The 49963-nt window shown below is 58.1% G+C and carries 44 protein-coding genes, 4 tRNA genes and 5 pseudogenes; 16 read left to right on the forward strand and 37 right to left on the reverse strand.

Translation table 11 applies throughout. The features are described from left to right. The 4 genes from AXW79_RS09765 to AXW79_RS09775 form a co-directional block, all read right to left on the reverse strand. On the reverse strand, window positions 1-1008 hold a 1008-nt coding region (locus AXW79_RS09765), incomplete at its 3' end, for a VopS family T3SS effector adenosine monophosphate-protein transferase (RefSeq protein ID WP_196764783.1). A 9-nt stretch (window positions 1009-1017) separates the two neighbouring features. Then, window positions 1018-1164 (reverse strand): hypothetical protein, encoded by a 147-nt coding sequence (locus tag AXW79_RS23445; RefSeq protein ID WP_005319513.1) that lies wholly within the window; start codon window positions 1162-1164, stop codon window positions 1018-1020. Continuing rightward, window positions 1151-1582 (reverse strand): type III secretion system chaperone, encoded by a 432-nt coding sequence (locus tag AXW79_RS09770; protein WP_005319511.1) that lies wholly within the window; start codon window positions 1580-1582, stop codon window positions 1151-1153. The genes AXW79_RS23445 and AXW79_RS09770 overlap by 14 nt, the downstream gene beginning before the upstream one ends. A gap of 112 nt (window positions 1583-1694) precedes the next feature. Continuing rightward, window positions 1695-2942, reverse strand: coding sequence for a valine--pyruvate transaminase (locus AXW79_RS09775; RefSeq protein ID WP_005319509.1), 1248 nt, complete (start codon window positions 2940-2942; stop codon window positions 1695-1697). Between the two features lie 292 nt (window positions 2943-3234). Here AXW79_RS09775 and AXW79_RS09780 point away from each other — a divergent pair, with 292 nt between their 5' ends. Continuing rightward, window positions 3235-3468, forward strand: coding sequence for a hypothetical protein (locus tag AXW79_RS09780; RefSeq protein ID WP_005319507.1), 234 nt, complete (start codon window positions 3235-3237; stop codon window positions 3466-3468). Here the strand turns inward: AXW79_RS09780 and AXW79_RS09785 are convergent. Further along, window positions 3434-4212 (reverse strand): annotated as a pseudogene (locus tag AXW79_RS09785) (AraC family transcriptional regulator). The gene AXW79_RS09780 and the pseudogene AXW79_RS09785 sit on opposite strands and share 35 nt — an antisense overlap. Window positions 4213-4304: 92 nt before the next feature. Between AXW79_RS09785 and AXW79_RS09790 the strand changes: the two are divergent. After that, a pseudogene (locus AXW79_RS09790) lies at window positions 4305-5442 on the forward strand (multidrug effflux MFS transporter). Window positions 5443-5446: 4 nt separating this feature from the next. On the opposite strand, the pseudogene AXW79_RS24200 reads toward AXW79_RS09790, so the two are convergent. The 11 genes and pseudogenes from AXW79_RS24200 to AXW79_RS09840 all read right to left on the reverse strand — a co-directional run. Then, a pseudogene (locus tag AXW79_RS24200) lies at window positions 5447-5527 on the reverse strand (DNA-binding response regulator); the annotation flags it as partial. A gap of 101 nt (window positions 5528-5628) precedes the next feature. Then, window positions 5629-6312 (reverse strand): response regulator, encoded by a 684-nt coding sequence (locus tag AXW79_RS09795; protein WP_005319502.1) that lies wholly within the window; start codon window positions 6310-6312, stop codon window positions 5629-5631. An 86-nt stretch (window positions 6313-6398) separates the two neighbouring features. Then, on the reverse strand, window positions 6399-8987 hold the full coding sequence (locus AXW79_RS09800; RefSeq protein ID WP_005319500.1) for a sensor histidine kinase: 2589 nt from the start codon (window positions 8985-8987) through the stop codon (window positions 6399-6401). 126 nt (window positions 8988-9113) lie between these two features. After that, window positions 9114-9629: a potassium-transporting ATPase subunit C gene (locus tag AXW79_RS09805; protein ID WP_005319497.1), complete on the reverse strand. Its 516-nt coding sequence runs from the start codon at window positions 9627-9629 to the stop codon at window positions 9114-9116. Between the two features lie 60 nt (window positions 9630-9689). Continuing rightward, on the reverse strand, window positions 9690-11747 hold the full coding sequence (gene kdpB, locus AXW79_RS09810; protein WP_005319495.1) for a potassium-transporting ATPase subunit KdpB: 2058 nt from the start codon (window positions 11745-11747) through the stop codon (window positions 9690-9692). A gap of 67 nt (window positions 11748-11814) precedes the next feature. Next, window positions 11815-13497, reverse strand: coding sequence for a potassium-transporting ATPase subunit KdpA (gene kdpA, locus AXW79_RS09815; protein ID WP_005319493.1), 1683 nt, complete (start codon window positions 13495-13497; stop codon window positions 11815-11817). Between the two features lie 313 nt (window positions 13498-13810). Next, window positions 13811-15160, reverse strand: a complete 1350-nt coding sequence (gorA, locus tag AXW79_RS09820) for a glutathione-disulfide reductase (RefSeq protein WP_005319491.1) — start codon at window positions 15158-15160, stop codon at window positions 13811-13813. Between the two features lie 76 nt (window positions 15161-15236). After that, entirely contained in the window at window positions 15237-17234 is a 1998-nt protein-coding gene (locus AXW79_RS09825) for an ATP-binding protein (protein ID WP_005319489.1), read from the reverse strand. A gap of 92 nt (window positions 17235-17326) precedes the next feature. Next, window positions 17327-20407 (reverse strand): multidrug efflux RND transporter permease subunit, encoded by a 3081-nt coding sequence (locus tag AXW79_RS09830; protein WP_011898204.1) that lies wholly within the window; start codon window positions 20405-20407, stop codon window positions 17327-17329. 15 nt (window positions 20408-20422) lie between these two features. Then, window positions 20423-21529 carry an efflux RND transporter periplasmic adaptor subunit gene (locus tag AXW79_RS09835; RefSeq protein WP_011898205.1) on the reverse strand — a complete coding sequence of 369 codons (1107 nt, stop codon included), beginning with the start codon at window positions 21527-21529 and terminating at the stop codon, window positions 20423-20425. Beyond that, complete coding sequence (locus tag AXW79_RS09840; RefSeq protein WP_005319482.1) at window positions 21477-22118, reverse strand: TetR/AcrR family transcriptional regulator; 642 nt, start codon at window positions 22116-22118, stop codon at window positions 21477-21479. The genes AXW79_RS09835 and AXW79_RS09840 overlap by 53 nt, the downstream gene beginning before the upstream one ends. Window positions 22119-22376: 258 nt before the next feature. Here AXW79_RS09840 and AXW79_RS09845 point away from each other — a divergent pair. From AXW79_RS09845 to AXW79_RS09865, 5 genes are all read left to right on the forward strand, one after another. Then, window positions 22377-22453, forward strand: a tRNA-Arg gene (locus AXW79_RS09845). 50 nt (window positions 22454-22503) lie between these two features. After that, window positions 22504-22579 (forward strand) — tRNA-His (locus AXW79_RS09850). Between the two features lie 20 nt (window positions 22580-22599). Next, window positions 22600-22685 (forward strand) — tRNA-Leu (locus AXW79_RS09855). 77 nt (window positions 22686-22762) lie between these two features. Beyond that, window positions 22763-22839, forward strand: a tRNA-Pro gene (locus AXW79_RS09860). Window positions 22840-23032: 193 nt separating this feature from the next. Then, a complete protein-coding gene (locus tag AXW79_RS09865) occupies window positions 23033-23545 on the forward strand; it encodes an RICIN domain-containing protein (protein WP_011898207.1) in 513 nt (170 codons plus the stop codon). A gap of 116 nt (window positions 23546-23661) precedes the next feature. Here AXW79_RS09865 and AXW79_RS09870 read toward each other — a convergent pair whose 3' ends face one another. The 7 genes from AXW79_RS09870 to AXW79_RS09905 all read right to left on the reverse strand — a co-directional run bounded on the left by AXW79_RS09870 (window position 23662) and on the right by AXW79_RS09905 (window position 31095). After that, window positions 23662-24474 carry a Cof-type HAD-IIB family hydrolase gene (locus AXW79_RS09870; RefSeq protein ID WP_034281594.1) on the reverse strand — a complete coding sequence of 271 codons (813 nt, stop codon included), beginning with the start codon at window positions 24472-24474 and terminating at the stop codon, window positions 23662-23664. 90 nt (window positions 24475-24564) lie between these two features. Next, a complete protein-coding gene (locus tag AXW79_RS09875) occupies window positions 24565-25605 on the reverse strand; it encodes an alpha/beta fold hydrolase (protein WP_005319476.1) in 1041 nt (346 codons plus the stop codon). Further along, on the reverse strand, window positions 25595-26341 hold the full coding sequence (gene trmH, locus AXW79_RS09880; protein WP_011898209.1) for a tRNA (guanosine(18)-2'-O)-methyltransferase TrmH: 747 nt from the start codon (window positions 26339-26341) through the stop codon (window positions 25595-25597). The genes AXW79_RS09875 and trmH overlap by 11 nt, the downstream gene beginning before the upstream one ends. Before the next feature lie 156 nt (window positions 26342-26497). After that, the gene (spoT, locus tag AXW79_RS09885; RefSeq protein WP_005319472.1) at window positions 26498-28612 is read right to left on the reverse strand and encodes a bifunctional GTP diphosphokinase/guanosine-3',5'-bis pyrophosphate 3'-pyrophosphohydrolase; all 2115 of its coding nucleotides are present in this window, start codon (window positions 28610-28612) and stop codon (window positions 26498-26500) included. A gap of 134 nt (window positions 28613-28746) precedes the next feature. Further along, the gene (rpoZ, locus tag AXW79_RS09890; protein ID WP_005307060.1) at window positions 28747-29022 is read right to left on the reverse strand and encodes a DNA-directed RNA polymerase subunit omega; all 276 of its coding nucleotides are present in this window, start codon (window positions 29020-29022) and stop codon (window positions 28747-28749) included. Between the two features lie 79 nt (window positions 29023-29101). Further along, window positions 29102-29728, reverse strand: coding sequence for a guanylate kinase (gene gmk, locus AXW79_RS09895; protein WP_005319469.1), 627 nt, complete (start codon window positions 29726-29728; stop codon window positions 29102-29104). A gap of 299 nt (window positions 29729-30027) precedes the next feature. Continuing rightward, on the reverse strand, window positions 30028-31095 hold the full coding sequence (locus AXW79_RS09905; RefSeq protein ID WP_020379606.1) for a glycosyltransferase family 9 protein: 1068 nt from the start codon (window positions 31093-31095) through the stop codon (window positions 30028-30030). Between the two features lie 173 nt (window positions 31096-31268). On the opposite strand from AXW79_RS09905, the gene AXW79_RS09910 reads away from it, so the two are divergent. Both AXW79_RS09910 and AXW79_RS09915 read left to right on the forward strand, forming a co-directional pair. After that, window positions 31269-31982 carry a 3-deoxy-D-manno-octulosonic acid kinase gene (locus tag AXW79_RS09910; protein ID WP_005319464.1) on the forward strand — a complete coding sequence of 238 codons (714 nt, stop codon included), beginning with the start codon at window positions 31269-31271 and terminating at the stop codon, window positions 31980-31982. 70 nt (window positions 31983-32052) lie between these two features. Beyond that, on the forward strand, window positions 32053-32913 hold the full coding sequence (locus AXW79_RS09915) for a GGDEF domain-containing protein (RefSeq protein ID WP_005319463.1): 861 nt from the start codon (window positions 32053-32055) through the stop codon (window positions 32911-32913). Here AXW79_RS09915 and AXW79_RS09920 read toward each other — a convergent pair. After that, window positions 32910-33764, reverse strand: coding sequence for a carboxylate/amino acid/amine transporter (locus AXW79_RS09920; RefSeq protein WP_005319462.1), 855 nt, complete (start codon window positions 33762-33764; stop codon window positions 32910-32912). The genes AXW79_RS09915 and AXW79_RS09920 overlap by 4 nt on opposite strands. A 42-nt stretch (window positions 33765-33806) precedes the next feature. Here AXW79_RS09920 and AXW79_RS09925 point away from each other — a divergent pair, with 42 nt between their 5' ends. After that, complete coding sequence (locus tag AXW79_RS09925; RefSeq protein WP_011898210.1) at window positions 33807-34100, forward strand: DUF6314 family protein; 294 nt, start codon at window positions 33807-33809, stop codon at window positions 34098-34100. 156 nt (window positions 34101-34256) lie between these two features. Here the strand turns inward: AXW79_RS09925 and AXW79_RS23310 are convergent, their stop codons facing one another. Beyond that, on the reverse strand, window positions 34257-34418 hold the full coding sequence (locus tag AXW79_RS23310; protein WP_005319457.1) for a hypothetical protein: 162 nt from the start codon (window positions 34416-34418) through the stop codon (window positions 34257-34259). After that, window positions 34403-35302: a DMT family transporter gene (locus tag AXW79_RS09930; RefSeq protein WP_005319455.1), complete on the reverse strand. Its 900-nt coding sequence runs from the start codon at window positions 35300-35302 to the stop codon at window positions 34403-34405. The genes AXW79_RS23310 and AXW79_RS09930 overlap by 16 nt, the downstream gene beginning before the upstream one ends. Window positions 35303-35393: 91 nt before the next feature. Here AXW79_RS09930 and AXW79_RS09935 point away from each other — a divergent pair, with 91 nt between their 5' ends. Further along, window positions 35394-36368, forward strand: coding sequence for a LysR family transcriptional regulator (locus AXW79_RS09935; protein WP_005319453.1), 975 nt, complete (start codon window positions 35394-35396; stop codon window positions 36366-36368). Here the strand turns inward: AXW79_RS09935 and trpS are convergent. Both trpS and AXW79_RS09945 read right to left on the reverse strand, forming a co-directional pair. After that, the gene (trpS, locus tag AXW79_RS09940; protein WP_005319451.1) at window positions 36347-37360 is read right to left on the reverse strand and encodes a tryptophan--tRNA ligase; all 1014 of its coding nucleotides are present in this window, start codon (window positions 37358-37360) and stop codon (window positions 36347-36349) included. The two genes, AXW79_RS09935 and trpS, sit on opposite strands and share 22 nt — an antisense overlap. A gap of 191 nt (window positions 37361-37551) precedes the next feature. Next, on the reverse strand, window positions 37552-37986 hold the full coding sequence (locus tag AXW79_RS09945) for a universal stress protein (protein WP_005319449.1): 435 nt from the start codon (window positions 37984-37986) through the stop codon (window positions 37552-37554). 377 nt (window positions 37987-38363) lie between these two features. Between AXW79_RS09945 and fabV the strand changes: the two genes are divergently transcribed. Then, on the forward strand, window positions 38364-39551 hold the full coding sequence (gene fabV / locus AXW79_RS09950) for an enoyl-ACP reductase FabV (protein WP_005319446.1): 1188 nt from the start codon (window positions 38364-38366) through the stop codon (window positions 39549-39551). 63 nt (window positions 39552-39614) lie between these two features. Here fabV and AXW79_RS09955 read toward each other — a convergent pair. Then, a pseudogene (locus AXW79_RS09955) lies at window positions 39615-41311 on the reverse strand (diguanylate cyclase domain-containing protein). Between the two features lie 197 nt (window positions 41312-41508). Here AXW79_RS09955 and ftnA point away from each other — a divergent pair. The 4 genes from ftnA (at window position 41509) to AXW79_RS09975 (ending at window position 44894) form a co-directional block, all read left to right on the forward strand. Then, window positions 41509-42033: a non-heme ferritin gene (ftnA, locus tag AXW79_RS09960; RefSeq protein ID WP_005319436.1), complete on the forward strand. Its 525-nt coding sequence runs from the start codon at window positions 41509-41511 to the stop codon at window positions 42031-42033. 201 nt (window positions 42034-42234) lie between these two features. Next, window positions 42235-43419 carry a BaiN/RdsA family NAD(P)/FAD-dependent oxidoreductase gene (locus tag AXW79_RS09965; protein WP_005319435.1) on the forward strand — a complete coding sequence of 395 codons (1185 nt, stop codon included), beginning with the start codon at window positions 42235-42237 and terminating at the stop codon, window positions 43417-43419. A gap of 108 nt (window positions 43420-43527) precedes the next feature. Next, window positions 43528-44166 (forward strand): leucine efflux protein LeuE, encoded by a 639-nt coding sequence (gene leuE / locus AXW79_RS09970; protein ID WP_005319433.1) that lies wholly within the window; start codon window positions 43528-43530, stop codon window positions 44164-44166. Window positions 44167-44285: 119 nt separating this feature from the next. Next, window positions 44286-44894: a LysM peptidoglycan-binding domain-containing protein gene (locus AXW79_RS09975; protein WP_005319430.1), complete on the forward strand. Its 609-nt coding sequence runs from the start codon at window positions 44286-44288 to the stop codon at window positions 44892-44894. Window positions 44895-44946: 52 nt separating this feature from the next. Here the strand turns inward: AXW79_RS09975 and AXW79_RS24130 are convergent, their stop codons facing one another. The 8 genes and pseudogenes from AXW79_RS24130 to AXW79_RS23200 all read right to left on the reverse strand — a co-directional run. Further along, window positions 44947-45228 (reverse strand): hypothetical protein, encoded by a 282-nt coding sequence (locus AXW79_RS24130; RefSeq protein WP_005319428.1) that lies wholly within the window; start codon window positions 45226-45228, stop codon window positions 44947-44949. 15 nt (window positions 45229-45243) lie between these two features. Next, window positions 45244-45624: pseudogene (locus AXW79_RS24135) on the reverse strand (fimbria/pilus periplasmic chaperone); the annotation flags it as partial. A gap of 4 nt (window positions 45625-45628) precedes the next feature. Then, window positions 45629-46582: a hypothetical protein gene (locus AXW79_RS09985; RefSeq protein WP_129712459.1), complete on the reverse strand. Its 954-nt coding sequence runs from the start codon at window positions 46580-46582 to the stop codon at window positions 45629-45631. Next, window positions 46579-47247: a hypothetical protein gene (locus AXW79_RS22850; RefSeq protein ID WP_129712457.1), complete on the reverse strand. Its 669-nt coding sequence runs from the start codon at window positions 47245-47247 to the stop codon at window positions 46579-46581. Before AXW79_RS22850 ends, AXW79_RS09985 begins: the two co-directional genes overlap by 4 nt. A gap of 21 nt (window positions 47248-47268) precedes the next feature. Continuing rightward, on the reverse strand, window positions 47269-47934 hold the full coding sequence (locus AXW79_RS23735) for a CS1-pili formation C-terminal domain-containing protein (protein WP_227534393.1): 666 nt from the start codon (window positions 47932-47934) through the stop codon (window positions 47269-47271). Next, window positions 47895-48596, reverse strand: a complete 702-nt coding sequence (locus AXW79_RS23740; RefSeq protein ID WP_227534394.1) for a hypothetical protein — start codon at window positions 48594-48596, stop codon at window positions 47895-47897. Before AXW79_RS23740 ends, AXW79_RS23735 begins: the two co-directional genes overlap by 40 nt. Beyond that, window positions 48580-49590, reverse strand: a complete 1011-nt coding sequence (locus tag AXW79_RS23745; RefSeq protein WP_011898215.1) for a hypothetical protein — start codon at window positions 49588-49590, stop codon at window positions 48580-48582. Before AXW79_RS23745 ends, AXW79_RS23740 begins: the two co-directional genes overlap by 17 nt. 36 nt (window positions 49591-49626) lie before the next feature. Beyond that, window positions 49627-49963, reverse strand: a 337-nt coding sequence (locus AXW79_RS23200) for an EcpB family pilus assembly chaperone (protein WP_043150845.1), incomplete at its 5' end; no start/stop codon positions are given.

A 49963-nucleotide genomic window follows, 5' to 3' on the forward strand; every position in this document is an offset into this window, starting at 1 on the left:
TTTGTTGTTTATCGCGATCCCATGCAGTGAATTTTCTGCTGGCAAATCGAGAGGGGCAAACCGTCCTTCACGCAGTTCGTTCAGTGCGTATAGCAATCTTCCCATTCTGCCATTTCCATCGGTAAAGCCATGGAAACCAACAACAGCCGCAAACAGCTTTTTGCCCAGTTGGGGATCCTTGCTATCAAGAGTTGCCAGATGTTTCTCCAGCATGGCAGCACCGCCAATGCTGGATGGCAGACTGCCCCCACTGATGGCCGGTCCTCGATAGTCACGGGTCAGATTGGGGACCAGCTGGTGATGAAGTTGCTTGAGAACCGAGCTGTCTGTCAGGCTCTGAGAGTTCTCGCTATATTCCCTGAGCAGGGCGGTAAAATTGCTCCACTCATTGCCACCGGATGTTGAAGCCTTAAGAATCCATGCTGCTGCGCGATCCACATTTTCGGTAAAACCGGTTGGGTTGTAGAACGACTCTTCGAGAGTACCAGAAAAGACGCCTTGACCAAGATCCTGGGTGAGGAGTGCTTGTTGGTGTTGTTGGGCTACCTGCAGGTTCTTTATTTCTATCTTCAGCAAGGGGTCAAGAGCGTTGATTGCTTGTGCCGCAGACGGTTGCCGGTAAAGTTGCTCCAGGCTGGTCATGGACTGCTTTGGATCGGTCAGCTTATTCAGCAGCTCAGTCACAGCCTGTTCGCCAACAAGGGCGAGTAGCTCATTTCCGGCTGGGCTCTGCTTGAGTGCCTCTGACATGGCCCGTTGAAACAGCAGTGCATGTTCGCTGTCGTGTGTGGCTGGTCTCTGGGTTCTCAGTCGTTCTAACACATCTTCCGGTGTCGTAATAAGACGGTCTTTAAACAGCATGCGAGCATGAGCAACAGCGTCATCGCTTTGTAGGCGTTGTTGTTGGGCTCCTGGGGTAGAGAAGAGCTGCTGAGTTGCGGCTTTGGCAACAGAAGTTGAGGATCCCAGACTGAACAGCTTGCCGACCCCTTCAAAAAAGCGAGCAATGTTGCTGCTTTAAGGGTGGGTACGTAAAACCTGCTGCAAGTCGGCATCGATACGATACTCCTTGCCTGCGATCTTCAGGGAGCCTTCATTTTTAAACTGTTCTTGCTGCGGTGGCGTTGCATGCAGCAGGGCGGCCACACTTTTAAACTCGATCATGAATGCCTCTTGTTGTTGCTGTTGCTGGGGTAGATCGCGGTAGCGAGGTCACAAATTTTCGCATCCACTCGATGAAGTCGCCCAGATGTTGTGCCAGCTGGCTGCCAGTCATCCCATCCAGCATATGGCGCCGATAGGCAATCAACTGGAACTCTGGGTGCCAGCCAATACCGGGTTCTTTGTCGAAGGCAGGATTCAGTGCGGCCATGAGCATGCGGCGCTGTAACTCGGCATTGTCGAAAGAGAAGGTAGGAAGCACTAAAGGAGCCATGATGAGCAAGGCACATGGCTCCAAGTGCAAGATAAGCGGAAGCTCGCTGTCGATAAGAAGTGGGCAATTGCCGTTCTCATCAATGGTAAGCGAAGAGAGTTGTAACTGCGTGGCCAGTTCAGCCAGCAGGATTTCACCAATATCCATGATCAACCCTTCAGTATGATGATACGGAAGGGAATTCTAGTGGGCCTCCTGATATCTCTCTGTCTAATTCAGTCCGGCTTTTTTAGAGTAAAGTTGATACTCGTGGCCATTTTCATACATAAAGGGCGTTGATCTCGTCCGCCAGAATGGCAATGCCACGGCGCACCAGCTCCTCGCTCTGGGAGTAGTTGAGGCGGATGCACTCCTGGCTGTGGCGCCACTCTGGGTCGTCGATGCCGGGGAAGAAGTAGTGACCAGGCACGATCAGCAGGTTCTTGGCTTTCAACCGTTCATACAGCTCCTGGCTGTGGATCGGCAAGCCTTCGAACCAGAGCCAGAGGAAGAGGGCGCCTTCCGGCTTGTGGATATGGAAGCGCGGGTCCGGGATGGCGTCTCGCAGCAGTTGCACTGCGAAGTCGGCCTTCTGCTTGTAGAAGGGTTTCACCACTTGTTCGCTCAGGGCAATGATCTCGCCGCTCTCGATCATGGGGATTGTGATGGCGGGCCCCAGGCTGCCCGGCGCCAGGTTGATGATGCCGCTCAGGTTGGTGATGGCCTGGATGATCTTCTCATCGGCGATGACGATGCCACAGCGGGTGCCTGGCAGTCCCAGCTTGGAGAGGCTCATGCAGAGGATGGTGTTGGCGTTCCAGAACGGCTTGGCCTCGCTGAAGATGATGCCGGGAAAGGGCACACCGTAGGCATTGTCGATCAGCAGTGGAATGCCCTTGTCGCGGGCGATTTGATCGAGGTGTTCAATCTCCTCGTCGGTCAACACGTTGCCGGTCGGGTTGGTCGGCCGAGAGACGCAGATCACGCCGATATCGTCACCCACCTGCAGACTTTCGAAATCCACATGGTATTTGAACTGGCCATCGGGCAGTTTCTCTATGGTGGGTTTGTACGCCACGAAATAGTCATCGGCCAGTGCCGAGTCGGCATAGCCAATGTATTCGGGCGCCAGGGGGAAGAGCACCTTCTTCTTGCGGCCATCTGCGAACTCACCGGCCAGCAGGTTGAACAGGTAAAAGAAGGCATTCTGGCTGCCGTTGGTCAGGGCGATATTGCGGGACGTGATATTCCAGCCGAGCTCCTTGCTGAGCAGGGTGGCCAGTGCCTTGGTGAACCTGTCTTTGCCTTGGGGGCCGTCGTAGTTGGCCATGGCTTTGACCAGTTCGCCATTGTCGAGCAGGTTTCTGGCTTCGGTTTGAAAGCGTTCCAGCATGGCGGGGATCGGAGCCGGATTACCGCCGCCCAGCATGATGGCGTCCGGATTGGTCAGCCCCTGATTAAGGTCATCCATGAGTTGGGTAATGCCGGCGTGGCGAGTGAACTTCTCGCCGAACAAGGAAAATTCCATTCGGTGACGGATCCAGAGTCAGTTACGGGGATGTAGCACCATAGCTCAGTTTAAAAGCGGGTGTCGATCAAAATAACGGGACGTTCCACGTGGAACATGACTCAATAACCGAGCATGGTAAAAAATACCATTAATGGGTTTAAAAATGACCACGCATGATGTTTTGTGCGACGCACCTTGGTGTCATAAGAAGATAAATTTAAACAAATTCATAATCTTATGTATTTTTTGAGGGTTGGCACGACTATTGGAATAGCTATCTGGTCATCTCAACCATACCGGAGCAAGCCAGATGAAAACCCTGATCGCCACCCTGATAATGAGCACCCTCAGCCTGAATGTCATGGCAACTGAAAACCCCAGACCCGAACTGGATACCGCCAAACTGGGACAGGAGATGCTGGCCCAGCAGCAGGAAGCATCCCGGGTTGTGGTGCTGGATGCCCTCAGCAACTTGAAGCCACTGGCGCTGGATACCCTGGTGGTGGAAGCTAGCTCGGCCGATGCGACTCACCCCCAGAGTTGAGATGGCGCAGGGGAGTTTGCCCCGTATGCTGCTTGAAGAAGCTGATGAAGGCGCTGTCGCTGGAGAACTCCAGCGAAGCCGCTACCCGGCTGATGGGCACAGTCTCGGCCAGCAGCTCCATGGCGCGCAGCAGACGCCACTGCTGGCGCCATGCCTGATAGCTCATGCCGGTTTCCCGCATGAAGATACGACCTATGGTCTTGTCACTGGCACCCACCCGTTCGGCCAGCCGGTTGAGCCGATCGGGCAGGGTGTCTCCCCGTTTTACCTCCTGTAACCAGACTGCCAGGCGAGGGTCTGCCGGCAACGGCAGCTGCCAGGATTGTCGCGGTGCTTGCGCCAGCTCCTCTATGAACAAGGCCAGCGTCCGGCTCTGCTCCACTTCCGGTTTCTCCCATGGCCAGAGTGCCATTCGTTCTATGATCTCCCGCAGCAGCGGGTTGACAGCAATCACCTGCACGCTGGCTGGCAGCTCTGGTTGTGGCATGAAGTAGAGGGATCGGTAGGCCACCACGCCGCGCATCAAGACCCTGTGGGGGGTACCCGCCGGCAGCCAGGCTGCCCGACTGGGTGGCAGCAGGCATACCCGATTGGCCAGCTCTATGCTCATGCAGCCAGCCTGGGCGAACAACAGCTGATGGCGTTGAGGCCTGAGTCGTGCCAACCCAGTGCAGAGGCTATGCCGATCACGCTGCCAGTCAGGCGGTCGGGATCAAAAGGGTGATCGGGAAGAATAAAGGCCATATGTCTGATTGTTGATGTTTATAGTCTTGCTTATTGTAATCAGACATCTCGTATCTCTCTAGACTGGCAACCTCTCGTCAAGGAGGTTTGTCATGAACAACAAGTTGCCACCGCTCTGGCTGGTGGTCGGATTGATGATGTTTCCCCAGATAGTGGAGACCATCTACAGCCCTGTGCTGACGCATATTGCCAGTCAGTTCAGGGTGAGTGACGGGCAGGCGTCCCAGACACTGTCAGTCTATTTTCTGGCGTTTGCGGTAGGGGTTGTCTGTTGGGGTCGCCTCTGCGATCTAATTGGTCGGCGTCCGGCCATGCTGGCCGGTCTGCTGACCTACGGGGCAGGCTGTCTGCTGGCATTGCTGGCCAACCTGTTTGAAACCCTGCTGCTGGCCCGGATTATCTCGGCCTTTGGCGCAGCCGTGGGATCTGTCGTGACGCAGACCATGTTGCGTGACAGCTATCAGGGCAGCGATCTGGCCCGTGTCTTCTCTGTTATGGGAGTCGCACTCTCCCTCAGCCCAGTGTTGGGGCTGGTGAGCGGTGGTCTGTTGGCCGAGCAGTTAGGCTATCTCGGTGTCTTCAGCGGTTTGCTGGTGCTGGCCTTGGGATTGACGGTGATCGCCAGCTGGCGTCTGCCGGAAACCCGTCCTGCCATCACTACCCGGGTGGCTCTCTGGCCACTGGCGTGCCGGATGGCAAGGGATGGCAAGGGATGGCGGGCTCTGGCGCAGCGCCCTGCTGGTCGCTCTGTTCAATACCATGCTGTTTGGCTACTACAGCCTGGCACCGTTTCTATTTGCCGGATTGGGATTGAATGCCAGCGAGTTCGGCTATTCCGGCCTGGTGTTGGCGCTAGGGACTCTGATCGGCAGCCTGCTGAACAAGCGCTTGCTGGGCAAGGGCTGGCAGTCGATGTCGCTCATCCGGTTGGCCACGTCTCTGGTGCTGGGGGCGGGGGTTGCTGTGTGGGCGAGTCAGGATTCGCTCTGATTCCTGTTGCCCATGATGGGGGTGGTCGTGGCCTTTGGTATCGCCATTCCCAATGTGCTCAGTCAGGCCTTGCTGACTTATCGGGAGGTGGCAGGCAGTGCGGGTGCTCTGTTCGGGCTGGCCTACTACCTGTTGCTCAGTCTGGGGTTGGCACTGGCGGCCGGTTTGCAGGATCTGGGCATGCTGCTCTTTGGCTGTGGCCTCTTGGCCGTACTGTGCAGCGGACGGCGTTCCACGTGAAACATCAGCTGCCGACAAAGCGGTAGCCGATGCCGGATTCGGTTTCAATCAGGCTGGGTTGCTGGGGGTTATCCCCCAGCTTCTTGCTGAAACATCAGCTGCCGACAAAGCGGTAGCCGATACCGGATTCGGTCTCGATCAGGTGGGGTTGCTGGGAATGTTGCCGCCCAGCTTCTTGCTGAAACATCAGCTGCCGATAAAACGGTAGCCGATGCCGGATTCGGTTTCAATCAGGCTGGGTTGCTGGGGATTATCCCCCAGCTTCTTGCGCAGGCTGGCGATGACGATGCGCAGGTAGTGGGTATCTTCCTTGTGGCTTGGCCCCCAGATGTCGTTGAGCAGCTGGGTCTGCATCACCAGCTTGCCGGGATGGCACACCAGCGCCTGCAGCAGGGCAAACTCCTTGCGAGACAAGGGAATTTCCTCATCATGCAGGCTCACCTTGTGGCTGCTGGCGTCCAGGGTCAGGCCACATTGCGGAAAGTGGCGGCGTTCGCCGCTGCTGACTCCGGCCCGCTGGCGCAGCAATACCCGGATGCGGGCCATCATCTCCCCAATGCCGAACGGCTTGCTCATATAGTCGTTGGCGCTGGCATCCAGCAGTCGCACCTTCTCCTGTTCAGAATCCCGCGCCGACAGTACCAGTACCGGATTCTGGTGATGCTCGCGAATGGCTTGCAGTATCTGAATGCCATCCCCATCCGGCAGGCCGAGATCCAGGATCACCAGATCGGGATTGAGATGGCGATACAGTTCCAGCCCTTCGTTGACCCCTACCGCCTCGCTGACCTGATGCCCTTCGGCAATCAGGCTGATACGCAGAAAGCGGCGAATCGCCGCTTCATCATCTATGACCAATATGTGAGCCATCTAGCCTCCAGAGGCGAACATTGGGGGAGGGCTGAGGCGAGGGGAAATAGCACTCTCTGCCATCGCTGTGAGCCATATGCGGACCATTATACCTCAGGTGCGTTGAGGGCAAGCGGCAGCGAGATGCGCATGCAGGTGCCGTTGCCATTGGGACCGGAGAATGCCCAGATACGGCCGCCATGGGCCTCTATCATAGCGCGAGAAATGGCGAGGCCAAGCCCGGTGCCTCGACTGCCGCAATCGCCGACAGGCTGGGTGTAGAACAGATTGAAGATCTTGTCCCGGTCCGACTCGGCGATGCCGACCCCGATATCTATGATGTCGAGGATGAGGTCCGGATCCGCCAGCATCACCTTGAACTCTATGGGGGTGCCGGCCGGTGAGTAGCGAGAGGCATTGTCGAGGATATTGACCAGCACCTGCTCGATAAGGGCGCCGTGCACATAAAGCTGGGGGATCTGCTGATCGAAGTGCACCAGCAGCTTGTGCTGACGCCAGGAAGACTCCAGCCGCTTGCGGGCACTCTCCACCAGATCGGCCAGGTCGACCCAGTCGCGTTTCAGCTGGAAGTCGGGTGAACCGATGCGGGTCATGTCCAGCAGGTTCTGCACATAGCTGTGCAGGCGACGGGCCTCGTCCTGCACCGAATGGAGCAGTTCGCTGCGATCCTCCGGGCTGATCCTGTCACCGTACTCCAGCAGGGTGCTGCCAGCCCCCATTATGGTGGCGAGCGGGGTTTTCAGGTCGTGAGAGACAGACGAGAGCAGGGCGGCGCGCATCCGATCCGTCTCCGCCTGCAACTGGCTGTCGGCCAACCGTTCGTTGAGATCGATCCGTGCCAGAGCCGCGCGGATGTCGGTGAGCAGGGCTTGCAGCTGATGCTCGGCCGACGAGGCGAGCGGGTTGGACAGTCGAATGCCGAGGATCAGCTCATCGGTGAGATGGTGATATTGGGCTTCGGCTGCATTGAGGGTGGCGGTGTGGGCACCGGCGCTCTGCTTCTGGGCCAGACACCAGTCGATGGCCGCCTTGTCGGTCTGGCCCGGATTGTGTTGGGCCGAGCCCGCCCTGTGCTGATAGTCCTGATCGAGGGCAAAGACGGGTTGGGCCAGGGCCAGCGAGATGGCCTGGGTGCCTTGCCTGAGCACCTCTTCCGGGCTGCTGGCGGTGGCCAGCCCCTGGCTCAGCGACAGCAGGGCGTTGCCGAGCTGCTGGGTTTCGCGCAAGCCCACCAGCTGTTGGCGCTGGCGGGAGGCGAGCCGCCCCGCCGTCATGCCGACGATGAGCAGCACGAACAGGGTGAGCAGATCACTGTGACTGGCCACGCTGAGGGAGAAGTAGGGAGCGGTGAACAGCAGATTGTGGCCGACGAACCCCAGCACGGCCGCCAGAATGGCGGGCACCAGGCTGGTGGTGAGTGCCGTCGCCAGCACCCCCAATACGAACAGCAGCGGCAGGGAGGCAGGGGGCAGCCAGTGAGAAAGTCCCCAGGCGGCAGCCGATGTCAGCCCCATTATGGTTACTGCCAGCAGACTCTGGCGAATGTCCTTGGGGTGAAGCGGCTGCAATCCTATGCCGGGTTTGCGCTTCTCGGTATCCACCAGCGTGATTTCGAGCCCTTGTGCCTGCTTGAGCAGGTGTTGCACCAGGGAGCGGCGCCAGGGTGCCTTGTGGGGTTTGCCGAGCAGCAGTTGCGATACCTGTTGTTGCTCGGCCGTTTCCAGCAGGGTACTGGCTACCGCCGGGCTGGAGAGAGTCAACACCTTGGCCCCTAGGTGGGAGGCCAGCGCCAGTGCTTGCTCCAGCTCGGCGGAGCGTTGTCCCTTGCTGTCGATGTGGACCACCAGCCAGGGCAGCTGGCGTCGCTGGGCGAAACGGTGGCCGTAACGCACCAGTGCAGAGCCGTGCTGATCGCCGAGGCAAACCATCAGCTTGCCTCGCAACGGCAGCGTTGTCTTGCCTGCGGCTTGCCACTGCAGTTGCAGATCCCCCTCCACGTGGCTGGCGGCGGTCTGCATCGCCAGCTCGCGCAGGGCGGTCAGGTTGTTGAGGGAGAAGAAGGACTGCAGGGCGGCCTTGGCCTGATGGGGCACATAGACCTTGCCCTCCTTGAGCCGGCCGAGCAACTCCTTGGGGGGCAGGTCGATCAGCACTATGCTGTCGGCCTCCAGCAGCACCTGGTCGGGCAGGGTCTCCTTGACCCTGACACCGGTCAGTTGCCACACCAGATCGTTGAGGCTCTCGAGGTGTTGTACGTTGAGGGTGGAGTAGACGTCGATGCCGGCACCGAGCAGCTCCTCCACATCCTGCCAGCGTTTCTCGTGGCGGCTGCCGGGGGCGTTGCTGTGGGCCAGCTCATCCACCACCACTATGGCGGGTTTGCGTGCAAGCAGCGCATCCAGATCCATCTCCTCCAGACGTTGCTGGCGGTGGAGATGGAGTTTGCGTGGCTGGATGGCAAGCTTGTCGAGCAGGGCAAGAGTCTCCTGACGGCCGTGGGTTTCCACCACGCCGATCAGGATATCGACCCCCTCTCTTGCCTGCTCACGCACTGCCTGCAGCATGGCGTAGGTCTTGCCTACGCCGGGGGCGGCACCGAGGAATACCTTCAGCTTGCCCTTGTGTTCTTGTTCCAGGCTCGCCAGCAAGGCGTCGGCCCTTGCCTCATCACGCATCCCAGTGCTCCCGCTCCAGACTTGCCGCCTTTACCTCATTACGCATTATTGTCCTTATCGAGCAACCGCTGGCTCAGTTCGAAAATGTGGGTCATCGCCAGCCGTATGTGCCGGACTTTGCCTCCATCAGGCATCCTTGCCCTGATCGAGCAACAGATTCAGCTGAAGGATATTGACCACTTGCGGGCCAAGGATACCAGCTTGTGTCGCCGACTTGACCTGCTCCGTCAGCAAGGCGGGATCCAGCCCTCGCTGCTTGGCCACTCTGTCCACCTGAGCCAGCACGGCATCCACCGGTAAATGGGGGTCGAGGCCCGAGCCGGAGCGGGTCAGCATGGCGGGAGACTGGACATCACCCTGTGCCTTGGCGAACTCGCTACGCAATGGTGAGCTGACGCCCAGGTTGCTGGCGCCGCTGCCAATGGTGGCGAAGTCACTGGCGGAAGGACGGGAATGAAAGTACTCAGCCCGCTCGAATTTCTGCGCTAGCAGGGCGCTACCGACAAACTCTTGCTTCTTGTTGGTCAACTGGCTGCCATTGGCCTGCCAGGGAAACAGCAACTGGGCCACACCTGTCACTGCCAGGGGGTAGCCGACGCCCAGCAACAGGGTCAGGGTCAGCAGGGTTCTGATTGCGATCATGATTTTCTTGCTCCAAACAGGTTGATGGGATGCAAGTCTGGCTTGCACCCCGCTATGTCGTTACACCAGACCCAGGCCTGTGATGACCAGGTCGATCAGCTTGATGCCGATAAAGGGCACTAGCAGACCACCGACACCGTAGATCATCAGGTTGCGGCGCAGCAGGCTGGCAGCCGTTCCCTTCAGACTGACACCGCGCAGGGCCAGCGGTACCAGCGCCACAATGATCAGGGCGTTGAAGATGATGGCCGACAAGATGGCGCTTTCGGGGCTACCCAGCTGCATCAGGTTCAGCGCACCCAGTTGCGGATAGGCGGTGATGAACAGGGCCGGCAGTATGGCAAAGTACTTGGCCACGTCGTTGGCGATGGAGAAGGTGGTTAATGCTCCCCGGGTCACCAGCAACTGCTTGCCGACCAGTACCACGTCCAGCAGCTTGGTGGGGTTGGAGTCGAGATCCACCAGGTTGCCCGCCTCCTTGGCGGCCTGGGTGCCCTCGTTCATGGCTAGGCCCACATCAGCCTGTGCCAGCGCCGGCGCATCGTTGGCACCGTCACCACACATGGCGACCAGACGTCCGTCCGCCTGCTCCTGGCGAATATAAGCCAGCTTCTTCTCCGGCGTTGCTTCTGCGATAAAGTCATCTACCCCGGCTTCGGCAGCGATGGCGGCGGCGGTCAGCGGGTTGTCACCTGTGATCATCACGGTGCGGATCCCCATGTGACGCAGGATCTGGAAGCGGGCCTTGATGCCTGGCTTGATGATGTCCTTGAGGAACACGACCCCCAGCAGCTTCTCGTGAGTGCAGACCAGCAACGGCGTGCCGCCCTGGCGAGCTATGTGATCCACCGACTTGAGGATTACCTCTGGCACTGCTTTGCGGTCGAGAGAGAGGTAGTTGAGCACTGCATCCACAGCACCCTTGCGATATTGGTGACCGTTGCGATCCAGACCGCTCAAGCGGGTCTCGGCACTGAAGGGGATCACCTTGTCGCTCTCCAGCTGGCTCGGCTTGGCCATGCTCTTGCCCGCCAGGGTCAGGATGGACTTGCCCTCCGGCGTATTGTCGCCAAGGGAGGCCAGCATGGCCGCCTGGGCCAGCAGGGAGGGATCCACCCCTGGTGCCGGGATCAGCTCGTCTGCCATGCGGTTACCGAAGGTGATGGTGCCTGTCTTGTCCAGCAACAGGGTGCGCACGTCACCGGCGGCCTCCACGGCGCGGCCTGATTTGGCTATCACGTTCAGCTTCACCAGCCGGTCCATACCGGCGATCCCGATGGCGGAGAGCAGACCGCCTATGGTGGTCGGTATCAGAGTGATGAAGAGGGCGATCAGATAGAGCCTGGGTACCTGGGTGCCGTTGTAGTTGAGGAACCAGGGCAGGGTCGCCACCACCAGCAGGAAGATCAGGGTCAGACCCACCAGCAGGGCGTCGAGCGCCATCTCGTTCGGGGTCTTCTGACGTTTGGCTCCTTCGACCAGGGCTATCATGCGATCCAGCGTGCTTTCACCCGGATTGTTGCTGACGCGTACCCAGATCTCGTCGGAGACCACTGTGGTGTTGCCAGTCACACCACTGCGGTCGGTGCCGGATTCGCGGATGACGGGGGCAGATTCCCCCGTGATGGCGGCTTCGTTGACCGAGGCGATACCGGCGACCACTTCACCATCGGCCGGGATCATCTCGCCGCTGCGTACCAGCACCAGATCGCCTTTCAGCAGGCTGGTGGCAGGCACCCATTCGCCCTGACCATCTTTGGCATCGGTCACCCGACGAGCCTTGAGCTGGCTCATGCCCGCCTTCAGACTGTCGGCTCTCGCCTTGCCGCGCCCTTCGGCCAGGGTCTCGGCGAAGTTGGCAAACCAGAGGGTCAGCCACAGCCAGGCGGTCAGTTGCCAGGCCAGACTGGGGGCGACCCCAGACAAAGGCTGCCCCAGCAGGGACTCCACGGTTGCCATGACGGCAGCCAGCCAGAGTGTGAACAGAATAGGGCTGCCAAACAGTGCCTTGGGATTGAAGCGGTAAAGCGCTTCGGCCATGGCCTGCACGATTTGCGAGCGTTGCTTTTTACCCTTCACCTTGTCGGTATGGGTTGTGATGGATATGGACTTGCTCATTGAAAAGCTCCCAGTATCAAATAGTTGACCATTGGCATCTGTGATGTGATCGCGCTGGCGTCGTTCATCAGAACGCTCCCTGCATCAGGCTCAGATGCTCGGCTACCGGGCCCAGTGCCAGTACCGGCAGGAAGGAGAGCCCACCTATCAGCAACACTGTGATAATCAGCAAGGTAATGAACAGCGGGCCGCGGATCGGGAAGTCACCCTCACCCGTCTCCTGGCGCGGGGCGCGGGCAAGCTGACCAGCGATGGCAAGCACAGGTATGATGTAACCGAAGCGACCGAGCAGCATGGCCAGGCCGATGGCGATGCATTGCCAGCTATCGGCGGCTGCGAGACCAGCAAAGGCGGAGCCGTTGTTACCCGCTGCCGAGGCATAGGCATAGATCAGCCGTGACAGCCCGTGGGGCCCTTCATGACCAATGATGGTGCTGGCATCCGGCATCAGCAGAGTGACCCCGCCTAACACCAATACCCCGACTGGCATTACCAGCATGCTGGCGACAACCCATTTCATCTCCGTGATACCGAGGCGCTTGCCCAGATAGGTCGGGGTGCGTCCCACCATCAAGCCGCAGAGGAACACGGTCAGCAGCACGAACAGCATCATGCCGTAGATACCCGAGCCCACGCCGCCGAAGATGACCTCGCCGAGCAGCATGTTGATCATGCCGACCATGCCGCCGAGGGGGGTGAAGCTGTCATGCATGGAGTTGACTGCACCGTTGGAGGCAGCAGTGGTCGCGACTTCCCAAATGCTGGAAAGTACGGGGCCGAAGCGGCTCTCCTTGCCTTCCCAGTTGCCCGCCTGGCTGGTGATATGGGCCAGATTGGGATCCAGCTTCATCTCCTGAGAAAGGGAGAGGCAGAGCCCCAGCACGAACAGCAAGGCCATGGCGGTGAGGATGGCACGGCCGTGGCCCGTGTCCTTCACATAGCGACCCAGGGTGCAGACCAGCGCGGCGGGAATGGTCAGCAGGGTGACCATCTCCAGCCAGTTGGAGAGGGCTGTCGGGTTCTCGAACGGATGCGCCGAGTTGACACCGAAGAAGCCACCACCGTTGGAACCGAGCTGCTTGATGGCGATTTGAGAGGCGGCGGGGCCCAGTGGCAGCAGTTGCTCCTGACCTTCCAGACTATGGAACGGCAGATAGGCAGACAGACTCTGGGGCACACCTTGCCACACCAGCAGCAGCGCCATGATCAGCGCCAGTGGCAGCAGCACATAGAGGCAGAAGCGCACCAGATCTTGCCAGAAGTTGCCTAGATGAATGGTCTGCTGGCGGGAGATACCACGAAACAGGGCGACGGCAACGGCTGCACCAGTACCGGCGGAGACGAAGTTCTGGGTGGTAAGCCCCACCATCTGGCTGAAGTAGGAGAGGCTGGCCTCACCGGAATAGGCTTGCCAGTTGGTATTGGTCATGAAGCTGACCGCTGTGTTGAAGGCCAGTTCCCAGTTCAGCCCTGGCAATTGCTGCGGGTTGAGGGGAAGCAGGCCTTGTGCCATCAGGATCAGGAACAGCAGACCGAAACCGGTACCGTTGAAGGCCAGCAGGCTGAGGGCGTAGGACTTCCAATCCTGCTCCCGTCCGTCCGTGCCGCAGCAGGCCAGGGTGGCGCGCTCGATCGGCGACAGCCAGCGGCTCTTGCCTTCAAACACCCGATATATATAGCTGCCAAGCAGGGGTGCTGGCAGCAGGACCAGCAGCACAAAGGCTACCGGATAGATCACTTCTTGCCACATATCAGATCCCTCACTCGTGGCTGCGCGTTAACGCGCGCAACAGATAACCCATAAGGGCGAGGACCAGCAGCAGATATAGCCAATTCATATCGACTCCATTGAAATAATTAGCTGCAAGAGTCGATGTAAGACAGCATCGACTCCGTTGGTGTAGTTGACGCTGAAAGGGTATGTAAAACAGGCGTAAAGGCGCCATAAAGCGGCATGGGGCGGGCGTAAAATCGGCGTAAAAAGCGAGGGTTTTACTGGGCTACTGAAGGACGGACATGAAAAAACCCGGCCTGGACCGGGTTGATAGGAAAGGGCGAGAGGCTTAGCGCATCGTCACGAACTCTTCCGCGCTGGTGGGATGAATGGCCACGCAGTTGTCAAAGTCGGCCTTGGTAGCGCCCATCTTCATGGCGACACCGAAGCCTTGCAGGATCTCGTCCATGGCAAAGCCGATGCCGTGCAGACCGACCACTTTTTCTTCCGGCCCGACACAGACCAGTTTCATGCGAGTGGGTTGGCGATGCTGTGTCAGTGCCGAATACATGGCGGTGAACTGGCTGCGGTACACCTTTACCTGACTCTCGCCATACTCGGCGATGGCCTCCGGCTCGGTCAGGCCTATGGTGCCAATGGGGGGGTGGCTGAACACCACTGTCGGCACCAGATTGTAGTCAAGGTGCTCGTTCGGCTTGTTGTTGAACAACCGCTCCGAGAGGCGGCGACCTGCGGCGACGGCCACCGGGGTCAGCTGGATGCGACCCGTGTTGTCACCCACCGCATAGACGTTGGCGACGGCGGTGTTCTGGAACTTGTCGGTCGGGATAAAACCCTTGTCGTCCAGTTCGATGCCGGCTGCTGTCAGGTCGAGATTGTCGGTGGCTGGCGTGCGGCCAATGGCCCAGATCAGGCAGTCGACCGTGAGGTGGCGACCATCTTCCAGCTGCAGTGTCAGACTGTCATCGGCGTTCTTGATTACCGCTTTGGGAGTGGCATGGGTGTGCAGTTTAGGCCCTTCTTGCGCCATGATCTCCACCAGGGTCTCGTGGATCATGGGATCGAAGTTACGCAGCGGCGCGTGTTTGCGGACCACCAGATGGGTTTCGCTGCCGAGGGCCTGCATCACGCCAGCAATTTCGACGGCGATATAGCCAGCACCGACCACGGCAACTCGCTTGGGCTGCGCCTGCAGATCGAAGAAACCATCAGAATCGATACCCAGTTCGGCACCGGGAATAGTGGGTACTTCAGGGCGGCCACCGGTGGCGATCAGTATGTGATCGGCCGTGTATTGTTCACCATTGACTTCGATCGTGTTGCTATTGACGAAGCGGGCGAAGCCTTTGACGACGGTGATCTGGTTTTTGCCCAGCACATTCTGGTAGGACTGATGGATACGGCCTATGTAGGCCTGGCGGGACTCGACCAGCTTGGCCCAGCTGAATTGATTGAGTGTGGTATCGAAGCCGTAATCGGCGCCATATTTCAGGGCATCGGCGATCTGGCCTGCATACCACATGGCTTTCTTCGGTACACAACCGACGTTGACGCAGGTTCCCCCCAACTCTTTGGCTTCAATCAGGGCAACTTTTTTGCCGTACATGGCAGCCCGGTTCGCCGAGGCGATACCGCCACTGCCGCCGCCGATGGCGATATAGTCAAAATGCTGTGCCATTGCGAGATTCTCCGCTCATTAAGAAGGCAATCACAGCATGATGGGGATAAAGCGGCTGGCTCACAAGAGCCAGCACTCAGTTATGTTGGATTGGCAGGCGAATATGGAACTGGGCGCCATTGCCCGGTTCGCTGACACAGCTGATGCGGCCTTTCAGCAACTGCACCACCAGGTTGTAGATGATGTGGGTGCCGAGCCCGCTGCCGCCCTGGCCTCGCTTGGAGGTGACAAAGGGGTCGAAGATGCGCGGCAATATCTCCGTTGGTATGCCGCGGCCGTTGTCGCTGTAGTTGATCAGCAGCTCTTCACCCTCTTGTTCCACCTTGATGGTGATCTTCTTGGGCTTGTCCCAATTATCAAAACCATGGTTGATGGAGTTGAGGATCAGGTTGGAATAGATCTGGGCAAAGCTGCCGGGGAAAGAGAAGATAGACAGCTTGGGATCGCACTGGATATCCACTTCGCACTGGGCTTTTTTCAGCTTGTGACCGAGGGAAACCACTACCTGATGCAGGTTGTCAGCGAGGCTGAAGTTGTAGCGTGCTTCCGATGACTGATCGACTGCCACCTGCTTGAAGCTGGCGATAAGCTCCGAGGCGCGTCTCAGGTTGCTTTGCAGCAACTGCATGGATTCATCGAGGTTGACGGTGAACTCATTGAGGTAAGAGCGCGACAGCTGTTTGGAGTCGATGTGCAGCTTGAAGTCAGCCACTCGCTCCTGCAGATAGGAGGAGGCGGTGACGCTGATGCCGATGGGGGTGTTGATCTCGTGGGCGACCCCGGCGACAAGGGAGCCGAGTGAGGCCATTTTTTCCGACTCTACCAGGGTTTGCTGCGCCTGTTTCAGGTCGTCGTACGCCTTGCCCAGCTGGTTGTTGGCATCGCTCAGGCTACGTGTCCGTTCCACCACCTTGCCTTCCAGCAGTTCGTTGAGCTGAATGATCTCTCGCTCAACCTTCTTCAGGCGGGTGATGTCATAACCGAATCCGATCAGATACTTGAGATTGGGGCCTTCGTAAAAGGGGGCGAAGGTCCACTGCAGCACCAGCTCATTGCCTTGCTGGTCATGCATGATGACCTCTTTGTCCTCAATGGCGCCATGATCGGCCAGGGTCAGAGTCAGGTCTTCCCGCTGCTCCTGGCTGACAAACAGATCCAGCCAGTTGTGCTGCAATATTTCCTGCTGGTGATAGCCGGTCAGCAGTATGGCCGCCGGGTTGATGCTGGCGATGTTGAGATCCGGCTCCATGCAACAGATGACCATGTTGGCCGAGTTGATCAGCGTTGCCGAGAAGTCCCGCTCCTGTTGCAGCTGTTCTGCCGCCTGATGGCGCGCCGCAAACTCATCGTTCAGCCGTGCTCGCATCTGGTTGAGGGTGGCGACCAGGGTATCCAGTTCGTCGGGTTTCTTGCGGGGCAGGGGGCGGCCTTCCAGCGTCAGCTCGACTGCCAGTCTGTCCAGATTGAATTTTTGGGCGTAGTTGGCGATGCGGTTGAGATGACGAACCACCAGATAGTAAATGATGATCAGGATGCAGAATGAGACCACCAGCGTCTTGATGGTCTGACTGACCATGATCAGCACGGATTTTTCGATAAGGCGCTGATAGATCTGCTCGAGGGAGGCGGCGACGAAAAGCTTGCCAACCACTTCACCCTGATAGGTGAGGTTGAACTCGCGGGAGATGTCGTAGCTTTCCCGTTCGACCCCCTGGGTCAACAGCGGGACTTCCGAGTTGCCGAGCATCTCCTTGACCATCACGAATTGCATGTTGGGCAGGTTCATGATGCCTTCGATCTGCACCTTGACCTGCTCTTCATCCAGGTTCCACAAACTGGCGGCGATGGGCTGCAGGAAGGAGGCTTCGATCTGGCCGATGCTGTCTTCGATGACGGCAACATCCTTGCGGTAATCCCAGCCAAGCTGAAGCACCGTAATGATCATCGCCAATACGGTACTGCACACCAGAATATAGGAGAGCAGTCGGTATGAGAGTCCGTTGCGGCCGACGGCCTGCGCGGTCTTGGAGAAGAGTCCTGACATGGCGTCCTTGCGGTCTGGATATATTGCCATTTAGTTTAACTGCTTCATGCACTTATGTCGTGTTTCGTTAGCGTGATAAAAATAAGGCCCCGAAACGGGGCCTTGAGCAGTCAATTTGAGTATCAGTGACTCCCTTTCGCCTTGGGCGGAATGGATTCATCAAACACCGGCAGGGGTTTGTGTTCGGAGGCCAGGTAGGTATAGATCACCGGTAGCACGAACAGGGTGAAGATGGTGCCGATCGCCAGACCGGCCACGATCACGATACCGATACTGAAGCGCTGGGCCGCACCGGCACCCGCGGCATACAGCAGCGGGATCAAACCCGCAATCATGGCAGCCGTTGTCATCAGTATGGGGCGCAGACGCACCTTGGCTGCCTGCATCACGGCTTCCATCCGGTTCATGCCATGCAGCAACTGCTCTTCCTTCGCCACTTCGCAGATCAGAATACCGTGCTTGGTAATCAGACCCACTAGCGTGATAAGGCCCACCTGGGAGTAGATGTTCATGGTGGCCATGCCCCATGCCAGCGCAATCAAGGCGCCACTGATGGCAAGAGGGACAGAGACCATGATGACAAGGGGGTCACGCACGGATTCGAACTGGATCGCCAGCACCAGGAAGATGATGGCCAGCGCCAGTGCGAATGTGGCGTAGAGCGCATTGCCCTCGGTCACGAACTGGCGGGCTTCACCCATGAAGTCGTAGCGATAGCCTTGCGGCAGCTTCTCTTCGGCTGTGGCCTTGAACCAGTTGATTGCATCTCCCATGGCCACGCCCGGTGCCGGTACTGCGCCTATGGTGGCCGAGTTCAGTTGGTTGAAGTGGGGCAGGGCACGTGGCTCACCGACCACTTCGATACTGATGAGGCTCCCCAGCGGGATGGATTTACCGTCAGCCGCCCGCACGTAGTAACCCTTGATGGATTCCGGGTTCATGCGGTACTTGCGCTCGACCTGCGGGATCACCTCATAGGAGCGGCCATCCAGATCGATACGGTTGACGTAACCGTCCGCCATCATGGTGCCCATGGTGATACCTATGTCCTGCATGGTGATGCCGTAAGCACCCGCCTTGTCCTTGTCGATCTTGATCTTCATGGTGGCGGAGTCGTAGTTCAGATCGAGATCCGAATAGACGAATTGGCCGTTGGCCTGGGTGGCCGCCAGCATTTCACCGGCGATCAGGAACAGGCTCTCGAAGCTCTTCGGCGTCGTGATGACGAACTGGATCGGCAGACCACTCGACGCCCCTGGCAGTTCCGGGAACTGGAAGGTGGTGATGGCCATGCCGGGGATGTCTTTCACCAGATTGGCAACCCGGTCCAGTACCTCTTTCTGGCTCGCTTCACGCTGGTTCCAGGGCACCATGGAGGCGATACCAAAGGCCTGGTTGGCATTGAACACACCGGAGAAGACCTGGGAGTAGGCGATTTCCGGCTGCTCATCCAGGATCTTGTTCACGTCCGCCATGGTGTTTTCGATGTAGTCCAGGTTGGCGTTGGACGGTGCCGTACCCAGTACGGCCATAACCCCCTTGTCCTCTGACGGAGCCAGCTCGCTCGGGATGAACTTGAACAGCAGCGGCAGGCTGCCGAACACTATGACGGCGAACACCAGGACCACGATGCGCTTTTGCATCACGGCGTGCAGCATGCTGTCGTAGCGGTCTGTCATCCGTTCCAGCAGGTGATGAACCGTGCTCTCGAACTTGCCCGGCTTTTCGTTGGCCTTGAGCATCTTGGCGCACATCATGGGCGACAGGGTCAGGGCTATGATGCCGGAGACAAATACTGCCCCCGCCAGGGTCAGGGCAAACTCCTTGAACAGGGAACCCGTGATGCCGCCCATCAGGGCGATCGGCGCGTACACAGCCGCCAGGGTGACCGTCATGGCGATAACCGGCACGGCTATCTCGCGGGTCCCTATGATGGCGGCCCGGAAGGGTTCCTCCCCCTGCTTGATGTGGCGGTCTACGTTCTCCAGCACCACTATGGCGTCATCCACCACCAGACCGATGGCCAGTACCATGGCCAGCAGGGTCATCAGGTTTATGGAGAAACCGAACAGATCCATCATCATCACTACGCCGATCAGACTGAGCGGTATTGTGATGATCGGGATGATGACGGCACGGAAGGAGCCAAGGAACAAGGTGATCACCACCAGCACTATGGCAGCTGCTTCCAGTATGGTTTTGATAACCTCGTGGATGGACTCGTTGATGGCGATGGTTGAGTCATACAGCACATTGGTCTGCATGGTGCTCGGCATGTTGCTCTTCAGGCTTGGCATCAACTCCAGTACATCGTGGGCGATGTTGATGGGGTTGGCAGTCGGTGCTGCGTTGACCGCCATGACCACGGCTTCGCGACCATTGGCACTGGCGCGATAGATGTCGTGGCTCTTCTCCAGCGTCACCTTGGCGATGTCGGAGAGGCGGATCACCTTGCCGTCACGGGTGGCGACGACCAGCCGCTTGAGCTCGTCGGTATCGCTGACCTGGGTCTCGGCATTGCCGTTGAACAGGGTGAAGTAACCCGTCGCCTGACCGGTGGCTGACTGATAGTTGTTGCTGTTGAGCACAGTCATCACGTCGCTGGCGGTCAGGTTGAAGGCTGCCATCTTGGCCGGATCCAGCCATACCCGCAGGGCAAATTCGACCCCGCCGTAGAGGTCAACTTTGGACACACCGCCCACGGTGAAGAGCTGCGGCTTGATGACCCGTTCCAGATAGTCGGTGATCTGGCTGGAGCTCAGTTCTGGACTGGTAAAGCCAAGATACAGCACTGCCGTGGTCGAGCCAGTGGAGGAGGTGACCGAAGGGTCTTCCGCCTCTTTCGGCAACTGGGAGCGTACCGAGTTGACCTTGGCCAGTATGTCGGAGAGCGCGGCGTTGGGGTCCGTGTTCAGCTTCATGAAGGCCGTGACAGTGGAGCTACCCAGCTGACTGGAGGAGGTCATGAAGTCGATGTTGTCGGCTTGTGCCACCGCCTGCTCCAGCGGCTGGGTGATGAATCCCTGGATCAGGTCTGCACTGGCGCCATAGTAGCTGGTGCTGACCGTGATCACCGTATTGGTCACCTCGGGGTATTCCCGCACCTGCATCTTGAAGATGGCCTGAAAGCCCAGCAGGGCGATCAGGAAGCTGAGCGAGATCGCCAGCACAGGCCGTTTTATAAATATGTCAGTAAATCGCATTGCAGATCTCCGCGCTTACAGCATCGGGGTTTGTGCCGGAACGGCCAGGGCATCGTTTTCGACCACGCGCACCTTGGTGTCGTTGCTCAGGCGTACCTGACCCGACAGCACTATCTGGTCTCCAGCCTTGATGCCGGACAGCACATGCACGTCATTGCCGCGACGCTCACCCGCCTTGACTACTACCTGCTTGGCCCGTTTCACGCCGTCCGCCTCATGAATGACATAGACGTTCTCGCCATACAGGGTGAAGGAGATGGCGGATTGCGGGATCACAACCTGGTCTTTCACCGTGGGCAGAATGATGCTGGCGCGGGCGAACATACCGGAACGAAGCTGACCGCCGTTGTTCGGGATGTCTGCCTGTACCTGGATCAGGCCGCTCTGGTAGTTGACTGCGGGTTCAATGGCGGTGATATGCCCGTCAAATTGCACTTGCGGATAGGAGTCCACATTGATCTTGACGGTCTGGCCCAGAGTAATTTTGGAGATATCGGTCTGGGGCACGGTGAAGCGCAGGCGCATCACACTGGTATCTTCCAGCCGCACTATGTCGGTACCCGGTTGCAGGTACTGGCCGAGGAAGACGTTACGCAGACCGACCACGCCACCGAAGGGGGCGCGTACCTGGCGACGGGCAATGGTTGCCTTCAGGCTGTCGATATCCGCTTCCAGTGAACGGTAGCTGGCTTCGGCATCATCCAGTTGATCCTTGGAGATGGAGCTCTTCTTGTAGAGGTTCTGGAAACGCTCGAACTTGGCTCGCGCCGCTGGCAGCTTGGCCAGGGAGGCTTGCAGATTGGCCTTCTCCACGCTGGAGTCCAGGCTCAGCAGCAGTTGCTCTGCCTTGACCGGCTTGCCCGATTCGAAGGTGATGGCATCGATTGTGCCTGCCAGTTCAGTGGAGAGCGTCACCCCCTGATTCGGCTCGATGAAGCCGATTGCCTCTATGGTCGGAACCCAGTCCTGTGCCTTGGTGACCATGGCGGTGACCGGGAACTCGGGCTCTGGCCGGTTGGCCATGAACTCTGCAATCTTCTTCTGCTTGAACATATTGAAGCCGATGACGCTACCAAACAGGGCGAGCGCTATCAGCAACATGATGGCCATCCACTTTTTCATGAACAGGCTCCATTGAGGTGGAAAAGTTGGGGGTTAATATGGCATTCCAGCTGGCCCGGATCGCGGCTTCCAGCTGTTCTTGCGTCAGCTCAAAGTGATGAACCTGGCGTTGTAGCGCCAGAGTCCCCACACAGTCCAGGCTCAGCACCTGCAGTGCCCGGACGGGTAGATCGATAAACAGACCTTGTTCACGTCCCTGCTCGAAGAAACGATCCAGAGGCGCCCAGGTGGCCATGATGACCGGGTCTTTCTCCAGTTCGGCTCCCAGTGGGGAACACTCATATTGCAACTTGCATTTGAGTGCGTTGGGGTCGTCGGCAAAAAAGGCGTGGATGTTGAGCCACAGACGCCGAAATTGCTGAAATGACACCTCATCTATCTGCACACCTTCCATGACCAGGGGATGACACTGGAGGATACTGTGTTGATAGAGCTGGCGGATCAGATCATCTTTGTCACTGAAGTAACGGTAGAAGGTGCCCGCCGCCACCTTGGCTTTCTTGGCTACCACGGCAATGGACAGACCGTGGAAACCCTGCTCGCCGAGTATTTCATGAGCCGCATTGAAAATGCGTTCTTTCTTGTTCATGACTCGATTATCACAACGGCTGAATGAACGTTCATTCATTTTAGGGGGGCATTGAAGCAAGTCAAGTTCCACTACTGGATGCATCACCATTAGGGGGGAAACAAATTAGCGTTGCAGAGCTGGATCCAGCCTGAATGAAACAAAAATGGTGAAAAAGCGCCATAAACGATGGAAAAACAAGCGGTTGATTTGGCAGGAGCAAAAAAGTGTAGACAAGCCTGCCCCCATCATCAATAATGCGCCCCGTTCGACAGCGTAGCGCCCGTAGCTCAGCTGGATAGAGCGCTGCCCTCCGGAGGCAGAGGTCACAGGTTCGAATCCTGTCGGGCGCACCATTTAAAGTGCGCCGGTTAAACGGGCGTGTTGTGGAAGGAAAACAGCTGTGGTGGCTGTAGCTCAGTTGGTAGAGTCCCGGATTGTGATTCCGGTTGTCGTGGGTTCGAGCCCCATCAGCCACCCCATTTTACAGCTTGTCAGGTATGCGAAGGTGGCGGAATTGGTAGACGCGCTAGCTTCAGGTGTTAGTGCCCCCCGGGTGTGAGGGTTCGAGTCCCTCTCTTCGCACCATACTTGCTGTATGATGAAGATGACCGAAAGTGGTTGTCTTGGTGTTTTGAAAGAGTGTTGCAGTGAAAAAATTGTCTCGGTGATTAGCGCAGCCCGGTAGCGCATCTGGTTTGGGACCAGAGGGTCAAAGGTTCGAATCCTTTATCACCGACCATATTCAGAAAAACCTCGCTTCGGCGGGGTTTTTCGCTTTCTGGCGTTTATCATCTCCCCATCTCCCCATCTCTGCGTCTGTCACGTCTGTTTACACTTCTGTTGGCACTTTCCTGTTACCGCTTCGGGTATGCTGGGCCGCAGACCCACAGCAAAGTGGGCATTATTGAACACTTTTCAGGCCAAAATGTCATATGCACCATAATACAGTTCGCGCCAGCATGTTGGCGCTGGTTGTCGTGGCCCTCAGCGGCTGCTCGTACAAACCCAAGCCGGATGAAATCCTGATGGGCGCCGCCCCCAGGCAGGCCATCGATGCTCCCTCTGCCCTGATGACCAGCGGTGGTTTTTGTGTGGCATTGAATGCCCAGGATCAACTGATCACTCAACCTTGTGAAAAGATAACCCGACAGCAGTTCAACTGGGATGCCGGCGCCCTGCAGCTTGAGCAGCGCTGTCTGGTGGCCAAGGGGGTGAGCGAACTCGTGCTGGCTGAGTGTCAGGATGATAGCCGCCAATGGCAGTGGCAGGCGGATCGTCTGCTCAATCACAAGGTTGATCGGTGTCTGGATGTCGCCGGTCGTCGCCACAAGCCCGGCACACCGCTCCGGCTGGCGGAGTGCTACGGGGGTGCCAACCAGAGTTTCGAGTGGAAGAGTAGCGCTAGCATGCTGGAGCAGTTGAATCTGAAAAGCCTCATCTGGTGAGGCGATAGGGGATGTGGGACAGGTTTCAGGCTGGGGGAGATTTCGCCCGTGTCTCGATTTGAAATATCTGCCAAACAGCATGGATACCACAGTCGTGGTATCCATGCTGTCACGGGTCAGGCTGCGCCAGCAGTACTGAGGGCGAACAGCTGCTCCAGATAGACGGCAACCCCATCTTCGTCCGAGCTCAGGGTCTGCTCATGTGCCGGCAAGGCGAGCTTGAGACGGTCGTGGGCATTGCCCATCACAACGCCACGGCCCACCATGTCCAGCATCTCGAAGTCGTTCATGCCATCCCCGAACGCGACGGCCTGAGACATATCCAGTCCATGCTGTGCCAGCACGGCGCGCACGGCATTGCCCTTGTGCACCCCGGCGTGCATCACTTCGAGGCAGTCCGGCAGGGAGAAGGTGACGTTGAGTCGATCACCATAATGCTGGTTGAGGTGAGCCTCGATCCGCAGCAGTTTTTCGTGCTCGCCGATGTAGAAGACCTTGTTGACCTTGTCCATCGGGTGGGTGGCGAGGTCGGTGAGGCGGTAGGTGAAGCCGGACTCGTCATGGAATTGCAGCAACCAGGGCAATTCCTCTTCTACCAGCCACTCGTCGCCATAGTAGACATTGAGGTGGATGGAAGGGTCGCGATCCAGCGCGATCAACTCGGCGGCCACGGCAGCTGGCAGTGCCTGATTGAAGATGAGTTGATCCTGTTTGTCGTGCACCACGGCACCGTTGGAGGTGATGAGGTAGATGTCCAGCCCGAGCGTGTCGCGAATGCTGCGCACATCCACATGGTGCCGGCCAGTGGCCACCACGAACTTGATCCCCTGTTCGACCAGACGGTGCAGGGTGTCACGGGTGCGGGGGGAGATCTGGTGCTGCTTGTTGAGCAGGGTGCCATCGAGATCGGATACAACTACCTTGAACATCATTACCTCGGCATCAATTGAACGCCGGGGCAGTGTACCCCAGCGTTTTGCGTCACCCCATTTATTTAGGGATCCAAAAAATAATCAGCGCTAGAAGCGCTCGAAGAACGCCAGGGTCGCGCTCAGTGCGGCCTGACGCTGAGGGTCTGCCTCGATAAACAGCTCATGCCAGGCGCCCTCTATCCGCAGCGGCTTGCCCCCTTCACATCTGGCCTTGGCACAGAAAGCATCCTGGGCGGCATTATCCACCACGCTGTCTTCCCCCGCCTGCAGCAGCAGCAGTGGCGTCTTGATCCGATCTGCGGCGGCAATGGCGGTATCTCCGGCGGCTATCCCTTCGCGGATCCAGTGTGCTGTCACCCCCCCCAGCTTGATTTGCGGGTGCTGTTCGTAGAGATCGCGAAACGCCTGATAGCGCGGCGCGCTGTGGCTCAGGCCATTATCGGCAAATTCGTGTGACTGGTAGCTGCCTTGGCCGGGACCATAGGGTGGTTCGCCCAGCCAGCTGCCGACAGTGTCTATGCTGGCCGCGAGCCCCTGTGCCAGCCATTTGGGCAGACCGCCGAGGTTGATGCCCATCATGGGGGAGGAGAGCACGGCCGCCTTGATATCATCCGGCCAGCGTTCCAGGTAAAGCGCCGAGATGGCACCGCCCATGGAGTGAGCCAGCAGGAACAGCTTTGCGGGCTGGTCTGCCATGATGACCTGGTCGTGGAACTGTTTGAGATCCACCACATAATCTTCGAAATCAGCAACATAGCCTTTCTGCTTGTCGGCCAGCATACGGTCGGACAAGCCCTGTCCCCGATGATCGATGAGATAGAGGCTGTAGCCCTGGCGCCACAGATCCCAGGCCAGTTCCTGATACTTGAGATAGCTCTCGACCCGACCATTGACGATGACGATGGCGCGATCCACCTTGGCCTGGCGCAGGGCAGCATAGCGGATGGTGACGCCGTCTCTGGCCTTGAACTCCCCCTCGATAGCATGTGTACGCCAGAAGTCGGGCAGCGTTTGCTGGTAAAGAGCGGGGACCTCGGCTTCGGAGGTCAGCGGATAGGGATTGGTCACGGCAAGGGCTCCGGCAGAAAACAGGGTCAGTGCCAGCAGGGGCAGACAGTTAAATTTCATCGGTTGGATACTCCATATCCTGGGGATCTTCCTGTTGTGCAGCCCAGCCCTTGCGGGTCAGCTGCATCCGTTGCCACCAGGCCTCGTCCGCCAGGATCTCGCCGGCCGGGCCGAGCTGGGGATAGGGCATCTCTTTCTCTTTGCAGAGCTGGGCATAGATGGGGTAGCCCCCCTCGAACAAGATAGTGTTCTGCTCTTCAAGCGTGAGGGGGCAGCCGCGCTGATAGCAACCGGCCAGCTCGCGCTGGCGCTGCGCCTCGTAGAGGATGGCGGCGGCGGCCACCGAAACGTTGAGGGACTGCACCATGCCCACCATGGGGATGACGATATGGTGATCGGCCAGGGCCAGCGCCTCTTCACCGATGCCGTGTTTCTCCTGACCCACCAGAATGGCAGTGGGTCTGGTGTAGTCGATGGTGCGAAAGTCCACAGAGCTCTCCGAGAGGTGGGTCGCCACTATCTGCATGCCGGAGGCTTTCAGCTCGGCCACGGCGCTGCCGATATCCGGGTGCAGCTTCACATCCACCCAGTTCTGGCTGCCGCGGGCCGTGCCCTTGCGCTTGTGGATCCAGGTCTTGGGCCAGACGGCATGCACCCTGTGGATGCCAATCGCATCGGCGGTACGCACTATGGCGGCCAGGTTGTGAGGTTTATGAACCTCTTCCATGCAGACGGTCAAGTCGAGCTGACGCTGGGCCAGCATGTCGGAAATCCGTTTAAATCGTTCAGGAGTCATATCAGTTTCTATAGGGTGAGGCGGGTGTGCCAAGAGTGCGCAGCAAGCGGGTTGAGCCGGGTTGAGGCTGGGTCAGTATGATACTGATTTGCTTGAGGCATTCGGGGATCATGGCTTATCTCTATAAAAGCAGCAGGCGGCTTGCGCCGCCTGTTTTCAGTTCTTTTGTCGGCTCACCTTGAGCACATTGGGCATTACGCGGATCTTGCGCATGATGTTGGCCAGGTGGATGCGGCTCTTGGTGGTGATGAGCAGGGTGACCAGATAGACACGGCCATCCTTCTCTTCGGTGCTGATGGCGTGAATGTTGGCGCCGGTGGCGGCAATCACGTTGGCCAGCTCGGCCAGCGCACCCTGATGGTTGACTATCTCTACGCTGATGCCGGTGCGGAATTCCTGCTCCTGATCCTTGTCCACCTCCCACTGTACCGGCAGATACTTGTCCGGCTCGCGGCTGTAGCCCTTGATATTGCGGCAGGCTTCCTGGTGGATCACCAGCCCCTTGCCCGGGCTGATGTGGGCAATGATGGCATCCCCAGGGATCGGGCGGCAACAGTTGGCGAAGGTGACCAGCATGCCGTCGGCACCCTTGATCGGCATCTTCTTGCTGCTGGATTTGGGCTGCTCTTCCGGCGGCAGTTCGCCCAGCATGCGGCGTGCCACCATGACGCTCATGGCGTTGCCCAGGCCCACATCGGCCAGCAGACCCTGCAGGTTTTCGTGTTTGGTATCGGCCAGCACCTGCTTGATGCGGGGTTCCGGAATGTCTTCGATGTTCTTGGCGCCAAGCGCATGGTTGAGCAGGCGGCGGCCCAGCACCACAGACTCTTCGGTGCGCAGGTTCTTGAGGAACTGGCGGATTTTGGATCTGGCCTTGGTGGTCACCACGAAATTGAGCCAAGCCGCATTGGGACGGGCGCCCGGTGCCGTGATGATCTCTACCGTCTGCCCCGAATAGAGCGGGCTGCTAAGGGGGTAGGGATGTCTGTCAACCCGTGACCCCACACAGGCGTGGCCGATATCTGTGTGTACCGTGTAGGCGAAGTCCACCGGCGTGGCTCCCGTGGGCAGCTCCATGATGCGACCTTCGGGAGTGAACACGTAGATCTCGTCAGGGAACAGGTCTGTCTTGACCCCTTCGATGAACTCAAACGAGCTACCGGCACTCTGCTGCAGCTCCAGCAGGCTCTGCATCCAGCGCTGGGCGCGGATCTGGGCCGTGGTGCCCGAGCTGTCGCCATCCTGCTTGTAGGCCCAGTGAGCAGCAACCCCTTTATCGGCCATCTGATCCATGAACTCGGTGCGGATCTGTACCTCCACCGGCACCCCGTGGGGTCCCACCAGCGAGGTGTGCAGCGACTGATAGCCGTTGGTCTTGGGGATGGCGATGTAATCCTTGAAGCGACCGGGGCGCGGCTTGTAGAGGCTGTGCATCTGCCCCAGCACCCGGTAACAGGTATCTATGTCCTTCACTCTGACGCGAAAGGCGTAGATATCCATTACCTCATGAAATTGCAGCTCTTTTTTCTCCATCTTGTTGTAGATGGAAAACAGGTTCTTCTCGCGGCCGCTCACCTGGGAGTCGATGCCGGCCTCATGCAGGCGGCCCTCGATCTCGCTCTGGATGGAGTCGATGATTTCACGACGATTGCCGCGAGCGCGGCGTACCGACTCTCGCAATACCCGTGAGCGCATGGGGTAGAGCGCCTCGAAACCCAGCTCTTCCAGCTCGTTCTTCATGGTATGAATACCGAGGCGGTTGGCGATGGGGGCGAAGATCTCGAGGGTTTCGCGGGCAATGCGGCGGCGCTTGTCCGGCCGCAGCGAACCCAAAGTACGCATATTGTGGGTGCGGTCGGCCAGCTTGATCAGGATGACCCGGATATCCTGGGTCATGGCCATCACCATTTTGCGGAAGTTTTCGGCCTGAGCTTCCTTGCGATCGCGAAACTTCAACTTGTCGAGCTTGGAGACACCGGCCACCAGTTCGGCGACGGCATCGCCAAACAGTGCGGCCAGATCGGCCTTGGTCACGGGGGTATCTTCGATGACGTCGTGCAGCACGGCTGCCATCAGGGTTTCGTGATCGAGTCGCATGTCGCCGAGAATGCGGGCAACGGCAACCGGGTGGGTGATATAGGGTTCGCCACTGGAACGCATCTGTCCCTGGTGGGCATCACGGGCCACCACATAGGCTTGCCTGAGCTTCTCAACCTGCTCTGGAGGCAGGTAGGAACTGGCTATTTCTTTAAGATTTTCAAATAAATACAAGACAGTCCCCGCAGCGGTGAAACGGCAATCCGTGGAATTGAGGAATAGTCCTGAGTTTGCGAGGTTTTCGAGCGGTTGTAAATGGGAAGAACAGTCGGCACCCGGGCGGGCGCCGACCATGGGAAATTACTTACTTAACCGCGGCCTTCGGCGATGGCAGCAACGGCTGCCAGTTCGGCGGCTTCCTGTTCTTGCTGCTCGTAACGGTCCTGGGTATCCATCACTTGATTGTTCACCAGACCCAGTTCGATCTCGCGCAGGGCGATCACGGTCGGCTTGTCGTTCTCTTCATCGACCAGGGGATCTTTGCCTTGAACCGCGATTTGGCGGGCGCGGCGGGCGGCGACCAGCACCAGGTCAAAACGGTTACCTACCTGTTTTACAGCATCTTCTACAGTAACGCGTGCCATGCAGGACTCCAGTGTTTGGGCTTTCTGTGTTTAAAAAAGCAGTGTTTAAAAATGACGCAAAAGTTTACTTGTTTTTGGCCTATTCTGCCAGTAGCTGTTGCAGCAAGTTTTGTTGTGCCTGCTGTTGCTGACGCATTTCCAGCCGTTGGCACTCAATAATGGCCCTGAGTTGGAACAGTGCCAGCTCAAAGTCCTTGTTGATAATGACATAGTCATACTCGTCGTAGTGCACCATTTCGGCAATGGCTTTCGCCATCCGGCCGGCAATCACCTCGGCGCTGTCCTGACCGCGCCCGATCAGGCGCTGTTCCAGCTCGGCGCGGCTGGGGGGCAGAATGAAGATGGATTTGGTCGGCATCTGCTCGCGGATCTGGCGGGCGCCCTGCCAGTCGATGTCGAGGAAGACGTCGATCCCCTGAGCCAGGCAGGCTTCAATGGCGGCGCGAGAGGTGCCGTAATAGTTGCCAAATACCTCTGCCCACTCCAGAAAGTCACCGCGATCGATCAGTTCCTTGAACTCTTCCACCTGCACAAAGTGGTAGTGCACCCCGTTCTCTTCGCCGGGACGAGTGGCGCGGGTGGTGTGGGAAACCGACAGTTGCATCTTGCCAGCCGGGTTGTGTTTGGTCAGCAAGGCATTGAGCAGGCTGGATTTACCCGCCCCGCTCGGGGAGGAGATGATATAGAGAGTGCCTTGTTGCGCCATGTCATTACCTTATTATCTAGAGCTGCGTTTTGGTTGTAGCAGAGGCCGCCGTCTTGTGCCCGAAAGGGAGACAGCCAAACGCAAAACGCAGGAAATTCTTGAGTCGGGAGGATGTAAAGGCGGCGAATTTTATCAGAAGGCGGCGGATAAAAAAACGGCTGGAATCATATTCCAGCCGATCAAAGTATTCGTTGCTTGCTGCGGGAGCGTAACCCACATCGGCTGCCATTCTGCCCCGCAGGCGGGACAGGGGCCATCAGGTTATCCCTGCCTCATGGCTCGGAATTTCCGAATCGCCCTCAGCCGGGCAGGTGACGATCGGCGCAGAGCCGGTCAAAGGTGGCGATGACCCTCTCAATCCCTATCTTGCCCATGGCATCCGGATCCTTGAGGCGGGTGCGCCAGCCGAGCTCGGCCAGCGGCTTGCCGGTTTCCTGTTCGATCAGTTCCTGATAGACGCTGACCACGTAGTCACGGCACAAATAGGGGCCGGTGCGAGCCGGATTGTGGTGGGCGTAGAGGCCGATGACAGGTGTGCCTACCAGGGTTGCCATGTGGGTGGGGCCCGTATCCGGGGCCAGCACCAGGCTCGCTTCACCAATCAGGGCCAGCAGCTGTTTGAGGTTGGTCTGCCCCACCAGATCCACCGGTTTGCTCTGGCTCAGCCGCTGTATGTCGGCCGCCAGATCCCGCTCCAGTTTGGCCGGGCCGCCGCACAGGTAGACCTGAAAGCCCTTGTTGGCCGCGTGATCCGCCAGCGCAGCATAGCCTTCGGCAGTCCAGTTCTTGAATGCCTTGCTGGCGGCGGCGCAGATGAGCAGAGTCGGTTTGCCGCCGATTTTCTCCCTGGCCCAGATTTTATGTTCGGCGCTGATGGGCAGTTGCCAGTCCGGCGTCAAATCCTTGATGCCGAGCTCTTTGGCAAAGGCAAGGAAACCGTCCAGTACATGGGGAGACGTGGGGGAGGGAACCCTGTGGTTGGTGAACAACCACTGACCGTCGTTGGCGCGCGCCTTGTCGAAACCGAGTTTGACCCTGGCCTTGATACCGAGCGTCGCTATGCTGGCGCGCATGGCCGCCTGCAGGTGGAGCAGCGCATCGAACTTGCGTCCCTTGAGGGTGCGCCACAGGTCGAGATAACCGCGCCAACCCTTGCTCTTGTCAAAGGCGATCACCTCGACCCCGGGCAAGTCGGCAAACAGGGTCGCTTCGATTTTGCCGGTGATCCAGGTGATGCGAGTCTGGGGCCAGGCCCGCTGGATGACGCGCACCAGCGCCAGCGCGTGGCAGCAATCCCCGATGGCGGAGAGCCGCAGTATGCAGATAGAAGAAGGCGGCGTTTGGAACAGCGGCATGATGTGGCGCAATGGTGGAAAAATGGATGGATGGCATTATGCAAACTCCCCTGTGGATTGTAAAATTGCGCGCAACTGGCAGCCGGTACCGGCCCTGCTCCTAACAAGGTGCACGGGTCCGTGCTGGCAAGCCGCCTTATCGTGAATCGAACCATTGCGATTACTGACCGACCGGAATCACCAAGATGCGAATACAGACCGAACACAACCAGATCTGCTGGTACGCCGAAGGGGTTTTTCGTGACCCTTCTCCCGAGCTGTTTGATCCGGCCTGGTGGCAGACACATCGCCAGGTGGTGGGTTCTGCCATAGGACGCGGTGTGACCTGGTTCGTGAAGGATGAATCCCGTCATCTGGTGCTGCGTCATTACTATCGTGGCGGCATGGTGGGCAAGGTGGTGCGGGATCGCTTCTGGTTCGAGGGGGTGGAATCCAGCCGGGCCATGGCCGAATACACTCTGCTGGCCAAGTTGAGCGAGCAGGGCTTGCCGGTGCCGCGCCCGTTTGCGGCCCGCATGGTCAAGCAGGGCCCCTTCTATCGCGCCGATATCCTTATCGAACGCATTCGCGGTGCCAAGGACCTGGTGGCCCTGCTCAAGCAGGGGCCGATCGCCGACCAGGTGTGGCACAAGGTAGGTCAGACGGTGCGCCAGCTGCACGATGCGGGTGTCTATCATGCGGATCTCAACAGCCACAATCTGCTGCTCGACAAGGAGGGCAAGGTGTGGGTGATCGACTTCGACAAGGGGGCGATCCGTTCCCCGGGCAGCTGGCAGCAGGCCAATCTGGAGCGGCTGCAACGCTCCTTCAGTAAAGAGTCCCAATTGCACACCAGTTTTCACTTCGTGCCGGAAAACTGGCAGGCGCTGATGAGCGGTTATCAGGGAAAAGCGAGTTGACCCTGTTGCTCGGCGCGAGAGCCAATGTTACTTATTGAGCAGGTATTCAGATTCGGTTTCGAGGCATTCGATGGACATGCTCAAGGCTCCCCTGAGGGAAGTGGTCACCCGGTTTGATCCGACGCTGATGGCGGATGCCATGGCTCTGCTGGAGGCGGGACTCTGGAGCTGGAGCCCGCAACAGGGTGTGCAGCGGGATCTCTCCTGTCTGCGTCTGCTGGGATTGAATGAAACCGGTCTGGACGATCTCGGCTGGCTGGAACGGGTGCATCCCGACGATGTGGCTGTGCTGCAGGAGGCTCTCGCTGCCTGTCAGAGCGGGCGAGTGCCCCAGATCCGGCTCGAGTACCGCATCCTGCATCACGACGGTCATTACGTTCGGCTGGAAGAGCGGGCCCGGCGCGATGTTCACGGTCAGGTGTTGGGGGTGGTGCGCCTGCTCGAGTCACAGCCGGTGGCGGAAGAGCGGCATGGCACGGATCCCCTTACCGGACTGGAGAGCCGAAGCCACTTCGAACAGCTGCTCGACGAGCGGCTGGCGACCGAGAGCGGCAGTTTCAGCCTGTTGCAGTTTACCGTCGACCACAGTGCCAAGATCCAGCAACTGTTTGGCGAAGCGGCCTGTGATGCCATGCTGGCCAAGCTGGCGCGCATGGTGCGCCACGAGCTGCGGCGGGAAGATCCCTTCGCCCGCTGGGACCAGGACGGTTTCATCCTGATGCTCTCCCAGACAGATCGCTTGAGTGGCCTCGAGATTGCCGAGCGATTGCGCCTCGAGATCGCCGATGCCAGCCTGCTGCCGCAGCGGCCTGTGACCGTCAGTGTCGGGCTGGTGCAGAGCCAGGCCGGCGAGCATATCGATCACTTGCTGGCCCGGCTGGCGACCTGCCACGGTCAGGCCAGACGGGAGCACAATGCCGTCGTTGGTTAATGCTTGCTCACGCTGGCGCGCTGACAGATCCAGAGGGAGGCCAGCATCAGCAGGCCGCCAATGGCCAGCCTGGCGAGATTGGTATCCTTGCCCCAGATCAACAGATTGACCAGCAGGCCCGCCGGGATCAGTGCGTTGTTCATGATGGCCAGCACACCGCTGCTGACCTTGGTCGCGCCCTTGTTCCACAGGAAGTAGCCGAGGCCGGAGGCTCCCACCCCCAGCCAGAGCAAAATGCCCCACTGTAGACCGGAAGTCGGATACTGCGGCTTGCCCAGCAGCCACCAGGCGGGCAGGGCGACAGCCAGTGCTCCCAGATAGAAGCAGCCGAATACCGCCTGCTGTGGCGGTTGCTGTGCTTCCCGTGCCAGCAGTACCTTGTAGCCCACTTGTCCCATGGCGAAGCTGAGGTTGGCACCCTGCACCACCAGGAATCCCAGTACATAGCTTTCGGTCAGCCCGTCGAAGCGGATGACGGCTGCCCCCAGCACCGCCAGCAGGGCGCCCCACAGATAAACAGGCTTGAAGCGGCGCTCCAGCAGGTCGTGCAGCAGGGTGACGTAGAGGGGGGTGAAGATGGTGAACACCAGCACTTCCGGCACCGTCAACAGCAGGAAGGACTGGTAGTAGAACAGATACATGATGCCGAGCTGGATGGCGCCGAGTCCCATCAGCTTGAGTGCGAAATCAGGCCGCAGCCAGCGGCGTCTGAGGAAGGGCAGAAACACCAGACTGGCAAGGACGATGCGCGTCAGCACGAAGAAGTAGGCATCCACCTGGCCGGCGAGATAGACCCCGATCAGGCTGAAGGAGAATGACCAGAGCAGGGTAACCCCTATCAAATAGTTCATGTGTTTGATTTATCGTCAGTTGTCAATTTTGAGGGCGCTATGATGGCCGAGATGGAAGCTGTGATCCAGCGTTTATGGCACCAGTTGCCACAGATCCGCGCCTTTGCCTTCGAGGCAAGCAATGGTGCGGGTTCCGCGACTGACTGGTGTGGTCGTGGTGAGGGTGATGTGGAGGTGACCGATCATCAGGGGGGCTGGCTGACCGCTGAGCCGCATCTGTGTGGCCAGGATCATTACAGTGCCGAGCTGACCGAGAGCGACAGTGGTTTTCTGCTGAGCTGGGAGATCACAGGCCCGCGCAAGAATGAGCGCCTCAGTTATCGCTACCTGAGGTGACCCTCACGTCGGACACCTGTCCAATGCAAGAGCATGAAAATGCAGAAATAAAAAAACCGGCGCAGAGCGCCGGTAGAGGGGACAAATCGGAGGTTTTTTTAAAACGGTCCCAAAAACAGGAGAGATACACTCTCGTCACACATTCAGAGATGGATGTCAGACACTCAACGCATAGCTCAGCATGGCTTGCAGCTTGCTGTCGAAGAACCAGGGCAGTAGCACCATCAGCAGGCCGAGCAGGCCGGCCAGCCGGTGGCGATATTGCCAACCGGCAATCAGCACCAGGCCACCACACAAGGTGGTCAGGATGCCTGACATAGGGCAGCCTCCCGCTGGGCGCGTCGTTGCTGTGCCCACTGGTTCAGCGCGACCGAGCCCAGGATCAGGGCCAGTGCCACACCCGTGGTGGACTGGATTTGCTCGCCGAGGAACATGGCACCCAGCATGACGCCGAACAGCGGCACCAGATAGTTGCTGAAGGAGGCAAAGGTCGGGCCCGCCTTCTGGATCAGCGCCATGTAGAGGAAGTAGACCAGACCGGTACAGAAGACACCCAGCACGACAACGGCGCTGATGGCATGCTGGCTCGGCATGGTGAGCGCACTCAGATCGGTCAGGAAGGGGGCCGCCAGCATCAGCTGGATAGCCGAAGAGATCAGTATGTTGCGCGCCACCACCACAGGGTGGTCCTTGGCGAAGCGCTTGATCATCAGCAGGCCGATGGCAAAGCAGCTGGCCCCGAACAGTATGGCCACGGCGCCGAGCAGGCCGGCGTTCATGCCGTTGGCCAGTTTCGGCCAGAACAGCACCAGCACACCGATGAAGCCGATGATCACCGAGACCAGACCGCCCTTGGTGATTTTTTCACCGGAAAGCAACAGAGGGGCCATCAAGATGGTGACAAAGGGGATACAACCCATTACCACGGCGGCGATGGCGCTATCCACATACTGTTGACCCCAGGCCACCATGATGAAGGGCAGGGTGGCATCGAGCAGGGCGATCAGCATGTAAGTGCGCCATGGTGTGTGCTCGCTCTTGAGACGCATGAACAGGCAGAGCAGACCCAGGGTCAGGCTGCCGCACAAGGCTCGTCCGGCCGCCACCATGATGGGGGGCAACTCGGTCACGGCCTGATGCATGAAAATGAACTGGGAGCCCCACAACAGGCCAATCGCCAGCAACAACAGATAGCTACGCATGTTAATCTCCGATGTAATTCGCCAGCGCATTCTATGCAATCTGCTACTATGCCAAAAATGAATTGTCGTCATTCAACTATGGCAGATATCGATGGAACTCCCTCTCTCCCGCCTCGACCTCAACTTGCTGACCGTGTTCGACATGCTGATGCAGGAGCGAAACGTCACCCGCGCCGCCGAGCGTCTGCACCTCTCCCAGTCCACCGTCAGCCACGCGCTGGGGCGGTTGCGGCAGGCGCTGGATGACCCCTTGTTCGTCATGAGTCGGCGCGAAATGATGCCGACCGAGCGAGCCAAGACCTTGGCAGGACCCGTGCGTCAGGCGCTGGCCATGCTGGAACAGGGATTGCGGCAGGCGGAGGGGTTCGATCCCGCCAGCGCGCGGCGGATCTTTCGCATCGCCACCCCGGGTTCGGTGGAGCACGGCCTGGTACCGGCGCTGGTGGAACAGTTGCACCGGCAGGCACCACACTGCCGGCTGGAGGTGTGCGAGCTGGCAGACAGTGACTACGAGCGGGAGCTGGAGAAGGGGGAGCTGGATCTGGTGATCGGGTTCGCCGATGCCAATCACTTCTCGCCCCGGCTGTGGCGCGAGCCCTGGTTCAACAACCCGCTGGTCTGTTTGTCACCGCTGGGCAGTGAGTTGCCCGAGGTGCTGGGGCCTGCCGAACTGGTCAGCCGCCCTCACATCCATACCTCCAGCTGGGGTCACAGTCAGGCCATGGTGGATCTCTGGCTGGCCCGTTTCGGGGTTGAGCGTGAGCTGGGGGTGCGGCTGCCGAGTTTTATGGCGGTACCGCCCCTGATGGCGACCGGCCGCTACCTGGTGGTGGTACCCGAGATGATAGGGCGCCACTTCTGCCGCTACTACCCGCTGCGCCTGCATCAGCTGAACCCGGAGATCCCCATCGTCTACCTGATGGCGGGCCACCCGCTCACCGCCCATGACCAGGCCATTGGCTGGTTCAAGGGGTTGCTGCACCGACTTGCCTTCGAGCGCTATGGCGCGGATGCGCTGGGCAGTGTGGCCCAGCGCAGTGCGGATCAATCCAGCCCGGCGAAGTAATCCAGCCCCATGGCACTTTTCACCTCCGCCAGCACCTCGTCGGTGAGCGCACGGGCCTGCAGCGTGCCTTGCTGCAACAGCTGCAGCAGCTGACGCTTGTCGGCAAGCGCTGCCTGTCGTCGCGCCCGCATGGGGGCGAGCAGGGTTTGCAGGCAGTCGTTCAGCACCTGCTTACAGCGCATGTCGCCGAGCCCGCCGCGCTGGTAATGGACCTTCATCTCCGCCACCAGCATCTTGTCGGGATGGAAGGCATCCAGATAGGCGAATACCGTATTGCCCTCCACTTGACCCGGGTCGCTCACCTTGAGGTGATTGGGATCGGTATACATGGCGAACACCGCTTGCTTGACCTCTTCCGCTGACATGCCGAGCTCTATGGTGTTGCCGAGGGACTTGGACATCTTGGCCTTGCCGTCTATGCCGGGCAGACGGCCGGTGTCGCTCAGGATTGGCTGGCACTCTGTCAGCACCTCTTTACCCACCAGAGCGTTGAAGCGGCGGACTATCTCGTTGGTCTGCTCCAGCATGGGCAGCTGATCTTCACCCACAGGCACATGGGTGGCGCGAAAGGCGGTGATGTCGGCGGCCTGGCTGACCGGGTAGATCAAAAAGCCCGCCGGCAGGCTTCGCTCGAACCCTTTCTGCTGGATCTCCGCCTTGACGGTGGGGTTGCGCTCCAGTCGGGCGACGCTGACCAGATTGAGGTAATAGGTGGTGAGCTCGGCGAGGGCGGGCAGGGCGCTTTGCAGGCAGAAGGTGGTCTTTGCAGGATCCAGGCCGGCTGCCAGGTAATCGGCCATCACCTCCAGCACGTTGTCGGTCACCTTGGCCGGATTGTGGCCGTTGTCGGTCAGTGCCTGCAGATCGGCGATCATCACGAATTGGCGGTAGTGGTGCTGGGCTTCCACGCGCTGACGCAATGAGCCGACGTAGTGGCCTATGTGCAGTTTGCCGGTGGGACGATCGCCGGTCAGTATGATGGGGTTGTGCATGTCACTCTCTCCAGTGGGGTGGACCGGGAGGCGACAAAGGGCTCAAAACAATGACCGCCTCTCGGCGGTCACGGTGTTTTCTTTGGGATATTTTACATAGAAAAGCAGTGCCGCCTGTTTAGAAGCAGCACCACCAGTAGTTGTGATTGAAGATGGTCATATTCATGGCAAATAAAACTACGCCAGTTTGATCACTTCTGCAAGGGAACGACCAGCAGGTCGCAGGGTACCGTATTCATCAGCTGACGGGCACTGGAGGTAAGCAGGCTCCAGAAGCTTTGACGATGTCCGCACACCAGCAGGTCTATCTGGTAATCCTTGACCGCTTGGTTGACCCGTTCGCTCAGATCACCGCAGATCACCAGCTTCTTCTCGATGGGGTAGTCCACCGAGGCCAGGAAGGTCTCCAGCTTCTCTTTCGCTTCGGCGATCACTTGATCCTGCACGTTGTCGATGTCGATATCGATCATCTCGGTGTAGAGATCCTTGAGGTCCACATCAACATGGATCACGGACAGCTTGGCGCCGTTGGAACGGGCCCGATCCACCGCCTTCTCGATCACCTTGCGGTTATCTTCCGACAGGTCGATAGCGGCCAGTATGTGTTGGTAATAGGTTCCATTCATGGGAATTCTCCTCACTGATCCTGAGTTCACTATACCAATGTCTGATGAAACTAAAATGGCGTTCTCGACACAGTTTTGGGATTTAAATGAGTTTCTTATGGGGCTTCTTCTATGTCATGCGTCATAAATTGTCTATAAATCGAACAGGGGTTTGACCTGAGTCACACCCCTCGACTTGCCCGGCGAGGGTGGCAGGCATAGGATGTGCCCGTGCTTCGCAATGAACACAAAACAATAAAAAGCATCTGAATACCGCTTTGGGGAGCCTCGCGCTCCCTCTTGTTTTTCTGCCTCCTTACTGCCCATATCCCGCCCGACATCAAGGTAATCCGCAACTTCTTGGTTATGCTGTAGCCAGTTCCTTTGGAGATCCCGTCATGATCATTCATCCCCAGATCCAGGGTTGCGTTGCCCGCAACTGTCATCCCATCGGCTGTCGGGCCGCCGTGTTGCAGCAGATATCCAGCGTCAAAGCTGCGGGCAGTTTCAACGGGCCCAAGCGGGTGCTGGTGCTCGGTGCCTCCTCTGGCTTCGGGCTGGCTTCCCGCATAGCGCTGACCTTCGGGGCCGGTGCCGATACCGTCGGCGTCTCGTTCGAGCGAGGCCCGTCCGACAAGGGGCTCGGCAGCGCAGGCTGGTACAACAATATCTGGTTTCGGCAGGCGGCGGAGCAGGAGGGGCGAGTCGCCGTCAACCTGATAGGCGATGCCTTTTCCGATGCCATGCGCCAGCAGGCCATCGACAGCATTCGCCAGCAGCTGGGGCAGGTGGATCTGGTGATCTACTCGCTGGCCAGCGGTATCCGGGTATTGCCGGATGGCCGTCAGGTGCGCTCCGCACTCAAGACCACAGGCCAGCCTTTCAGCGGCTGGGGGCTGGATCTGGAGCAGGACAAGCTGGTGCAACAATCCCTGGCGCCAGCCACCCCGGAGGAGATCCGCGACACAGTCACCGTCATGGGCGGCGAGGACTGGCAGCTCTGGATGCTGGCGTTGCAGCAGGCAGATTGCCTCGCCCCCGGCGCCCGGACTGTGGCCTACTCCTACATAGGCCCGGAATCCACCTATCCCCTCTATCGGGACGGCACTATCGGCTACGCCAAGGAGCACCTGCATGCCACCGCCGAGGCCATCAACCTGCAACTGGCAGAACTGGGCGGCCACGCCTGGGTGTCGGTCTGCAAGGCGCTGGTGACCAAGGCTAGCGCCTATATCCCTGTGCTGCCGGTTTACCTCGGCTTGCTGATGGGGGTGATGAAGGAGCGCGGCGTGCACGAGGGCTGCATCGAGCAGATGCAGCGGCTGTTTGCCAGCAAGATGTACGGGCCGCAGGGCGTGGTGGCCGATGGCAACCGGCTGATCCGGATGGATGACCACGAGCTGGACCCGGCCATTCAGGCCGCCGTCTCGACACTCTGGTCCAAGGTGACGCCGGACAACTTCCATACCCTGGGGGATTTTGCCGGCTTGCGGCAGGATTTCATGCAGCTCAACGGTTTTGAGCTGCCCGGTGTCGACTATGGGGCGCCGGTGGATGTGGCGTCCCTGACCGAGCTGGTGCCCTGATCCCGCCCGGCTGGTCAAGTTATCCTGGTTTCATTCTGCGCGGGTGGCCGTGCTCACTGACCGTCAGGCCACGCTGCTGGTCAGTTCATCCTGCGCCGAAGGGGTTGTCGCCAATATGGTCTGGTTGCGGCCCTGGCGCTTGGCTTGATACATAGCCATGTCGGCGCGGTGGATCAGCGGGCCAAGCCCCTCATCAGCCTCTGAACGCCCCGCTATGCCGATGCTGATGGTCATGTGCGGTGTGTCCAGCTGGGAAATCCTCAGGCGTAACTGCTCTGCCAGGTGCCAGCAATCCTCTGCCGCCAGTGGTACCGCCACCAGAAACTCCTCGCCTCCCCAGCGCCCTATCAGCTGTGCGTCCGGGGCCCAGTCGCTCAGCTCTCGCGCCAGCCGCTGGATGGCCCGATCACCCGCCTGATGCCCGTGTCTGTCATTGATCTGCTTGAAGTGATCGATATCGATGATGAGCAGGGTGAGCGGGTCTTCCAGTTGCCACTGGATGGCAAGCCGTTCCAGCAGGGCGCGGCGGTTTGGCAGCTCGGTCAGCTGATCGAAGGTGGCAAGCTTGTAGAGGTGGCGTGAGCTGCGGTGCAGCCTGTGGGTGGTGATGCCGAGCAGGAGCAGGGCGCCCGCCAGCAGGCCGACCAGCATCAGCTGGTAGTTGCGGGCGCTCTGTTGGTGCAGCAGCTGCTGGCGCTTGCGCTCGTTCTCCTCTTGCAGCACCCGGTTGTTGGCCTCGCTGCGGGCCAGATCCATCTCGGCCTGAAAGGTGGCGGCATGCTGGCTTGCAATGCCTTGCTGCCGGCGCTGGGGTGGCCCTGGGACGTCAGCAGTTGCAACGCCAGCTGTATCTCTCCCCGGCCCTGCAATGCCTTGACCCGTGTCTCGAGCAGGCGTTCCCCCGCATCCTGATATCCCAACTGCTGATAGAGTGCCTGCGCTTCGTCCAGACTGCGCAGGGCTGCCGTCCAGTCACCCTGGGCGTTGAGCGCCATGGCCTGATAGCCGAGGATGATGGCGCGGTAATCCGGCGCCAGATGGGGGGTAGCCAGCAGGCTGTCAAGCAGTTGTCTGGCCTGGGTGGGGCGATCAGTGTCTATGTAGAGCCGTGCCATGTTGGCTTTGATGATGGTCTGGCTGTTTGGCTCGTCCAGCTGCACCATCTGCTGAAGGGCTTCCCGATAATAGGTTTCCGCCTCTCTGGGCAGACTCAGGTCGGCATAGAGGTTGCCCAGGGTCATCAAGAGGCGGGCTGAGTCCAGGCGGGCAACCGGTTTGTCTCGTGCGGATTGCTTGAGGCGAAAGGCAGTCTTGAGTTCGGCGATCGCCTCTTTCAACTGCTGGGTGCGATAGAGTGCCAGCCCGTTCAGGGCATGCCATTCAGATGCTTGCATTGGGTGGTCGATAACGGCGGGTTTGAGCCGGGCCAGCAGACGGAGGGCTTCATCAGGTGCCTCTGTATCCAGGATCAGGGCAACCTCTTGCAGCTGAAAATCCAGCAGGCGCAGGGGTTGCTGCTGGGCACTGGCCAGCTCGCGGGCTCTGGCATTGTCGAGCAGGGCCTGCGGATAGTGACCCAGGGCTGCCTGGGCCAGGGCTCTGGCATAAAACAGCTCCATATCCTGCTGCGGGTTGGCATCGAGGCGTTGCAGATAGCCGACGGGATCGCACGCCGCCTGCAATTCAGCCTCTTCCAGCAAGGAGGGAGCGGCCTGCAACTGGGTTATCCAGAGCAGTGCCAGTGCCGTTATGAATCTCATTGAATCCTTTCCCTGACCACTGGCGCCATCATAATGGCTGAATCAACGTACACCATGTTTCTTTGCTTCTCTATACCTGTATGGGGGATAGGATGAGGCGAAAAACGGTCACAACTGAGCAGTTTGACCGCCGTATCTGGTTGATTCGTGTTAAAACAGTGGCGACAATCGTGATCAAATCACAGTGGAGAATCAGCATGTTGGCAAAAGCCATGATCGAGAAGTTGAACGAGCAGATTAATCTTGAATTCTATTCCTCCAATCTCTACCTGCAGATGAGCGCCTGGTGTGAGGACAAGGGTTTCGAAGGTGCCGCCACCTTCCTGCGTCAGCACGCCGTCGAGGAGCGCCAGCACATGGAGCGTCTGTTCACCTACGTGAGCGAGACCGGCGCCATGCCGATGCTGGGCGCCATCGATGCGCCTCCCCACGAATTCAAATCCCTGGGCGATATTTTCCGTAACACCCTCGAACACGAATATCACATCACCCAGTGCATCAATGGCTTGGCTCACGTGGCATTCACCACTCAGGACTACTCCACCTTCAACTTCCTGCAATGGTACGTGGCCGAGCAGCATGAAGAGGAGAAGCTGTTCAAGAGCATCGTCGACCGTCTGTCGCTGGTGGGCGAAGATGGCAAGGGTCTCTACTTCATCGACAAGGAGCTGGCCGAGCTGGCCAAGGGTGCCCCCGCCAGCGTCATGGATGGCAACGCCTGATAGTCGTGGACACTTAGTGTTCACCCAGTACAATAACGGCCCCTTTATGGGCCGTTTTTTGTTTTTTACGAGTTGCCGTTGCGGTGGTTCTTGCCGGGCACAATAACGGTTCTTTTTATGGGCCGTTTTTTGTTTTTTATGAGTTGCCGTTGCGGTGGTTTTTTTGGTCGCGTGTTTGGCCGTCTGATGAGTAGGGCAGTGATGATGCAAGTGGATGTGGTGGTGATCGGGGCCGGTGCGGCCGGTTTGATGTGTGCCCAGCAGGCGGGTTATCGCGGGCGCTCCGTGCTGGTGCTCGACAACGCCAAGAAGCCGGGTCGCAAGATCCTCATCAGCGGTGGTGGTCGTTGCAACTTCACCAACCATCAGGCCGGGCCCCACGCCTTCCTCTCGGGCAATCCCCATTTCTGCAAATCGGCACTGGCACGCTACACCCAGCAGGACTTCATCGACCTGGTGGACAGGCACGGGGTCAACTACCACGAGAAGACCCTGGGCCAGCTGTTCTGTGACGAGAGTGCCAAGGAGATAGTCGATGTGCTGCTCACCGAGTGCGACTGGGCTGGCGTCACCCTGCAGTTCCAGACCGAGATCCTGTCGGTCACCAGGACCGAGGCCGGTTTTGTGCTCGGTACCAGCAAGGGGGAGGTGAGCTGCCACTCTCTGGTGGTAGCCACTGGCGGCCTCTCCATGCCCAAGCTGGGCGCGACTCCCTATGGTTTCAAGCTGGCGGAGCAGTTTGGCCTCAATGTGCTTCCCACTCGCGCCGGTCTGGTGCCGTTTACCCTGCATCAAGCCGAGAAAGAGGCCTTTGCCGATCTGGCGGGTGTCAGCCTGCCGGTGGCGGTGACCGCCGAGGATGGCACCCGCTTCAAAGAGGCCATGCTGTTTACCCATCGCGGTCTCTCCGGCCCCGTCATACTGCAGATCTCCTCCTTCTGGCTGGCGGGGGAGAAGATCCATATCAACTTGCTGCCCGAGCTGGATATTCCTATGGCCCTCAAGGCATGGGCGCTGGCTCATCCTGCCCAGGAGTTGAAAACCGTGCTGGGTCGCGAGTTGCCCAAGCGTTTCGTCGACAAGCTGGTGGAGCTGGGTCAGCTCAATAGCAAACCGATGCGCCAGTACAACGAGCGAGAGCTGGAGGCCATCGCCACCCTGCTGGGGGATTGGCAGATACTGCCGAACGGCACCGAAGGCTATCGCACCGCCGAGGTGACCCTGGGCGGCGTGGATACCAACGAGCTCTCCTCCAAGACCATGGAAGTGCGCAAGGTGCCCGGTCTCTACTTCATCGGCGAGGTGGTGGACGTGACCGGCTGGCTCGGGGGCTATAACTTCCAGTGGGCCTGGTCTTCCGGCTGGGTGGCCGGCCAGTACTGCTGATCTGCGACGGCCCTGTTCCCGGCGGCAGGAAAATTGGTATAGAGTGGCAGTTCACTATTTTATCCGGCGGGGCTGCCTGCCTGTTCTTGTTTGCTGGCGAGGTGGGAGATGTTTGAGAGTCTGGGTGTCGTCAATGTCTGGACCTATCTGGTCGGTCTCTTTTTCATCATCATAGCGCCGGGCCCCAACTCCCTTTATGTGCTGCGCACCGGGGCGAGCCGTGGCGTAGGTCCCGGTTATCGGGCGGCGCTCGGCGTCTTCGTCGGCGATGCCATCCTGATCTTCTGCGCCTACCTGGGGGTGGCCTCTCTCATCCGTACCACGCCCCTGCTGTTTACTCTGGTGCGCTACCTCGGCGCCATCTACCTGCTCTATCTGGGGGTGAAGATACTGCACGCCAATTTTGTCGCCAAGCGGGAAGGGCAGGAGTCGGTGGTGGACCCGGGCGAGCGTTACTTCTCCAAGGCGCTGACCCTGAGCCTCACCAATCCCAAGGCGATCCTGTTTTACGTCTCTTTCTTCGTGCAGTTCATCGATTTCAACTATGCCCACCCCTGGCTCTCCTATCTGGTGCTGGCGGGCATGCTGGAGGCCATGAGCTTCGTCTATCTGACCCTGCTGATCTTCGGTGGCACCCTGATGGCCCGCTTCTTCCGCCAGAGACAAACCGCTGCCCGCCTCGGCAATGGCCTCATTGGCCTCTTCTTCATGGGATTTGCCGCCCGGTTGGCGACCCTGTCGTCCTGAGCTTTCTACCTGATGATGCCGGGGACCAGCTGCGTAAGGCCATTCTGAAACTGGATGGCCACCCTTGTTAGGGGACTGACGACCTGATCCAATAGGGTTTTTTGGATCCCGTTTCACCCATGGTGCGTCAATCTCTACTGCTGCTGGTCATGTTGACCACGACTCCCTTTTCAGCGGCCACCGAAACCTTCTCGTTCCAGAGTTACCAGCAAGGCGTGCTGCGCATGACGTTGATAAGTCCGAGTCTGGATGGGGAGTTGCTGCTGCGCCGTGGTGAGCAGTTTGAGCCTCTGAACAACATAGTACTGGAACGGCTTTTCACTTTGCGGGTGGCACTGCCCTGCCAATGGCTGACGGACGGCAGCATTCTCTATTGGTCTTTACCGGGGCGACCGCTGCTCAGTGTAACCATTCCTGCCCAGTCCTGCGTCACTGCACCTTCGGCGCCACCGCCACTCCCACCGGTTCTGATATATGGAAAGCAGGGTAAATGTCTGATCGACACAGGTGGGAATACTTTGTGGCGAGTGGCAACCGAGCTTGCCAAACGCAATCGAGCCAGTATCTACCAGAACGTTTACGCCATTTTTGTTACCAATAAACGGGCTTTTGCCGGCGAGGATATCCACCGCTTGCGCAGTCGCAGACTCTATTGCCCCGATCCCGCACTTGTTGACCATATAGAGCCAGAGCATGCCAGCCGGATGTTCAAAGAGACGGTCAGGTAGGTACGGGAGACGGTGTTCTCTTGACCGCAAGTTCTTTAGTCGAGAGCAAGGGCTAATCTGGCCAGCAGTCCTTGCCAACTGCGATGAAGCGTGACTGATAGACGATCAGCTTCTGGTTGCCGGACTGACTAATCTTGGTGTTGCGATAGGTCTCGCCGGGCAGCAGGTACTTGCTGTCGGCTTCAATGTCAGACTGCTCACAGCCTTGTTTGACCATAAACTCGAAGTAGGTATTGCCGGTGTTGATGATGTTCCCCACTGTCTGATTGAGCTGGTATTGAAAATGGACCTGGCGTGGGCGAACCACCAGAATGGACTGTAGGGCCAGTTTCATCTCTTGGGTCCCAGTGGCTGCAGTATTTTCCTTCGTCGCCAACTGTGCTGCGGGTGATTCAATGAAGGTTAACCAATAATATCGCTCCTGATGGTCTGGCTCTCCCTTATAGAATATTTTGACATTCTGCTGTTGTCCGGCTCGTAGCACAAACCGCTTTGGTGAATATAAAAGCTCCCCTGCCGGCATGTCTATCGGCAGACCATTGACCGTTGGATTTGTAATTTTTTTAACCTGTACTTCATATATCTTAGTTGTCTCATTGTTGTTGGTGACTGTCTTGGTCAAAAAGTCAATTGAGGGTTCCATTATGGTGGTGGCAGACCCTATATCTATGGCAAAAGTTGGCCAAGAAAAAGCTATTAGTGTCAGCGCGTTGAATGGTTTTCGCATCATATTTTCACTTCCACACGCTTTTCACACTGATGGTACCACTTTGATACACTTCCCCTTCCCACTGCTCCCCCCCAACTGTCTGATTGACACTCTTGGGTCTGAGGTCAAATAGCAGACTGATGTCATAGAAGCGGATAGCCCCCGCAACACTATCGGATTCTGCCCATGGGATGGATGAGCGAGTTTCAACTATGCCTAATTTCCTTAGGTCCAATGGTGTGCCATCACAATAAACTTGAGCAAACATATTCTTGAATGAGCCAATTCGGTCAGTAAATTGTATTTTAGCCGGAACTTCAACAGCCATGCTCTGAGTGACATTGTTGGGTGGATAGAAAGTACAGTTTTTATTGAATGGTGAGCCCATATCTTGCCTAATAGATACTTCCAGTGATTCAGAGGGAACACTGGCTGACTCAGTGATCAGATATTCGAATTCGAGTTTGTCGCGGCCCACTGTGCCGCTTTTAACCGGGTGGGTTAGCCCATTTTTTTCTCTGATGGCTACTGACATCTGTCTGCTGGTAAAATTGACATCTGTGGAGCCTTTTATCTCATAGAGGCCGCTGCCCGGATGAAGCTCATTGTTTACAATCAAGCTGAACATGTTGACCAGGCTTCGAGGGGGGGGGATCTTAGAAATCTCTTTTATCACATTCTTTGACATGAAGATATAAACAGTATTTGACTTGTGCAATTGGCTGAAAGGCATCTTGGAGCCCTGCTTATACCAGGTGTTCTTGTCGGTGCTTATTTGAAAGTCACTCTGTGAGAGAGAGGCCAATCTACTGTCTTTAATACCGGGTGTGAGCGACAGCATATCGATATTTATAGATGAGGCCAGAGTCAGTTCATGGGTCAGGAAGCGGCATGCAACACCTTGGTTACCCGCGACCACCGATGATTCACAGTCACGGGAACTGGGTAAAATATAAAATTCGCCGTTATTTGAAATCATGATGTCAACGGACACCGGACTATTATATAGGCGAAGATGACCTTCCTTAATAAAGGTGACGTTTTTTTATGCCAGCGGTTGTTGTTAGCGTCAAGACTACTGTATGTTGTGCAGTCGGCTTCCTTCAGGAAAGTCGCTGTCCAACAGTAATTTATATTGGTGGTGAATTTATTTCCTACTGGCATTTTATTAAGGTGGCTCATGTACCCTTGGCTTATTCTGGGGTTTATCAGGCGCGCATCCCTATCCTTGATGACTAGACGAAACCCATCCGTTTTAATTAAGGTGTTGCCTGCTTCAAAGATAGATGATTGGCTGCTGCTCTGATATTTCCAGCAATGCAAGCCTAAGTAAGGGGAATTCACCACAGGGTTATCTTCCCATACCTCTATGTTGTACACGAAACCCCATGGTACACCGGGGATGGTTCTATCTTCACCATCAGAAAGATATGACAGGTCCCCGTGATCAGGATGAGTTGTAAAGTTACTTGAACCTGTGATTCTAGCTCCATTTGATAGTGCGCCAATATAAATATTATCTCTATCCTCCACGGTAATAAATTTGCTTTGCGCAGGTGGAAGAATAGTGACCTTGACCGCATGCACAGTCGGCGAGATTAAAAATATTAAAAAAATAAATAGGCTTGGTCGCTTTATTGTCATCTTGATACCTGTGTAAAGTAATCATCTCATTACGTAACTTTCCAGCCCTTTGCACAGAACATCACCCACCCAGGCTGCTCCTGTGTGACTTGAAAGATCCATATCCGCTTCGCAAAATTTATCGCCATGTTTAAACGTTAGTGTTGGATGATTTTTATCAACATCCAAAGAAAATTCACCGGCGGCATTCGTCATGGCTGTGCCGATATGGTTGTCGATGCGAGCGTTGGCCAGCGGGTTGCCATCTTCGGCCCGTATTATGCCGAAAACGGTGACCATCTCTTTGATGGTGCTGCTTGCATCCAGGGTGGCAACGTTGCCGGGAAACAGGGTGTAACGCTGTTTCCCGGTATTGATGTCATAACTGTCTCTGCCCGTCTTGCTGTTAAGGAGTTCGATTTCATACTCCTGATAGGGCTGCAGGGCCAGAAAGGTCTGTTCCCCCAGTAAGGGGTAATCCTGGCCATTGACTTTGGCCAGCATCTGCCCGTCTTGGCCGAGCCCGGTCTGGACGACTATGCCTGAACCTGCGGTACTTTGATGGGAGGCGAGGAGCGATCCATCCGCAGTGATCAGTGCACCACGAGCAATGAGGTTGCCGTTGACATCACCGCTCTCTCCACGCCCCAAGGTCATGGTGCCGCCTATCACTCTGTGCTCGAAACCCAATGTGCCAGAGAGCGCCATATCGCGGTCATCGCGTTAAACGATGCCAGGTTGATGACGCCATCCATCCGTTGCTGGTAGTTGAGGTTTGCCGTCGTCTGACCTTGCTCATTGCTGCTCATGCCCAAGCTGAACAGGTTGTCGAATGGAATTGAGTAGTCAAGCGTGATGCTCTTGTTATTGAAGTCATTGAACACACTGCCGTCGCTTTGCAGACTGGCACGCAGCGACAAATTGCCGTACCGACCCGCATAGAGGTGCTGGTAGTAATCCATAAAACTGCGATCACGGCTCATCTGACTGTCGTGAGTGGTATTGAATGTCAGATGACCCAAGCCAGTGACCCATCCCCCCATGTTGAGCGTGATGCCTGCGGAATAAAGCTCGCTCTCGCCGACCGTCAAGGCGTTGCCAGTTTTCAGTTTCTCCTGGCTGACCCAGAGCGAGGCATTGTCATGGGCTTGTAGCGAGAGGCTGGAAGCAAGGCGCCATGAATGATCGGTGGCCAGCATGCTTTGCAGCTGGGCAGTGATTTGATCGGTTGCCTGCCAGCTTGTACTGGCCTCTCCGACGGCTGCGTCCTTGAAGCCATAGGCGGTGGTGGCCAGTTCGAGCGTCTCCAGTGTGCGGGCCAGCGAGAGGCCAAGCAGGGGAGAATCGCCACCCTCATGGGAGTCTTCCATTACCCCCCCCCCACCATTGCCATCCCCACTCCTGGGTGAATCCCATCCTGCTGCCCAGTTTGGTGACACGCTGGGTGCTGGTGTCGGTCAGGCGTCCGTCCCGATAGACACGGACTTCGCCGTTGGCTGGCATAAAGACTTGTATCGGGGTGGTGGACTGGTTGGCGTTCTGCTTGCGAGATTGGGCCTGGTTACCATAAGAGGCACCATAAATACGGCCAGTGGTCAAACCTGTCACCACGCCCAATGTTTGCAAATCCCACGTCGACACCATGCCGGCTGCGACGCGACGATCATCGAAATCCCGTTCATACATGGCACGATAGATATCCCCGCTCTGCTCTGGTTCACCGAGGTTATAAAGCGAGGCATTCATGGCTAGGTGATGCGACCCTGCCCCGACCATGCTGTCCAGCTGCAGGAAGTTGGAATCGCTGTGACCGCCGCTCCTGTTGCGGGCAAATGAGTAACCCAGGTTGTAGCGATGCACCCCTGTCAGCGTATCGACGGTTGGAGTCAAGGTGATGCGATCGTCTTGCTGCTGTGCCTTGCCGAATGCGGCTCGGGATACTCGTATGGTCAATAACATGGCAACCAGGTCAAGCTGCATGCTGGCATTGTCATCGATCAGCAAGGTACCGTCCGTAGAAAAGGTGCGTATCTGCTCACTGGCTAGCATGGCGGTCAGCTTGTCGTTCAGCAGGGCCTGTTGTTGGCCGACACTGAAATCAATGTTCAGTAGATGCAGCTTGCCGCCCTGCAGCAGCAAGGTGGCATTGCCGATGGCCTCATCGGTCAGCGTATCAATCTGATGGTCGGCATCTGCATATTGAAGGCGGACGGGCACAGCAAGACCGTCCTGCAGTGCCTGGACAAAGCTGACAGGAATGAGAACATTGGCAATGCGCAGTGGTATCGCAGTGTCGGCGCGAGCCGACATTGCCAGAAAACAGAGCACCACAAGCAGGCCGGAGGCAGCGATCGGGAGGGACATATGGGTTCCACAATCTAAAGCTCAAAAGAATGAGTGTTACTTGACGACCACGAATTCAGGTCCGAGCCAGAGGCCAAGGTGGCTCTTGTCGTGATGGATGTTGACACGCTTGAAGGCCCTGTGTTTGCCCGGCAGGTCGTAATAGGTCTCTTTGCACTGCTCGCTTGGCTTGTCGCTGCACACGCCATACGCGACGACCCGGTACGAGGCATTGCCCCGATTGATAAGCTCGCCGTTCTGCAATGCATAATCAAAGTGGCTGCGACGTGGGGTGACCACCAGAATGGTGCCAACGATGGCAGATGTGGTGGCAACGGCCTGGCGACGTTCATTGCGCAGCTCATCCATGGACAGGTGCATATTCCGGCCGATC

The sequence above is a fragment of the Aeromonas salmonicida subsp. salmonicida genome (assembly GCF_001643305.1).
Taxonomy (GTDB): Bacteria; Pseudomonadota; Gammaproteobacteria; order Enterobacterales; family Aeromonadaceae; genus Aeromonas; species Aeromonas salmonicida.

Excerpts from the sequence above, each read along its gene's own strand:
- AXW79_RS23445 (WP_005319513.1), bottom strand. The coding sequence starts at position 1,164 with ATGATCGAGTTTAAAAGTGTGGCCGCCCTGCTGCATGCAACGCCACCG.
- AXW79_RS09770 (WP_005319511.1), bottom strand. The coding sequence starts at position 1,582 with ATGGATATTGGTGAAATCCTGCTGGCTGAACTGGCCACGCAGTTACAA.
- AXW79_RS09775 (WP_005319509.1), bottom strand. The coding sequence starts at position 2,942 with ATGGAATTTTCCTTGTTCGGCGAGAAGTTCACTCGCCACGCCGGCATT.
- AXW79_RS09780 (WP_005319507.1), top strand. The coding sequence starts at position 3,235 with ATGAAAACCCTGATCGCCACCCTGATAATGAGCACCCTCAGCCTGAAT.
- AXW79_RS09795 (WP_005319502.1), bottom strand. The coding sequence starts at position 6,312 with ATGGCTCACATATTGGTCATAGATGATGAAGCGGCGATTCGCCGCTTT.
- AXW79_RS09800 (WP_005319500.1), bottom strand. The coding sequence starts at position 8,987 with ATGCGTGATGAGGCAAGGGCCGACGCCTTGCTGGCGAGCCTGGAACAA.
- AXW79_RS09805 (WP_005319497.1), bottom strand. The coding sequence starts at position 9,629 with ATGATCGCAATCAGAACCCTGCTGACCCTGACCCTGTTGCTGGGCGTC.
- kdpB (WP_005319495.1), bottom strand. The coding sequence starts at position 11,747 with ATGAGCAAGTCCATATCCATCACAACCCATACCGACAAGGTGAAGGGT.
- kdpA (WP_005319493.1), bottom strand. The coding sequence starts at position 13,497 with ATGTGGCAAGAAGTGATCTATCCGGTAGCCTTTGTGCTGCTGGTCCTG.
- gorA (WP_005319491.1), bottom strand. The coding sequence starts at position 15,160 with ATGGCACAGCATTTTGACTATATCGCCATCGGCGGCGGCAGTGGCGGT.
- AXW79_RS09825 (WP_005319489.1), bottom strand. The coding sequence starts at position 17,234 with ATGGCAATATATCCAGACCGCAAGGACGCCATGTCAGGACTCTTCTCC.
- AXW79_RS09830 (WP_011898204.1), bottom strand. The coding sequence starts at position 20,407 with ATGCGATTTACTGACATATTTATAAAACGGCCTGTGCTGGCGATCTCG.
- AXW79_RS09835 (WP_011898205.1), bottom strand. The coding sequence starts at position 21,529 with ATGAAAAAGTGGATGGCCATCATGTTGCTGATAGCGCTCGCCCTGTTT.
- AXW79_RS09840 (WP_005319482.1), bottom strand. The coding sequence starts at position 22,118 with ATGAACAAGAAAGAACGCATTTTCAATGCGGCTCATGAAATACTCGGC.
- AXW79_RS09865 (WP_011898207.1), top strand. The coding sequence starts at position 23,033 with ATGCACCATAATACAGTTCGCGCCAGCATGTTGGCGCTGGTTGTCGTG.
- AXW79_RS09870 (WP_034281594.1), bottom strand. The coding sequence starts at position 24,474 with ATGTTCAAGGTAGTTGTATCCGATCTCGATGGCACCCTGCTCAACAAG.
- AXW79_RS09875 (WP_005319476.1), bottom strand. The coding sequence starts at position 25,605 with ATGAAATTTAACTGTCTGCCCCTGCTGGCACTGACCCTGTTTTCTGCC.
- trmH (WP_011898209.1), bottom strand. The coding sequence starts at position 26,341 with ATGACTCCTGAACGATTTAAACGGATTTCCGACATGCTGGCCCAGCGT.
- rpoZ (WP_005307060.1), bottom strand. The coding sequence starts at position 29,022 with ATGGCACGCGTTACTGTAGAAGATGCTGTAAAACAGGTAGGTAACCGT.
- gmk (WP_005319469.1), bottom strand. The coding sequence starts at position 29,728 with ATGGCGCAACAAGGCACTCTCTATATCATCTCCTCCCCGAGCGGGGCG.
- AXW79_RS09910 (WP_005319464.1), top strand. The coding sequence starts at position 31,269 with ATGCGAATACAGACCGAACACAACCAGATCTGCTGGTACGCCGAAGGG.
- AXW79_RS09915 (WP_005319463.1), top strand. The coding sequence starts at position 32,053 with ATGGACATGCTCAAGGCTCCCCTGAGGGAAGTGGTCACCCGGTTTGAT.
- AXW79_RS09920 (WP_005319462.1), bottom strand. The coding sequence starts at position 33,764 with ATGAACTATTTGATAGGGGTTACCCTGCTCTGGTCATTCTCCTTCAGC.
- AXW79_RS09925 (WP_011898210.1), top strand. The coding sequence starts at position 33,807 with ATGGCCGAGATGGAAGCTGTGATCCAGCGTTTATGGCACCAGTTGCCA.
- AXW79_RS23310 (WP_005319457.1), bottom strand. The coding sequence starts at position 34,418 with ATGTCAGGCATCCTGACCACCTTGTGTGGTGGCCTGGTGCTGATTGCC.
- AXW79_RS09930 (WP_005319455.1), bottom strand. The coding sequence starts at position 35,302 with ATGCGTAGCTATCTGTTGTTGCTGGCGATTGGCCTGTTGTGGGGCTCC.
- AXW79_RS09935 (WP_005319453.1), top strand. The coding sequence starts at position 35,394 with ATGGAACTCCCTCTCTCCCGCCTCGACCTCAACTTGCTGACCGTGTTC.
- trpS (WP_005319451.1), bottom strand. The coding sequence starts at position 37,360 with ATGCACAACCCCATCATACTGACCGGCGATCGTCCCACCGGCAAACTG.
- AXW79_RS09945 (WP_005319449.1), bottom strand. The coding sequence starts at position 37,986 with ATGAATGGAACCTATTACCAACACATACTGGCCGCTATCGACCTGTCG.
- fabV (WP_005319446.1), top strand. The coding sequence starts at position 38,364 with ATGATCATTCATCCCCAGATCCAGGGTTGCGTTGCCCGCAACTGTCAT.
- ftnA (WP_005319436.1), top strand. The coding sequence starts at position 41,509 with ATGTTGGCAAAAGCCATGATCGAGAAGTTGAACGAGCAGATTAATCTT.
- AXW79_RS09965 (WP_005319435.1), top strand. The coding sequence starts at position 42,235 with ATGATGCAAGTGGATGTGGTGGTGATCGGGGCCGGTGCGGCCGGTTTG.
- leuE (WP_005319433.1), top strand. The coding sequence starts at position 43,528 with ATGTTTGAGAGTCTGGGTGTCGTCAATGTCTGGACCTATCTGGTCGGT.
- AXW79_RS09975 (WP_005319430.1), top strand. The coding sequence starts at position 44,286 with ATGGTGCGTCAATCTCTACTGCTGCTGGTCATGTTGACCACGACTCCC.
- AXW79_RS24130 (WP_005319428.1), bottom strand. The coding sequence starts at position 45,228 with ATGAAACTGGCCCTACAGTCCATTCTGGTGGTTCGCCCACGCCAGGTC.
- AXW79_RS09985 (WP_129712459.1), bottom strand. The coding sequence starts at position 46,582 with ATGATTTCAAATAACGGCGAATTTTATATTTTACCCAGTTCCCGTGAC.
- AXW79_RS22850 (WP_129712457.1), bottom strand. The coding sequence starts at position 47,247 with ATGACAATAAAGCGACCAAGCCTATTTATTTTTTTAATATTTTTAATC.
- AXW79_RS23735 (WP_227534393.1), bottom strand. The coding sequence starts at position 47,934 with ATGGCGCTCTCTGGCACATTGGGTTTCGAGCACAGAGTGATAGGCGGC.
- AXW79_RS23740 (WP_227534394.1), bottom strand. The coding sequence starts at position 48,596 with ATGGAAGACTCCCATGAGGGTGGCGATTCTCCCCTGCTTGGCCTCTCG.
- AXW79_RS23745 (WP_011898215.1), bottom strand. The coding sequence starts at position 49,590 with ATGTCCCTCCCGATCGCTGCCTCCGGCCTGCTTGTGGTGCTCTGTTTT.